The following is a 56,133-nucleotide window of genomic DNA, read 5'->3' as shown; positions in this document are numbered from 1 at the left end:
GGCAGCCCCGCCATGAAGAACATGATGCCCCAGGTGCCGGTCGTCAGCATGGTCTGGCCGAGGTCCGGCTGCGCCACCAGCAGCGATACGACCAGCACCAGGAGCAGCATGGCGAACAGATTGCCGGAATGTCGGGCTGGCGCTTGTGCTCGGCGAACAGCCAGGCGCACATGATGACGAAAGCCGGCTTCAGGAATTCCGATGGCTGGATCGACAGGCCGGCGAGCGAGACCCAGCGCCGCGCGCCCTTCACCTCGACGCCGATGTAGAGCACCGCCACCATCAGCACCAGCATCAGGCACAGCATGATCAGCGACATGCGCCGGATCTGTCTGGAATCGAGGAAGGAGACGGCCAGCATCACGCCGAGCGCCGGCACGGTGAAGATGATCTGCCTGGTGGCGAAGTGGAAGCTGTCGAGGCCGATGCGCTCGGCCACCGCCGGGCTGGCGGCGAAGGACAAGACGATACCGAGCCCCATCAGCGACAGGAACGCCGCCAGGAACCAGCGATCGATCGTCCACCACCAGGTTGCGACAGGACTTTTGTCGAGACGGCTCTGCATTATCGTGCCCCTCCGATGGATTTGACGCCATCTATAGCGCTCGCAGCTTGCCTGAAGGCTTCGCCGCGAACTTCGAAATTCTTGAACTGGTCGAAACTGGCGCAGGCCGGCGACAACAGCACCACCACCTCGCCGCTGTCGTCCTTGGCCGCATCATGCGCGGCATGTTCCACCGCCGCGGCCAGCGTGCCCGATATCTCGTAAGGCACCGCCTCGCCCAGCGTCGCCGAAAAGGCGGGCGCCGCCTCGCCGATCAGATAGGCCTTGGCGATGCGTGGGAAGAAGCCGCGCAACGGCTCGATGCCGCCTTCCTTGGGCAGGCCGCCGGCGATCCAGTAGATGCGCGGAAAGCTCGACAAAGCGGGTGCCGCCGCATCGGCATTGGTCGCCTTGGAATCGTTGACGAACAGCACATGGTCCTTGCGGCCGACCTGCTCCATGCGGTGCGCGAGGCCCGGAAAACTTTCCAGTCCGGACTGGATTTCACCGAGATCGAGCCCGACTTTCAGGCAGGCGGCGACCGCGGCAAGCGCGTTCTGCGCATTATGCTGGCCGCGTAGCGAGCCGATGCCTTCGAGGAAGGCGACCTTGCTGTAGCGGCCGTGCACAGCCTCCATCAGATTGGTGCCGTCGGCGAAATAGCCGTCGGTCAGCGGCAGCCGCTTGGAAATGCGGATAACCTGTCGCCCCGCCCGCTCCAGCCGCTCGGCGATCTGCACGCACCAGGAATCGTCGATGCCGATGATCGCCGTCTCGCTGCCCGCCACCAGCCGCTCCTTGATCGAAGCGTAATGCTGCATGGTGCCGTGGCGGTCGAGATGGTCGGGCGTCAGATTGAGCAGGATGCCGGCCGTCGGATCGATCGAGGGCGCAAGGTCGATCTGGTAGGATGAGCATTCGACGACATAGTGGCGATCAGGCTTCGGCGGATCGAGCGTCATCACCGCGCGGCCGATATTGCCGCCCATCTGGGTGTCGCGGCCCGCCGCTTTGAGGATATGCGCCGTCAGCGCCGTCGTCGTCGACTTGCCGTTGGTGCCGGTGATCGCGATGAAAGGCGCCGTCGGTGCCTGCAAAATCCGCTCGCGGCAGAACAGTTCGATGTCGCCGATCACCTCGACACCGGCGCCCTTCGCCAGTTCCACAGTCCAGTGCGGCTTGGGATGCGTCAGCGGCACGCCGGGCGACAGCACGAAAGCCGAGAACTTCGCCCAGTCGGCGCCGCGCAGATCGGCGGTGGCGATGCCGGTGGCGGCCGCCTTGGCGACGCTGTCGGGATTGTCGTCCCAGGCCAGCACATCCGCCCCACCCTCGATCAATGCCCGCGCGGTCGCGATCCCCGAGCCACCGAGCCCGAAGAGCGAAACGTGCTTGCCTGCGAAGGATGCGGCGGGGATCAAGGAGGTTTCCTATCTGAGCTTCAGGGTGGAGAGGCCGACCAGCGCCAGGATGACGGCGATGATCCAGAAGCGGATCACCACCTGGCTTTCGGTCCAGCCGAGCTTTTCGAAATGATGGTGGATCGGCGCCATCAGGAACACGCGCTTGCCGGTCATCTTGAAGTAGCCGACCTGGATGATGACCGAGAGAATCTCGACCACGAACAGGCCGCCGACGATGACCAGCACGATCTCGTGCTTGGTGGCGACCGCCACCGTGCCGATCAGGCCGCCCATGGCCAGCGAACCGGTGTCGCCCATGAAGATCGCCGCTGGCGGCGCATTGAACCAGAGGAAGCCGAGGCCGGCGCCGATGACCGAGCCGAGCACGACAGCCAGTTCACCGGTGCCGGGCACGAAATGGATCTGCAGATATTCGGCGAACACCGCGTTGCCGGAGAGATAGGCGATGACGCCGAAAGACGCCGCCGCGATCATGATCGGCACGATCGCCAGACCGTCAAGGCCGTCGGTCAGGTTCACCGCATTGCCGGCGCCGACAATGACGAAACAGGAGAACGGAATGAAGAACCAGCCGAGATTGACGATGAATTCCTTGGCGAAGGGAAATGTCAGCGACGACGAGAACGGCGCCTGGCCGTTATGCATGATCACCCAGGCGGCGATGCCGGCGATGACGAATTCAAGCGCCAGCCGCGCCTTGCCGGAGAAGCCGAGATGCGACTGCTTGGTCACCTTCAGATAGTCGTCATAGAAGCCGATCGAGCCGAAGCCCAGCGTCACCAACAGCACCACCCAGACATAGATACTCGACAGGTTCGCCCATAGAAGCGACGAGCCGATGATGCCGGACAGGATCATCAACCCGCCCATGGTCGGCGTGCCGGCCTTCTTGAAATGCGTCTGCGGTCCGTCGGCGCGGATCGGCTGACCCTTGCCCTGGCGCAAACGCAGCGAATTGATGATGGTCGGCCCGAAGATGAAAACGATCAGCGCCGAGGTGATCAGCGCTCCGCCGGTGCGGAACGTGATGTAGCGGAAGACGTTGAAGACCGAGATCTTGTCCGCGAAATCGACCAGCAGTGTAAACATGCGTTTTCGTCCCCCCGACCCTACGACTGACTGTTGGCTGTTGATTGAGCCGGGAACTTGCCCAGCAGCGCATCGACCAGCTTTGCAAAACCGATGCCCTTCGACGATTTGATCATCACCACGTCGCCCGGCTTCAGCGCGGCAAGCAGCACCGGCTTCAGCTCCTCGACGCCGGCGCGGTATTCCGTCTTGACATCGCCCGGCAGCGCTTCCGCCAGCGCCCGCATTTCGGGACCGCCGAGAAAGACGGTCTGCGTGCCGGTGCCGACGATGAGATCGGCAAGGGCGGCATGCAGCTTGGCCGAGTGATCGCCGAGTTCCAGCATATCGCCGAGCACGGCGATACGGCGGCCCTCGCCCGTCACCGGCGTCGCGTTGAGCAGCGCCATGGCGGCCCCCATCGAGGCCGGGTTGGCGTTGTAGCTCTCGTCGATCAGCGTGATCGGACCGTTGGGGTGGCACGAAGTACCGGGGTGCCGCAGCACATGGCGTTTGCCCCGGCCGCGCTCGGCCGAGAGATCGGCCAGCGCGATTGCCACCTTGTCGAGATCGGCGCCGACCAGTTGCGCCGCGCCCAGCACGGCCAGCACGTTCTGCACCATGTGCCGGCCAGGCGCACCGATACGAGCGATCATATCATGGCCGCCGATCCTGGCGGCGATGTCGGAGTGGTCCGCGTGAAGCTCGCATTTGGTGAGCTTGAAGGTCGAGCGCGCATTCTCGCCAAAGCCGTAGACATGCTCGACGCCGGCGGCATGCGCCATCTTGTCGAGAAGCTTGAAACGCGCGTCGTCGCGGTTGAGGACGGCAGCGCCCTCGGGCTCCAGCCCTTCGAAAATCTCGGCCTTGGCCTTGGCGATCTCGTCCAGATTGCGGAAAAAGCCGAGATGCGCCGCCGCGATCATGGTGACGATGGCGACATGCGGCCGCACCATCTTCACCAGCGGCCGGATCTCGTCGGGATGGTTCATGCCGATCTCGAACACGGCGTAGTCGCAATCATCCGGCATGCGCGCCAGTGTCAGCGGCACGCCCCAGTGGTTGTTGAAGGACTGCGCCGAGGCATGCACCTTGCCGACGGCCGACAGCACATGGCGCAGCGCTTCCTTGGTGGTGGTCTTGCCGGCCGAACCGGTGACCGCGATGATCTTGGCCTGCGAACGGGCACGCGCGGCGACGCCGAGCTTTTCCAGCGCGGCCAGTACATCCTCGACGACGATGATCGGCGCCGTCAGCCGGCCAAGCGACGGCAGCTTGCCTTCCGCCACCACCAGCACGCCGGCGCCGGCCTTGATGGCCGCGGTAGCGAAGTCATGACCGTCCATCGCCTCGCCCTTGATGGCGAAGAAGGCGTCACCCGGCTGCAGGCTGCGGCTATCGATCGAAATGCCCGATATGCCGTCGGGCATGGGACCGAGCGGCCGCCCATCCATGGCGGCAACCAGCGCCTCGGAGGTCCACAGCAAACTCATGCTGCACGCTCCTGTAGCGCGGCGCGGACTTCCTCGTGGTCGGAAAAGTGCAGGGTCTCGGAGCCGATCGTCTGGCCTTCCTCGTGGCCCTTGCCGGCCACGATCAGCGTGTCGCCGGCATGAAGCATGGCGACAGCCTCATGGATCGCCTTGCGCCGGTCGCCGATCTCGATGGCGCCAGGGGCGGCGGCCATAATGGCGGCACGGATCGTCTCGGGCACTTCTGAACGCGGATTGTCATCGGTGACGATGACGACATCGGCAAGCCGGGTCGCGATCTCGCCCATGATCGGTCTTTTTCCCCGGTCGCGGTCGCCGCCGCAGCCGAACACGACCATGACGCGACCGGTGGTGAACGGGCGCACCGAAGCCAGCACGTTTTCCAGCGCATCGGGCTTGTGGGCGTAATCGACATAGACCGGCGCACCGCTGGCGGTGGTGCCGACTAGGTCGAGGCGGCCGGGCGCGCCCTTCAGTTTTTCCAATGCAGCCAAGGCCTTGGCGACGGGTGTTCCCGTGGAAATAGCAAGTCCCGCCGAGACCAGCGCGTTCGAAATCTGGAAATCGCCGGCCAGCGGAAGGTCAATTTCGTAAAGCACGCCGTCGGCCTCGACTTCGGCGCGCTGGCGATGGCGCTCGTGCTCGACCCGCTTCAGCGTGAGGAAATCGCCATGGCGGCCAACCGTCAGCACCTTGAGCCCGGCAGCCTGTGCCGCCTGGATGGTCGGCGCCGACCACGGATCGTCGGCGAAGATGATTGCCGGCGCGCCTTTCGGCAGCAGCGTGTCGAACAGGCGCAATTTGGCTCGGTGATAATCCTCGACCGTCGGATGGTAATCCATGTGGTCGCGGCCGAGATTGGTGAAGCCGCCGGCCGAGAGCTTCACGCCATCGAGGCGGCGTTGGTCGAGCCCGTGGCTGGAAGCCTCCATTGAGGCATGGGTGACGCCGGCATCGGCCAATTCCCGAAGCAATTGGTGCAAGGCGACCGGATCAGGTGTGGTCAGCGAGCCATACTCGTTGCGGCCAGGCGCCACCACGCCGGTGGTGCCGATCGAAGCCGCGGCATAGCCCGCCTGCTCCCAGATCTGCCTGGTGAAAGCGGCGACCGATGTCTTGCCGCTGGTGCCGGTGACCGCGACCATGGTCTGCGGTTGCTTGCCGAAATAGCAGGAAGCACTCAGCGCCAACGCCAGGCGCGGATCGTCGACCGCCAGCACCGGAACTGGCAGTCCGGCGACGGAACTGCCCTTGCTTGTCACGATCGCCAGCGCGCCACGCCTGGCCGCATCGGCAGCGTAGACCGCACCGTCCGCCTTGGTGCCGGCGAGCGCAAAAAAGACGACGCCCGGTTTTACCTGGCGGGAATCGGACGAAATCCCGGTAACCTCCAGATCGGCGGAAGCTGTTCCTTCGACTGGCAGGACACCGGTTAGATCTCTTAGCTTCATCGAGTTCCGTTCACCGCAATAAAATAGCGCGCAGTTGCCGGCGCGCCCCAGAATCACTGATAGGAAACCAGCGTTGCACCATTTTCATGGCTGAAATCTGGCTTCACGCCAAGCATGGCCGCGGAACGCCGGATGATATTGCCGGCCATGACCCCCGCATTGTTGGCGGCGACGTCGGTCATCCCCGGCTTTTCCGGGTGCGGAGCGTCGGCAATCGTAAACACCAGATATTGCGGATCGTCCATCGGGAAGGCGGCGACGAAGGTATTGAAATTCAACTCCTTCGAGTAGCGGCCATTGATGACCTTCTCAGCCGTTCCGGTCTTGCCGCCAACGCGGTAGCCGGGGACTCTGGCGTTCCTGGCCGAGCCCTTCTCGGCGTTGAGCGAATAGAGGTAGCGCATGCCTTCGACCGTCTTTTCGCTCACAACCTTCTTTGCGGTGGCCATCGCTTCCTCTTGCGTCCGCACCAGGAAGGTCGGGTTCATCAGGAAGCCGCCATTCATCAGCGCGGCGCAGCCGACAGCTGCCTGCAGCGGCGTCGTCGACACGCCGTGGCCGAAGGCGATGGTGAACGAATTGACCTGTTTCCAGACCTTCGGTTCGGTCGGGCGGGCGACCTCAGGCAATTCGGTCTGCATTCTTTCCAGAATGCCAAGGCGATGCAGGAATTCCCGGTGCCCCTCGATGCCGACCAGTTCGGCTTCCCTGGCCGACCCGATGTTGGACGAATAAAGGAACACTTCCGGCAGCGACAGCACACGGTTCTTGCCGTGGAAATCGTGAATGGCCTGATGGCCGACCCGGATTGGATGCGAAGCGTCGAAACGGCTATTCATCGTCGCTTTGCCGGAATCGAGCGCCATGGCCGAGGTGAAACTCTTGAAGGTCGAGCCCATCTCATAGAGGCCCGCCGACATCCGGTTCAGCCGGTCCTTTTCCTGTGCATTGTAAGGATTGTTCGGATCAAAATCCGGCACCGAGGCCATGGCCACGACTTCGCCGGTCTTGACGTTGAGCACGACGGCGCCGGCGCCGATGGCGCGATAACGCTCCAGGCCGGCGGCGATCTCGTCGCGCACCACATGCTGGATGCGCAGATCGATCGACAGCTTCACCGGCTTGAGATCCTTGGCCACCGCCAGGCCCGACGCCTGCAGGTCGCTCAGGCCCTGCTCATCGATATATTTCTCCATGCCGGAGATGCCCTGGTTGTCGACGTTGGTCAGGCCGACAATGTAGGACGAGGTTTCGCCGCTCGGATAGAAACGGCGCTTCTCCGTGCGGAAGCCGAAACCGGGAATGCCGAGCTGCATGATGTCGGCCTGCTGCTTGGGCGTCAGCTGCCGCTGCAGCCAGACGAAGCCGGCGCCGCTCTTGAGCTTGTGGTAGGTCTGCTCGTAATCGATCTCGGGCAGCACGGTCGACAGCTTCTCGATCGCCTCGTCGGCATCGACGATGCGGCGCGGCTCGGCGAACAGCGACGCTGTCTTGATGTCGGTCGCCAGCACTTCGCCATTACGGTCGACAATGTCGGGCCGCGAGGCGGTGATCCGGCTCTGCGGGCCGCCCGACAGGTCAGGCGTCTGGAAGCCGAGATAGACCAGCCGTCCTGAAATGATCGAGAAGATGCCGAAGAACACGGCCATCGTCATCACGATGCGCGCCTTGCCCTTGCCGCCGGTTGCCTTGCGGGCGCCTTCGACGACGATCGATCCGTCCTCACCCGTCCTGGCGCGACGCTTCAGCAGTTTGCCGATCATTGGGCGATGCCTCCGGTCACGACGGGATCCTTGTCGCCCGAGGGCGCCTTGTCGGAATTGTCGGCCATGCCGCCCTGGCGTCCGTTCAGGATGTCCTGGATGTCGAGGGCCTTGGCCGGCAGGTCGCTCAAGCCGACGATCTGGCGCGCACTGACCGGCTCGAGTGCAAGCTGCGACTTGTAGAGTTCGGCGAGCTTCTGCAGCCGCGACGGCTGGGTGAGCAGGCTCCAGTCGGCCTTGAGCAGGTCGATCGTCTCCTCCTCATAGCGTATCTGGGTATGGATCTTCTGCACCGCCGCCAGCTGATCCTCGGCCTCGCGCTTGGTCTTGTAGGTCAGGGCCGCCGCCGAAACCATGACGGCGATCAGGACAATGTCGCTGGTACGGAACACGTGCTTACCTCTCCCCCGGCAGGTTGATGCCGGGAAGCTTTGGAAGGCCGAAAATCGAAAAATCGCCGCCGCGCGCAGGCGCATCGGTGCGGATCGCCGCGCGCAGCCTGGCAGAGCGGGCACGCGGATTGGCCGCGACCTCGGCATCATCAGCCGTCACGCCGCCACCGGCCTTGCGGAAGGTCGCGGTACGCGCATGCGCCTCGGGCAGATGACGTGATCCCGTGGCGACGTCTGCCCGGTCGGCGATGAAGCGCTTGACGATGCGGTCTTCCAGCGAATGGAACGTCACCACGGCGAGCCGTCCGCCCGGCTTCAGCGCGCGTTCGGCCGCGAACAAGGCCTTGGCCAGTTCGCCAAGCTCGTCATTGACGAAGATGCGCAGCGCCTGGAAGACGCGGGTGGCCGGATGGATCTTGTCCTTCGGCGCGCGGCCGACATGCGTCTCGATGGCGTCGGCGAGCTCCAGCGTGCGCTCGAACGGCCGCTTTTCGCGGCGCGCCTCGATCATGCGGGCGATGCGCCCGGCGTGACGCTCTTCGCCGAGGAAGCCGAAGATACGGGCAAGGTCACCCGGCTTGAAGCTGTTGACGACATCGGCGGCACTCAGGCCCGCCTGCGCCATGCGCATGTCGAGCGGCCCGTCATTGCGAAACGAGAACCCGCGTTCGGCCTGGTCGAGTTGCATGGAGGAGACGCCGATGTCGAGCACGACGCCATCGGCGCTCTCGACATGCTCGTCCAGCGTCGAGAACGGCGCCTGCACCAGCCTCAGCCGGCCGCCCGATTGCGCCTCGAGATCGCGTCCAGCCGCGATGGCGTCGGGATCGCGGTCGATAGCCACAACGGAAGCCCCGGTCGCCAGAATGGCTTTTGTGTAGCCGCCGGCGCCGAACGTGCCGTCGATGATGATGTCGCCCTCCGTCGGCGCCAGTGCGTCAAGCACTTCGCCAAGGAGGACCGGAATGTGGCGGACCGATCCGCCAACGGCGTGCCCACCTACAGCGTGAGGAAGGTCATCGCCGTGGCCCACCATCATTCCGGTCGCTCCCCAGGCTTCGTCCCCTGCCGAAGCTGCAAAAGCCTGGCCCGCGCCTGTGCCCCATAGGCGGCAAGACGTCCCGGCTCCCAGATCTGAAAGAAATTGCCGCGCCCGACAAAGGCCACCTCCGCCGAAATGCCGGTATGCTCGCGAATGAAATCGCTCATCGTGATGCGGCCGTCCTGATCGAGTTTCAGGAACGTTCCATCGCCATGGCAGAAGAACGACATGTCGTCCGCCGTCTGCAGGAAAGGATCTTCCTGCGCGATGCGCTGCTCGTAGCGGTCGAGCAAATCGAGCCCGCCGACATCCATCGCCGGCAGGTCCAGGCAGCGCAGTGCGTAGAGTTCCGAATAGCCGCGCTTCTGCACGACGGCGCGGAAATGCGCCGGAACGGACACCCGCCCCTTCGCATCGATCCTGCTCACCGTGTTCGACAGAAACCGGTCCATTAAACGCTACAGCCGCTTGCGCCGCCGCACCCCTCGTCATCGTCTCGTACGCGCCGCCGCAGCGCGTTCCCTGCCCCACAGCCAGCTCGTCCACACGGGCAAAAAACGGCAAACGCGCAGCCGCCGCGGCTGCCCGATTGGCGTACGCTTTACCCTGACACGGAACGAAGGCTTTGATGTCGAAATGGGATATCATGGGGCACTATGGGCGTCAACGGGAATAGGCTTCACAAACACGCGCATCACGACCAATCCGAGCAGCCGTTACGGCACGTCTCGTCTTTATGGTCTATTAAGCCTAACGAAGCGTTTAGAGCCCTCTGGCCCAAAAGACTTGGGCTTGCCGCCGATCACCCGCGCGCATAGCGTCGAGGGACGTCTTCCGCCCAAAAAACAAGGATCGAGCTCATGTCCGAGACGGCAAAGTCACGCGCCGCCGAACTGTCCCATTTACGCAGCCGCGATTTCGCCACCGGCGACCCGATCCCCTTGCCGCTGACCATGGCTTCGATCTTTCACACGCCGGGCATCGAGACCGGCGTCGATCAATATGGCCGCTACGACAATCCAACCTGGCGCGCCGTGGAACATGTGCTCGGCCATCTGGAAGATGCGCAATGCGTGAGTTTTCCTTCCGGAATGGGCGCGATTTCGTCGGTGTTTTTCGCGCTTCTGAAATCGGGTGATCGCGTGCTTCTGCCCGCGGACGGCTATCACGCCACGCGCGCCATGGCCGAACGCTTCCTGAAGCCGCTCGGCATCACCTGCGACACCAGGCCGACGCCGACCTTCCTCGACGGCGGCTTCGAAGGCTATTCGCTGGTGTTCGTGGAAACCCCGTCCAATCCGCGGCTGGACATCTGCGATATCTCGGCCATCGCCAAGGCTGTCCACGAACAAAGCGGGATCCTTGTCGTCGACAACACGACGATGACGCCATTCGGTCAGCGCCCGCTCGACTTCGGCGCCGATATCGTCGTCTCCGCCGACACCAAGGCGGTCAACGGCCATTCGGACGTGCTGTTCGGCCATGTCGCCAGCCGCAACGCCGACATCATCACCAAGGTGACAGACTGGCGCGCAATGGCCGGCGGCATTCCTGGACCGTTCGAAGCCTGGCTGGTGCATCGCGGCCTCGAAACACTGGAGGTGCGCTTCGACCGCATGTGCTCATCGGCCGAAACGATCGCGCAACGGCTGAAGGAACATCGTGCTGTCCGTGGCCTGCGTTTTCCCGGCCTGAATGGCGATCCCTCGCACAACCTCGCCCGCGCCCAGATGGAACGCTTCGGCTTCCTCATCTCGTTCGAACTCGCCTCGGAGGACAAGGCCGAGGATTTCATCAACAATTGCCTACTGATCGAGGCCGCGACCTCCTTCGGCGGCGTCCACACTTCGGCCGAGCGGCGTTCGAAGCGAGGCGATGCGGTACCTCCAGGCTTTGTGCGACTCTCGATAGGCTGTGAACCGGTGGAAGAGCTCTGGAAGGCGATCGAGATTTCGCTGGACGGAATCAGCGGCTGACCGAACCGGTCACGAGCCGACATCCTCCGCGTCGATATTGCGATGACCGTGCAGCACGCGGACGATTTCGATCGCATCGCCAGCGACGCGATACAAGGTTAGGTATTCGCCAATGACCAGATGGCGAATGCCCGGCGCGATGTCCTCCCGTGGCGCGCCTGAGAAGGGATGGAGCGTGAGTAAGTTCCATCGTCGTTCCAAGGCGTCCACGAAACGGACCGCAGCATTGGGATTATGGCTGGCGATGTAGTCACCGATCCCCTCGAGATCGATCGCCGCTTGGGGAAGCAGCAGGTATTTCACTCCTTAAGGCCTTTTGCCTCAGCCATCTTGAGATATTTGGCGCGCGCTCGTTCGAGGATAGGCGGTCCTTCCAGCGCTGGCCCGCTATCGATGCCTTCCTGCACCAGCTTGCGCAGTTCCTCGATCGTATAACCAAACAGATCGCGACGGTCCTTCCATTGCCGTAGCGCCTCGCGGATGACCTCGCTGGCCGAGGCATATTCGCCGGCGGCAACGACATCGTCCACCGCTCGCGCCAGTTCCGGCGACAGCGTGATGCTGCGTTTGTCGACCTGTCCCATGATAGGCTCCCGATGCCATTCGCAGAGCAATGGTACGATTTAATCGCACCGGATTCAAGCGTTGGCCAGTTACCGGCTTGCTTGGCGAATGGCCGGAGAAGCTTGAATCGACAGGCGCGCCCGAGGGCGCAACCTGCTGATCTCAAAAGATTTCTCTTCAGGGAAGAAACTGCCAGCTGGCCTGTAAGCCGGGTTCTGTATGGCCCTCGCCCCTTGCAGGACGAGAACGTGGCGGCCATTCATCTTGGGCGCATGTTGCCATGCGCCTCACGCAACCTACCCGGACGGTGAGCCGGAAACAGCCCTCGAGGGTTTCCCCTCGCACCGCCCCTATTCGGTTTTGCTCCCGGTGGGGTTTACCGTGCCGCTCCTGTTGCCAGTCGCGCGGTGGGCTCTTACCCCACCCTTTCACCCTTACCCCGACAAAGTCGTGGCGGTTTGCTTTCTGTGGCACTTTCCCTGGGGTCGCCCCCGCCGGCCATTAACCGGCACCGTGTCTCCATGGAGCCCGGACTTTCCTCACTCTCGCGGCCTTTCGGCGTTTGCGAGTGCGGCCGCCCAGCCAGCTGGCAAGGCGTATAAAGGGGTTCAGCCGGGAAAACGCAAATGAAAAAGCCGGCTTGTCCGCCGGCTCTCGCAACTTGCAATCAAAGCGCCGCCATCTGCACCTTGACCTTGCTGCAATAGGCAGCCGAGATCGGGTTCATCCGCGTCGCGGCATGGCCGGCATTGTATTTCAGGATCGTGCCGCAGGTGGTGCCACCGCCAAGGTTTTGCGCCAAAGCGAGATACTTCATGCCGTATTTGATGTTGGTGTCGGGGTCGAACAGACCCTTGGCCGAACCGTTGTAGCCCATCATCCGCGCCGTCGCCGGCTTGATCTGCATCAGCCCGATCTCGCCAGCGCTGCCGACCATGTTCGGCCGATAGTTGCTCTCGATCGTGATGACGGCATGGGCCAGCGAGACCGGAACGCCATAGCTCGCCGCATAGCGTGCGACGATCGCGGAATACTGGCCGCTGCTGGCCACCGCTGCCGTCGACGCGGCGACATTCCTGAGGCCGATCGATGCCGTTGTCGTCATGTCGATGGTTTTGCGGCCACGCTTGGCCTTGGCGGTGGATTTCTTCGCCTTGGCCCAACTGGCCTTTTCCACCTTCGCGGAAGCCTGCTTCGCCGTTGCCTTCACACTCCTGCTGCTCTTGGCCGAAATGGCCTTGCCCTTGGCGGTCACCGCGACGAGCCCCTGATCGGCCCGTGGGCTTGCCGGCGCGGCGTTGGCCGCGTTGAAGGCAAAAGTCATTACGCCGGCAGCAAGAGCTGCCGTTACAACGGTCAATTTCTGCATGTGATCCTGTTCTGTCTGGACCGCGCGAAGATTTTCGTGCGGCGCTGCTTGATTAATATCGGAACATCCGGGGGGCTAGACGTCCGACAAACTGTACGAATTGCCCTTTGAAGCCCGAATTGGCGCCAATGAAGGCGGGGCAAGTCACTTTGAGTGACAGTTTGTAACCTGACAGAGGAAAAAAGATTACTTGGGCAGCGCCTTGCCCCTGGGTCAGCGGCCCGTGGAAGCAAGCAGTTTTTGCAGCGTGCGCATCGTCGAGCCGTCGGCCAGCCCGTCGACCAGCCTGGGCCGGAAATGGCGTTGGAAGGCCTCGACGACGATCCGTGTCTGATGGTCGAAAATGCCCGATATCTCGACACCATAGCCATAGAGCGCCAGCATCGACTGCAACGCCTCGACATCGGCACCGTTGTCACCGGGCGTCAGCGCGGCTCCGCGCCTGATGGGGGCGGCCGGCACGAGATGGCCGACGCCCGCCTCGAACAGCGATGCCCACGGGAACTTCTCGCCCGGATCGATCTTGCGTCCCGGTGCCACGTCGGAATGTGCCAGCACCCGCCTGGCAGGGATCGCATGCCGCGCGGTAATCCCCTTGCACAGGCAGATCACCGCAGCGATCTGGCGCCGGGGGAAGCCGGGATAGCCCAGCGAATGACCTGGATTGACGATCTCGATGCCGATCGAGCAGGAATTGATGTCGGTGCGCCCGAACCAGGAACTCTTGCCGGCGTGCCAGGCGCGGTCGCTTTCCCGGACCATCTGCACGATGTGGCCATTCTCGTGGACGAGATAGTGCGACGAGACTTCGCTCGCCGGGTCGCACAGCCAGGCCTCCGCCCCGGCGCCTGTGGCCATGCCGGTGTAGTGCAGCACGATCATGTCAGGCTTCAGCGTGTCACGCCTTGGTCCGAAATTCGGCGATACCCTGACCTCGGCGCTCGGCTCGTCGGGCAGGAAGCCGCTCATACGTGCCGCAGGCCCCGCTCGATCATCTCATAGGCGGCGTTGATCGCCGCGACCCTGGTCGTCGCGATCTTGATGAATTCCTGCGGCAGGCCGCGCGCGATCAGCCGGTCGGGGTGATTGTCCGACACCAGCTTGCGATACCGCTTCTTGACCTCGTCGAACGGCTTGCCACGCTCGATGCCGAGCACGACATAGGGGTCGCCGGCGCCAAGGTTGACGTGCCGCGCCATGATGGCTTCGTAATGCGCCTCGTCGATGCGGAAAATCTCGGCGATACGGTGCAGGAAGATGCCTTCGCCCTCATGCACCACCCCGTCGGCCTTGGCGATGTGGAACAGGCCGTCCAGTATGTCTTCCAGCATCACGCAGTTCGAATGGCCGGAGCCGCACATCTGCGCCATACGCTCGGCATAGGTCTCGAACCCGGCCACGTCGCGCTGGGCGAGATCGAACAGACGCGCCACGTTGCGCGTCTCCTTCGGCGGCACTTCGAATATTTCCTGGAAAGCACGCACCTCGTCCTGGGTGACGATGCCGTCGGCCTTGGCCATCTTGGCGGAAAGCGCGATCATCGCCACCGAGAAGGCGACGCGGCGGCGCAGGTCGGCATCGCCGGAGAAAACCGTGCGCACAGCCTCGACGACGTCGGCAACGCCAGACGTCGCTGAAGATGATACCCGAGTGATAAACTCGCCGAGGCGGTCCCAAATCGACATGGCCCGCTTCATAGAGCCAACCGGTCCCCGCTATCAAGCCAATAACGGCCCGTGTTTGGGATGTGGCGACAAGCCGCCTTGTCAGGCCTGCTGTCGCTGATATGCGGAAAGGCCGGCTTCACGCTGGCCTTTCCAAACAAGACACGCTTACTGCTTACAGACTACTGCGCGGGCGCAGGAGCGGGCGTTGCCGGAGCCGGCTCGGCAGGCTTGGTCGATTTATCCGCCGGGGCCGCAGGCTTCATCGGCTGTTCGGCGGCTGGCGGATTGGTACTCTCGGTGGTGGTTTTGTCCGTGCCGCTGTTGCTGCAGGCGGCCACGCCAAGCAAGGCCAGGGCGGAAACGGAAGCAAGAATGAGCTTCTTCATAGCATCTCTCCTTCAACACACGCTCACGTTGACGTGAGCGGTTGAAGAGAAAATGCATTGGATGGCTATCGGTTTCGTAACGTTGCGTATCCGCATGTAACATCATGCGCATGGTCGTTGCAGGCCAAGCCATTGCGAACTAACAGATTGCATCGATAAGAATGCCGGAGCATGCCGTATGACCGCGAAGTGGGATTTCTGGATCGATCGCGGCGGCACCTTCACGGACGTCATCGGCCGTGATCCGCAAGGCGGTTTGCATCCACGCAAGCTGCTTTCGGAGAATCCCGAAGCCTATGCCGATGCCGCCATTCAGGGCATCCGCGACCTGCTCGGCCTCGAATCGGGCACCGCGGTTCCGTCCGGCCTGATCGGCGACATCAAGATGGGCACCACGGTCGCCACCAATGCGCTGCTGGAACGCAAGGGCGACCGCGTGCTCCTGCTCATCACCAAGGGCTTTCGCGATGCGCTCAGGATCGCCTACCAGGCGCGGCCCGACATTTTCGCCAAGGAGATCATCCTTCCCGAACAGCTCTATGAGCGCGTCATCGAAATCAACGAGCGCGTGCTCGCGGATGGCTGCGTCGAACGGCTGCTCGACATCGCCGCTTGCCGGCCGGCGATCGAGCAGGCCAAGGCCGATGGCATCGATGCCGTGGCCATCGTCTTCATGCATGCCTGGAAATACCCCGATCACGAGAAGGCGGTGGCAAAAGTCTGCCGCAAGATCGGTTTCGCCCAGGTTTCGGTCAGCCACGAGGTCTCGCCGCTGATCAAGCTGGTCGGCCGCGGCGATACCACCGTGGTCGACGCCTATCTGTCGCCCATCCTGTCGAGGTATGTGCAAAGGGTTGGCCAAGAGCTCGGCGTCCTCTCCCCCTTGAGGGGGAGATGGCCGCAAAGCGGCCAGAGGGGGTCCTCTCAGAAGGCACCGCCAAAGCGTCGAGCCCGGTCGTTCCGACCCCACCCGGCGGCTTTGCCGCCACCCTCCCCTCGAGGGGGAGGGAAAGCCCTCGTCTCATGTTCATGATGTCCTCCGGCGGCCTCACCGCCGCCGACATGTTCCAGGGCAAGGACGCGCTGCTGTCGGGACCGGCCGGTGGTGTCGTCGGCATGGTCGAGACGGCGAAGCTTGCCGGCTTCGAAAAAGTCATCGGCTTCGACATGGGTGGCACCTCCACCGATGTCGCCCATTATGATGGCGCGTATGAGCGCGCCTTCGACACCGAAGTCGCCGGCGTGCGCGTGCGCGCGCCGATGATGCGCATCCACACTGTCGCCGCCGGCGGCGGTTCGGTCCTGCATTACGAGGCAGGTCGTTTTCGCGCCGGACCGGACTCCGCCGGCGCCAATCCCGGTCCCGCCGCCTACCGGCGCGGCGGCCCGCTCGCCGTCACCGACGCCAACGTCATGCTCGGCAAGCTGCAGCCGGATTTCTTCCCGGCGATTTTTGGCCCCGGCCAGAACGAACCGCTCGATGTCGGCACCGTGCGCAAGAAATTCAGCGCGCTGGCCGCCGAAATCGGCGATGGCCGAACGCCGGAGGCCGTCGCCGAGGGCTTTGTCACCATCGCCGTCGAGAACATGGCCAACGCCATCAAGAAGATTTCCGTGCAGCGCGGCTATGACGTCACCGAATATCTGCTCAACTGCTTCGGCGGCGCCGGTGGCCAGCACGCCTGCCTGGTCGCGGATGCGCTCGGCATGGAGGCGGTGTTGATCCACCCCTTCTCCGGCCTGCTTTCGGCCTATGGCATCGGCCTGGCCTCGGTCTTTGCCTCACGCCAACAGGCGCTGCTCAAGCCGCTTGCGGAAGAGTCCAGAACCGAGATCGACGCCCTCATTGCCGTCTTGAGAAAGGCCGTCATTGCCGAACTCGCGGCGCAAGGCATTGCCGAGGACGCGGTTGCCACCAAGCCGGTGCTGCACATCCGCTATGACGGCACCGACACGACGCTGCCGGTGAATTTCGAGAGTGACTCGATTTTCCAGGCGAAGCGCGATTTCGAAATCGCCCACAAGGCGCAATTCGGCTTCGTCTATGACGACAAGCCGATGATCGCCGAGACGGTCGGCGTCGAGGGCAGCGAAATCGGCGAAAGCAGCGCCGAAGCCTATGCGCCCGCCGGCCCTGCGAGGGTTGAAGCTGGCGCTTCCGGAACGCGGCGCATCTACACCGAAGGCCGGTGGCATGAAGCCGGCATCCATCGTCGCGAAAACCTGCGCCCATCCAACCTGGTCGCCGGCCCTGCCCTGATCATCGAGCCCAACCAGACCATCGTCGTCGAACCGGGCTGGCAAGCCGAAATCACCAACCTCAACCACGTCGTGATCCGCCGCACGGCAAGGAAGGCGCGTGCTGCTGCCCTCGGCACATCAGCCGATCCGGTCATGCTCGAGGTCTTCAACAATCTGTTCATGTCGATCGCCGAACAGATGGGCGTGACGCTGCAGAACACCGCCTACTCCGTCAACATCAAGGAAAGGCTGGATTTTTCCTGCGCCGTCTTCGACCACACAGGCGCCCTGGTCGCCAACGCGCCGCACATGCCGGTGCATCTGGGCTCCATGGACCGCTCAGTCGAAACCATCATCCGGCTGAACTCCGGCGACATCCATCCCGGCGACGTCTTTGCCTTGAACGCCCCCTATAATGGCGGCACGCATCTGCCTGATATCACCGTGGTGACGCCGGTGTTTTCCCTCCCCCTCGAGGGGAGGGTGGCCGCGCAGCGGCCGGGTGGGGTCCTCTCGAGAAGGCACCGCAAGAGCGCCGAGCCCGGTCGATCCGACCCCCTCCGGCGGCTTCGCCACCACCTCCCCCTCAAGGGGGGAGGAAATTCTGTTCTACGTTGCCTCGCGCGGCCATCACGCCGATATCGGCGGCACTGCCCCCGGCTCGATGACGCCGCTCGCCACCACGGTCGACGAGGAAGGCGTGCTGTTCGACAATTTCCGCATCGTCGACCGCGGAAAATTCCGCGAAAAAGAGCTGCATACGCTGCTCACCGATCACCGTTATCCGGCACGAAACCCGCACCAGAACATCGCAGACCTCAAGGCGCAGATCGCCGCCAACGAGAAAGGCGTCGCCGAGCTGCGCAAGATGGTCGCGCATTTCGGCCTCGATGTGGTCGAGGCCTATATGGGCCATGTCCAGGACAACGCCGCCGAGAGCGTGCGCCGCGTTCTGGAACGGCTGCCGGATAGCTCGCATTACGAATACCCGACCGATACCGGCCAGGTCATCAAGGTCAAGATCACAGTCGACCGGCAAAATCGCGAGGCAACGGTCGACTTCACCGGCACGTCACCAGTGATGAAGAACAATTTCAATGCGCCGGAGCCCGTTGCCCGTGCCGCTGTGCTCTATGCCTTCCGCGTCATGGTCGAGGACATGATCCCGATGAATGCCGGATGCCTCAGGCCCATCAACATTATCATTCCCGACGGCTGCATGCTGAAGCCCGCCTATCCCGCCGCCGTCGTCGCCGGCAATGTCGAGACCTCGCAGCATGTCACCAACGCGCTGTTCGGCGCCATGGGCGCCATGGCCAATGCGCAGGGCACGATGAACAACCTCACCTTCGGCAATAAGCAGTACCAGTACTACGAAACCATCTGCTCCGGCTCGCCGGCCGGCCGGATGAATTCCGGCCGCGGCTTTGCCGGCACTTCGGGGGTGCACACCCACATGACCAATTCGCGCCTCACGGATCCGGAAGTGCTGGAACTGCGCTTTCCCGTGGTGCTCGAGGATTTCCATATCCGCGAGGGATCCGGCGGCAAGGGCAAATGGAGCGCCGGCGACGGCACCAAACGCACCATCCGCTTCCTCGAAAAGATGGAATGCGCGATCCTGTCCTCGCACCGCAACCGCCCACCGCAGGGTCTGGACGGAGGTGGCGACGGCGAGGTCGGCTCGACCAAAGTTCGTCGCAAGGATGGCTCGATCGACATGCTGAAGGCCTGCGACCAGACTGTGCTCGATGCCGGCGAGGCCGTCATTCTGACGACGCCGACGCCGGGCGGGTTTGGCAAAGTGTGACGGGCAAGATAAAATAATATTGGCCGCTTAGGCAGGGCAGGTTGGAAACGGCGCGCGGACTGATGAGGAGTTAGCACCCATATGGACGAGTATGCGCGCCTTCCGAACTATGATCCCGATTTCTGTCGAAGGGTCGCCAAGTGGGGAGCTATAGTCTGTTTTTTGGGAGTTGTTGTAGAGGCGTTCATATTTTCGCTGGTCGACCCAGCGCGGAGCAGTTGCCCTGGGTGGATCATTCACTACGTCGGCGGGCAACCCATACCGCTAAAGGTGATATTCGCACTGACACTGTTTCCTGTATTTTGGGCTTGCTTCGTTTTTCTACGTTGGAGACATTTTTCTAAGACACTGCATGCTACCGCTACAGGCACATATGTGCCGCCCTTCTCAAATCTCTTAGGTCACCCCAAGATCGATCCCTTCACATTCCCTCATGATCAAGTGTTTCGAACGGTGATCGTGTTGTGGTGCATATTCTGCACAAGCCCTCTTTGGTTGATGCTCACTCTCTGTACAAATACATTTAGCTATCTGGGTTTCAGCCGCTGACAAAATCATGAAAGCCGCGACACCTGCACCGACATTGGGGAAGCTCGTCTGAGCCTACGGGTTGATCTTGGCTTCATAAAACACGGATCAACTCGCCCTCGATTTTCCAGCCAAGTCCGCTGTCAAATGAAGTTGCGCGGCGGTGCCACCTAATTTTGCGCGCTACAGCAAAGGCTTGAGCCGGCGTCAACAGGCTGTCACCGGCCTGTCATGACCCTGCGCTACCCGCTTGCGACAAAGCAAATGGGGAATCACTTTGTCATGACGGACGTTTCCGCAGATCTGGTTTTTCGCCGCGGCAAGGAAGTTGGAAAAGCCGTCTACCAGAACCGCGCGCTTTCGAAAGCCGGCATCTCGGAGCGGCTGTTCGCCTTTCTGTTTTCCGGCCTCGTCTATCCGCAAATCTGGGAGGACCCCGATGTCGACATGGAGGCGATGCAGCTCGGCCAAGGCCACCGCGTCGTCACCATCGCCTCGGGCGGCTGCAACATCCTGGCTTACCTCACCCGCTCGCCGGCACGGGTCGACGCCGTCGACCTCAACGCCGCCCACATCGCGCTGAACCGCATGAAGCTGGAGGCGGTGCGCCGCCTGCCCTCGCAGGGCGACCTGTTCCGCTTCTTCGGCGCCGCCGACACCAGCCACAATTCGGAAGCCTACGACCGTTTCATCGCGCCGCATCTCGATCCGGTCAGCCGCCATTACTGGGAGCACCGCAACTGGCGCGGCCGCCGGCGCATCGGTGTCTTCGACCGCAATTTCTACCAGACCGGCCTGCTCGGCCTGTTCATCGCCATGGGTCACCGCACGGCGAAGTTCTTCGGCGTCAACCCGGCGCGCATGATGGAAGCCAGGAACATCGGCGAACAGCGCCGCTTCTTCAACGAGGAACTGGCGCCGGTCTTCGACAAACCGCTGCTGAAATGGGCGACGTCGCGCAAGGCTTCGCTCTTCGGCCTCGGCATTCCGCCGGCGCAGTATGATTCGCTGATCACCTCCGGCGACGGCACCATGGCCAGCGTGCTGAAGGCCCGACTGGAAAAGCTCGCCTGCGATTTTCCCTTGCAGAATAACTACTTCGCCTGGCAGGCGTTCGCCCGCCGCTATCCAAATCCCGGCGAAGCCGCCCTGCCCGCCTATCTGGAAAAGCAGAACTACGACACCATCCGTGGCAATATAGACCGCGTCGCCATCCACCATGCCAATCTGATCGAGTTCCTGGCCGGCAAGGATGCGGGCACCGTCGACCGCTTCATCCTGCTCGATGCCCAGGATTGGATGACTGATGAGCAGCTCAATGCGCTGTGGTCGGAAATCAGCCGCACCGCCTCGGCCGGCGCCCGCGTCATCTTCCGCACCGCCGCCGAGCCGAGCCTGCTGCCGGGCCGTGTCTCGACCTCGCTGCTCGACCAGTGGGACTACCAGGACGAGGCGTCGCGCGAATTCTCGGCCCGCGACCGCTCGGCCATCTATGGCGGCTTCCACCTCTATGTGAAGCGCGCGGCATGAGCACGACGGAGCTGCCGGCCAGCCATGCCGAACTGATGGACGGCGTCTACCGCTGGCAGCGCCACATCTACGACCTGACCCGCAAATACTATCTGCTCGGCCGCGACCGGCTGATCGCGGGGCTGGAGGTGCCGGCCGGCGGCACCGTGCTGGAACTCGGCTGCGGCACCGGCCGCAACATCATCCTCGCCGCCCGCCGCTATCCCGATGCCCGCTTCTTCGGCCTCGATATTTCGGCCGAAATGCTGGAGACGGCCGGCAAGGCGATCGACCGCGAAGGCCTGTCCAGCCGCGTCACGCTGGCAAGGGGCGACGCCACCGATTTCGATGGGGGCTCGCTTTACGGCGTCGAGCGCTTCGACCGCGTCTTCGTCTCCTATTCGCTGTCGATGATCCCCGGTTGGGAAAAGACGGTGTCGGCAGCACTGGCGGCACTTTCCCCCAGCGGCTCGCTGCATGTCGTCGATTTCGGCCAGCAGGAAGGCCTGCCCGGCTGGTTCCGCGCTCTGCTGCGCGGTTGGCTCAGAAAATTCCATGTCACGCCGCGTGAATCCCTGCGCGAAGTTCTGGAATCGGAATCTCGGCGAACCGGCGCAACCTTCCGTTTCCGCACGCTTTATCGCGGCTATGCCTGGCTGGCGGTGATCAAGATCTGAGTTTGCAATCTGCAGAGCTGCTACTCCCAACCTCTATAAGGCGGCTGCAACTGCTTGCACATTGCTATATGCCCCACAGAGTGGTACATTAGCTCCACGCTGGATATATGTGATGATCGTCGGCTTTAGAGACGGATGGCTGCGGGCCTTCTTTGTAGACGATACCCGCTCCCGCAACATTCCGTCCGATCTCGAAAGCCGCTTGTTCCGCAAGCTCCAGATGATTGACGACGCGGCGATTGACCACGATCTGCGCGCGCCTCCCAGCAATCATTTCGAGAAGTTGCGCGGCAATCTCGAAGGCTTCCATTCGATCCGCGTCAACAAGCAGTGGCGGCTAGTCTTCCGGTGGGACGGCGGTCGCGGTGAAGCGTCGGACATCTATCTCGACGACCACAGTTATAAGTGAGGTGAGACATGTTGATGACCGCGCGCAAGCCAGCAACGGTTGGCGAGATTCTCTCGGAAGAATTCATGCAGCCGCTCGGCTTGACGCAAGCGGCTTTGGCCGAGGCGATGGGCGTTCAGCGCAAGCATGTGAACGAGTTGTGCAACGACCGCCGCAACGTGACGGCGGCAACCGCGCTCATTCTGGCCCGGGTGTTCGGCAACAGCCCGGACTTCTGGCTGAACGTCCAGCGCCGCAACGATCTTTGGGCGGTTATGAATTCGCCCGACGAGCGGGCGCGTGTTGATCGTGCCAAGCCCTTGCCGACAGCCGCATAGACAAGTTTTGCAGGGCTAATGCAGCGCCTTCACCAGCGCGCCCACCATCGACTGCGGCCGGTAGCCGAGCTTGGCCGGGGTCAGCCCGAGCCGCACAATCACCAGTTGCTCCGACGGAATGATGGTGACCGTCTGCCCGTCATGCCCTTCCATCCAATAGGTGTCCTTGGGCAAGCCGGCGGCGACGCCGGCGCCCGGCTTTTCCTCATCGCCCGGCGCTTCGATCCACAGCTGGCCCTTGCCGTAGACTTTCGACGCAGGCGCCGGCTCGCGCATCCAGTCGACGAAACCGGCCGGCAGCACCTGGTTGCCGTTCCAGACCCCGCCTTGCAGCAGGAACTGGCCGAAGCGGGCCCAGTCATGCGAGGTGGCATAGAGATAGGACGAGCCGACGAACGTACCCTGTTCGTCGGTTTCGAGCACCGCGCTGTGCATGCCGAGCGGCTCGAACAGCGCGCTGCGTGGCCATGTCAGCGCCTTGGCCTTGTCGCCGATCGCATCCTGCCAGAGGCGCGACAGCATCACTGCCGTGCCGCTCGAATAGGAAAACACCTTGCCGACTTCGCCGATCAGCGGTTTGGATTCGGCAAAACCCGCCATGTCTGGCTCGAGATAGAGCATGCGCGTGACATCGGCGACGTCGCCATAATCCTCGTTGAACTCCAGCCCGCTCGACATCGCCATCATGTCGGCAAGGCTGATCGCGGCACGGCCGTCAGCCTTCCACGGCGCGAACAGGCCCTTGTTGTCGACGGCCATCTTGCCGTCCTTGACCAGCGTGCCGATGATGGCGGCGTTCACCGTCTTGGTCATCGACCAGCCGAGCAGCGGCGTCTTGGCCGAAAAGCCGTCGCCATAGCGTTCGGCGACGACGCGGCCGTTCTTGACCACGACGACCGCGCGCATGCCGGCGCCGGTCAGCGCCGCATCGTCCAGCAACTTGCCAATCACCGGATCCTGCGACGCCTCGACCCGCTCGCCTTCCGGCCACAGCGTGTCCTGGCTGGTTGCGGCGGGTTCGGCATGGACTACCGTGCGCCGCGCCTTGCCGACATCGCCGTCGGGAACCGAAGCGCAGCCGAGCCCGTCACGGGAAACCGCCTCGCTCTTGCCGAGGAAGCCAAGCAGGCCCGCCGAAACCGTGCCCCTGTTCTTGTCGACCGAGACCCGCATCAGCCGCAGCAGCGGGTGGCCGGGCGCCTGCACGTCGACGGCAAGCACCTCATTGGGGTCGCGCCCGGCGATGAAGACGTTGGAGCAGACGATCTTGGCCGAATAGCCGGAACCGACGCGGATCAGTTCCGGCGGCGCGATGTAGAGCCAGGCAAACAGCGCGGCGACCGCCAGCACGATCAGGCCAAGCAGCCATTTGACGATCTTGACGACGATCCGCATCTGCTTTCTCTCAAGCTCTCGCCCGACCCTTATGTCATCGATTTGCCGCCATTGCTTCCGCAAATCGGGGCTCCTGTCGAGCGCCATCAACGGATTATCAACCATGATCGGCCATCACAGGATATGCTGAGCGATGCGTGGGGCGATCGTTCGGAGAGGCCAGACCGGCCATCAGTTCACAGACCCATCAGCGACCGGCTGATTCCGGCTTGGAAGTTGTGATGCGCCGTCTTGCGGCTCTTTTCATGCTGACGCTGCTTGGCGCCTGCTCGACCGTGGACGATCTGTCGCCGCTGTCGCCATCCGCCTCCAGCAGCCCGACGGTGGCCGTGCGCGCGCCGCGTTTCGCCGATTCCAAGCCGCATGAATGGGACAGCGGCGCGCCGTGGAACTATGCCGTTCACGGCACCGACGTCTCCAAATACCAGACCTCGGTCGACTGGCCGACGGCCAAGGCGAGCGGCATTTCCTTCGCCTTCATCAAGGCCACCGAAGGCGGCGACCGCTTCGACGAGTATTTTAGCGAGCACTGGGCGCGCACGAAAGCCGCCGGCGTTCCGCGCGCGGCCTATCATTTCTTCTATTTCTGCACTCCGGCCGCCCAGCAGGCGCGCTGGTTCATCCAGAATGTTCCCGTCGACCGCTCCGCCATGCCGCCGGTCCTCGACATGGAATGGAACCCGAAATCGCCGACCTGCAGGCTGCGTCCCGACGCCGCCACGGTGCGCGCGGAGATGACCACCTTCCTCGAGATCGTCGAGCGGCATTACGGCAAGAAGCCGATCATCTACACCTCGGTCGATTTCTTCGACGACAATGAGCTTTCGACCTTCCGCGGCTATCCTTACTGGCTGCGCTCCGTCGCCGGCCATCCGCGCGAGAAGTATGGCAGCCACCCCTTCACCTTCTGGCAGTACACCGGAACCGGCATCGTTCCCGGCATGACCGGCAAATCCGACATCAACGTCTTCAACGGCTCGGAAGCCGCATGGAATAAGTGGCTGCGGCAGAACACCCGTTGAACCGGGTTCAACGGCAGCACCGCCTCGACCAAATCACTCCAGCAGAGCTCCCGTTGAACCGGGTTCAACGGCAGCACCGCCTCGACCAAATCACTCCAGCAGAGCTCCCGTTGAACGGGGGGCAACGGCAGCGAACCGCATTCAACAAGGGGCTGCGGCAGAAGAACCGTTGACACCGGGCCTGCCGCCTGCTTTTCGACACAGCCAGCGGTAAAAAGTGCAACCGCCGGTAATTCAGGGCGTTGGGTTTCCAGCCAAGCACGACAATGCCCTCTTCGTTTCGAAAGGAAGCTGATGCGACTGCGTTCCCAAGCCCTCGCGGCGCTATTCCTGTGCGCCACGGCCTTGCCGGCGATGGCGCAGCAATGCGGCGGCGACTTCGAAACCTGGAAACAGGGTGTGGCGGCGGAAGCCAAGGCGGCCGGCGTCGGCGCCGTCGGTCTCGACGCGCTGGAAGATGCCAATTTTGACGAGAGGGCGCTGGCGCGCGACCGCGCCCAGGGCGTCTTCACCCAGACCTTTGTCGAATTTTCCAACCGCATGATCTCGGCCTACCGGCTGAAGCAAGGTGCGGCGAACATGAAGAAATACGCCGATATTTTCGCCCGTGCCGACCAGCAGTTCGGCGTCCAGGCGCCGGTGATCACCGCTTTCTGGGCGCTGGAGACCGATTTCGGCGCCGTGCAGGGCGATTTCCACACGCTGAGCGCGCTGGTGACGCTTTCGCATGACTGCCGGCGTCCGCAGCTGTTCCGCCAGCAGCTGGTGCCGCTTCTGGAGCTGATCGATCGCGGCGTGCTGCCGGCCGATGTCACTGGCGCCTGGGCCGGCGAGATCGGCCAGACGCAGATCCTGCCTTCCGATTATCTGACGCACGGCGTCGACGGTGACGGCGATGGCAAGATCGACCTGCGCAAAAGCGTGCCGGACGTGATCATGACCACGGCCAACAAGGTGCTGTCGCGCGGCTGGAAGCGCGACGAGCCCTGGATCCAGGAAGTGCGTGTGCCCGACGAGATGCCCTGGGACCAGACCGGCCGCACCAACAAATTGCCGCTGACTCAGTGGGCGCAGTGGGGCGTCACCAATCCCGACGGCTCCCCCCTGATCGACAAGGGTCTCAAGGCAGGCCTGGCCTTGCCCATGGGCCGCAAGGGACCGGCCTTCCTCACCTACGACAATTTCGACGTCTATCTCGAATGGAACCAGTCCTTCACCTACGCGCTGACCGCGGCCAACCTCGCCGCACGGCTCGCCGGCGCGCCGCCGCTTGATCCGCGCAACCCGGAACAAGGTCTCAACAACGAGCAGATGAAATCGCTGCAGACCAAGCTCGAAGCCAGGGGCTACGACGTCGGCACGGTCGACGGCATTCTGGGCACCAACACCCGCGAAGCGATCCGCAAGGAACAGATGCGACTGGGCCTGCCAGTGGATGGCTGGCCGACGCCGGAGTTGTTGGGGAAATTGTAGGGCAGTAGGGCAGTAGGAAAAACCCGCCCGAAAGCAGTGACTGCCGCCACCCCTATTCCCTTACTGCCTTACTGCCTTACTGCCTTACTGCCTTACTGCCTTACTGCCTTATTTCCCTAATCCGCCATCGTCTCCAAACTGGCAAATCCCTGCGGTGCATCGCCTTCGTCGAACGGCGTCGTCACTTCGACGAACGTGTCTGGATAGAACCCGTTGAAGCGGGTCCTGAGCGACAGCGAATAGGCGCCGATATGGCCGATCTCGATCCAGTCGCCGGTGTCGACGGTTTCCGGCAGCCAGAATGGCCTGGACAGGATGTCGACGGAATCGCAGGTCGCGCCGCAGACCTTGAACGGCACGATTTTGCTCTCATCGCCATTGCGGGTCCGGATCGCCGGGTCGGGAATGAAGCGGGCCGGCAGCGTGATCTTGCCGGTCCATGAATCCGACAGCGACGCCCAGATGCCGTCATTGATGTAGAGCCGCTTGCCCTTGCGCAGCAGCACGCGCACGATCAGCGACAGGCAGCGTGCAACGATCACCCTGCCCGGCTCGGCCACCAAGGGTACCTGGTCGAACTGGTATTCCTTCAGGTCGCCGGACAGCCGCGACATGATCTGGCCAAGCGACGGCATCTCGATCTGCTTGCGGTTGGGATCGTGGCCGTATTCGGCCGGAAAACCGCCGCCGACATCGAGCCCGGCAATATCGAAGGTCAACCGGTTGCGCACCCAGTCGGCCGAGGCCAGCGCCCGCTCATACGTGTCGGGATCCTCGATCTGGCTGCCGACATGGAAGCAAAGCCCGACCTTGTAGCCGGTGCGGTTCAGCCGCTCGGCGAGTTCGACCGCATAGGCCGGCCCGGCGCCGAACTTCTTCGACAGCTCGTAGGCGGCGTGGCCCTTGGTCTGCACCCGCACGAACACGCTGATCGTGCCCGGGTCGATGTCGAGCGCCCGCACCACCCGGGTCACCTTGGTGATCTCGTCCTCATGATCGAGCGAAATGACGCGGATGCCGTATTTCTCCAGCGCCAGCTTGATATCAGACTGCGCCTTGACCGGGTGCATGTAGAGCATCTCGGCATCGGGCGAGACCGCGCGCACGGCGGCGAACTCACCAGGCGAAGCAACGTCGAAGGCGGTGACGCCGGCCTCGACAAGGGCCTTCAGCACGATCGGCTCGCCATTTGTCTTGACCGCATAGGCGGTCTTGCCGGGGAACATGCCCATGAACTGCCTGGCATCCGCCATCAGCACCTGCGGGCGAAAGCAATAGACCGGATCGTCCGGGCGAAGCGCCAGTGCCGCCTCGCGGGCATTTTCGAATCGCTGCATGGACGGATCCTCGATCTCGGCTGCGCACAATTAATCCAAGCTAGCGGCTAATGAAAACAATTCTGTGTCTCGCGGCACTGACGCAACGGCGCTAGCTCTTTGGCAGCAGTGTTTGCCAGCGATCAGGTTTCGGGTGGCCCTTGCTGGCAAACCCGATATGCCTTTCACCTGACTGGCTGGCATTCAGGCCGTCTGGGAGGGCGATCAACATGGCAATAGCCGAGACATCCGCACCGCGCGGGCCGATGGTGCTCAAGGACTGGGGGCAGCTCCTGCTGCTCGGCGCGATCTGGGGCGGTTCGTTCTTCTTCGCCCGCATTGCGGTGGCAGAGCTTCACCCGCTGGTTCTGGTGCTGTTTCGCGTCGCCATCGCGGCAATCGCGCTGCAGATCTATCTGGCCATTCGCGGTCCATCCTTCCGCCTTGCCCTTCCCCATGCCGGCCTGTTCTTCCTGCTGGCCTTCACCAACAATGTCGTGCCCTTCTCGCTGATCTTTGCCGGCCAGACTGAGCTTGGCGCCGGTGTCGCCTCGGTGCTCAACGCGACGACACCGTTCTGGACGCTGATCCTCGCCAACGCGCTGACATCGGATGAAAAGCTATCCTGGAACAAGCTCGCCGGCATTGGGCTCGGCGTCGCCGGCACGGCTGTCATGATCGGTCCCGGCCTGCTCGCCGGACTCGGCGGCCCGGTCTGGGCGAAATTCGCGCTGATCGGCGCGTCCTTGTCCTATGGCATCGCGCTGATGGTCGCCCGCCGCTTCAAGGGCGTGCCCTCGCCGGTCATCGCTACCGGACAGCTGACCGCTTCGACCATCATCATGATTCCGGTCGTGCTGCTGGCGCACGGCCCCGCCGGCCTGTTCTCGGCCTCGCCGCCGGTCTGGGCCGCGGTGCTGGCACTGGCGCTGCTGTCCACCGCCTTTGCCTATATCCTCTATTTCAACCTCGTCGCCTCGGCCGGCGCCACCAACGCCTCGCTGGTGACGCTGATCGTGCCGGCCAGCGCCATGCTGCTCGGTTTCCTGTTCCTCGGCGAGCGGCTGGAACTGTTCGAGATCGGCGGCGTGGTGCTGATCGGACTCGGTCTTCTCACAATCGACGGACGTGTCCTTGGAAGACGGTAGCGCGCCGCGCATCCAATTGGACGCGCTCCAACCGCTTTGATTGGATCCTCCGATTGGAGCGAAAGTCGAAGTCGACTTTCGCGGTGGTAGCGCTGCCATGACACAGGATCGACACGCGGTCGCCACAATTTATTCACAGGTCTGAAGCGGGTTTTTGCCGAAGAGTTTCAACGGCTAACGGCAAAAGCGAGGTCGCAAATCTAGCATTTACGTCGCAATGCAGCACATTTTCCGCTTGCCTGTGGCACAAATGAACCTAGACTCCTAGGCATAGCTCTTTAAGAGGAGGCTATGTCATGGGACTTACGAGGCCGATCAACGCATTGATGATTTGTGCTGCGTTTGCTTTCATCGGCGCCCTCATTATGGGCGTCCTTCCCTGAACCCGCCAAGACGGGGAAGACCAGCACCAAATAGTCTAACCAATTCGAAAGGCCGGGTTTTTACCCGGCCTTTTGCTATTCAGTCCGCCCTATGCCGCGGCCGATCCGGCCACCTCCGCCTCGTGCGAGCGGATGCCGATCATGTGGCAGATGGCGAAGACGAGGTCGGCACGGTTCATCGTGTAGAAGTGGAAATCGCCCACCCCGCGCTCGACCAGGTCGAGCACCTGTTCGGCGGCCACGGCCGATGCCACCAGCGCATGCGTCTGCGGGTCGTTCTGCAGGCCGTCGAAGCGCTCGGCCAGCCACGCCGGCACCAGCGCACCGCAGCGCGCCGAGAAATTGGCGACCTGGGTGAAATTGTGCACCGGCAGGATGCCAGGCACGATCGGGATGTAGATGCCGGCGCGGCGCGCGCGCTCGACATAACGCTCGTAGAGATCATTGTCGAAGAAGAACTGGGTGATCGCCCGCGTCGCGCCATTGTCGACCTTGCGCTTCAGCATGTCGATGTCGGTGGCGAAGTCAGGACTTTCGGGATGCTTTTCCGGATAGGCCGAAACCGAGATGTCGAAATCGCCGGCGTCCTTCAGCGCGCCAACCAGCTCGGCGCCGTTAGCATAGCCGTCCGCATGCGGCCGGTAGGCGGTGCCGACGCCCGCTGCCGGATCGCCCCGCAAGGCAACGAAGCGCTTCACGCCCATGTCGGCGAATTCCTGGATCACCGCGTCGACCTGATGGCGGGCGGCATCGACGCAAGTCATGTGCGCGGCCGGCGTCAGGCTGGTCTCCTTCAGGATGCGGCTGATGGTGCGCGCCGTGCGCTCACGCGTCGAACCGCCGGCGCCATAGGTCACCGAGACGAATTTCGGCTTCAGCGGCTCCAGCCGGGTGACCGTATCCCACAGCCGCGCCTCCATCTCGTCGTTCTTGGGCGGGAAGAATTCGAAGGAAACCTTGACCTTGTCGCCAATGTCGGGGCGGCGGGAAAAGCGGAACTGGTTCATCAGGCGATTTCCCCTATCGAGTTCACTTTGGTCTGCTCATTGGCGGGATCGGCGATCAGCAGGCGCCGATCGCGGCCAAGCCAGAGTTTTACCGTGAGCCTGGCCTCGTTGCCACCGCGCGGCTCGAATTCCTGAGCATCCTCGAGATCGAGGCCGGTCTCGGCAAACCATTCGCCGATCTGCCGGTCGGAAAAGCCGAGGCGCATATGTGCATGCTCATCGCGCAGGAATTCCAGCGCGTGCGGCGCGAAATCGACGATGACCAGCCGGCCCGACGGGCGCAAAAGCCGCGCCGCCTCGTGGATGGCGCGGGCCGGATCATCGAGATAGTGCAGCACCTGATGGATGGTAACGAGATCGAAGGCATCGCGCTCGACCGGCGGCGCGAAGATATCGCCCTGCCGCACCTGCGCGTTCGAAACGCCGGCCTTGTCGAGATTGGCGCGCGCCACGGTCAGCATTTCGCGCGACATGTCGATGCCGACACCGCGCCGGTAAAGCGGCGAGAAGATTTCGAGCAGCCGCCCGGTGCCGGTGCCGAGATCGAGCATCGACTGGAACGGGCGCTTGCCGACCAGCTTCAACATCGCGGCCTCGACGGCGCGATCCGGCACGTGCAGCGAGCGGATATGGTCCCAACTCGCGGCATTCACGGAAAAGTACTCCGTCGCCCGGTCCTGCCGCTTGCGCTTGACCGAGGCGAGCCGCTCGAGATCGCGCTCGACTTGCGGATCGGCGCCGCGAATGCTGGAAACCAGCCCCATGACGAAGTCCCGCGCGGAATCGGTATCCGACAGGCGGAAGAAGGCCCATGACCCTTCCTGGTAACGGCCGATCAGCCCGGCCTCGAGCAGCAGCTTCAGGTGGCGCGAGACGCGCGGCTGCGACTGGCCGAGAATTTCGGTAAGATCGGAAACGGTGAGGTCACCGCGCGACAACAGTGCCAATATGCGCAAGCGGCTGGATTCGGCCGCCGCCTTCAGCGTATCCACCATGGTGTCGAGAGAGACATGCATCAGCGTATTCTCGTTTCAGCGCAATTCACTTTGAAAAAGATATAAACATATGTTTATGTCGATTTTCAAAACCTTGCAAGCGCTATGTCGCTCCCGGACAAGAAAATGCCGCATGCGTGATTTCCCGGTGCATCCGCCCAAAAAAATGTGGGGCGGTCTTGGGACAATGACAGGCACCAACACAGAGATGAGCAAATGACCGGGCCACGCGAAATGTTCGAGGCACGCGAAGGCGAGCAGAGGCTGGACCAGGATCCGGCAACGATGCCGGCGGATGCCGGCGTCGTCTTCATCGGCCGCATCGCCTCGCCTTGGACGACGCGGGAGAGCTGCCCGAAGAATATGCGGACGGCCCGCGAGACCGGGCAGCCGGCGGTGCTGACCATCGACGCGCCCTACCGGGATGGCTTGCGCGGACTGGAGCGCGCCAGCCACGTCGTCATCCTGTCCTGGCTGCATCATGCGCCGCGGAATCTGATTGTGCAGAAACCCCGCCATGCGACTAATGCGAAAGGCGTATTCGGCCTGCGCTCCCCTGCTCGGCCGAATCCGGTCGGCTTGCATGTGGCAAGGCTCGTCGGGTTGGACATCGCCACCGGGCGCATCCATCTTGACGCCATCGACGTGCTCGACGGCACGCCGGTCATCGACATCAAGCCTTACTTCGCCTCGACCGATGCCATTGCCGAGGCGACCGTTGAAGGACGTGATGAGCGATGACAGCGCCGACCGGCCGCCGCCGCGCCATCGCCAAGGCGCTGACAGCCCTTCTGCCGCTGGCGCCTTACGCCGACATGGAAAAAATCCGCACCGACGCCGGCTCGGTGCATATGAAGACCTTGCCGCCGACGATCGCCGTGTGGCTGGCGACGATCGCCCATATCCGTCACATGCACACTGACTACGAAAAGCTGCTGGCCGAGGGCTATGACCGCGACTCCGCCCGCTTCTTCGTCATCGAGCAGACCAACATCGTGCTCACCCGCTGGCGCGCGACACGCCTGCTCGACGCCGACGAGGAAGAGGAATGAGACGCTACTGCCGCGTCAGCACGGCGATCGCATCATAAGGCTGGCCGTCGGCCTGGCCGACCCAGGTCCAGGACAGGTTCCCCTTGAAAAACCGGACGGTGATGTCGCCGCCATCGATGCATTTGTCCTGGCCGTAGGTGATGCTCTCATGGAATTCCGCCGACGTCTCGTCCCTCGACGTCTGCGACAGCGACCCACCGCAGCCGAGGGACGGATAATCGATCGACGCGCCGTCATCCCTGATCGTCATGGCGATCGCCCAGTCGGCGCCGGCATCACCCGCCGGGCTCTGGTGGCCGCTGCCGACCCAGGTGCCGGTAAATCTCTGCGCCGGCACGTTCACCGCACAAGGCAGGTTCTGGAAGATCGGCGTCAATTCGCTGCCGGTCTTCTCGCAGCGATAGGTCTGGCCACCGTGGCAGAGTTCGTCGCCTTCTTTCGTGCATTGCGCGCTGGCTTCGCCCGCGGCGGCGAAAATCATCATGGCCGCCATGACGGCCCAAAACCTGCCCATATCCCCCTCCCATTCTGCCCCATCGGATTATAAGGCAACTCCAATCCAATGTATCGGCTAGACCGTCATGGAGGACGAACATCGCCGGATGGCTGGCTCTATGCCTTCTGTCCGGCGCTGATAGGCTGATGACCCTGCGCGCGAGGAGGCCCCGATGGACCAGACGACGGCAACACAGGCCTCAAAGCCACTGCCTGTGGTCAGCGACCGCCATATCGACCCGCATGCCTATCCCGACGGCATCGCCTTCCTCGACGGCCAGTATCTGCCGATGTCGCAAGCCAAGGTATCCGTGCTCGATTGGGGTTTTCTGCATTCCGACGCCACTTACGACACGGTGCATGTCTGGAACAGCCGCTTCTTCCGCCTCGATCTGCATCTCGACCGCTTCTTCGGCGGGTTGGAAAAGCTGCGCATGACCATCCCTTTCGGCCGCGACGGCGTGACCGAAATCCTGCACAATTGCGTAGCACTTTCGGGCCATCGCGCCGCCTATGTCGAGATGCTGTGCACGCGCGGCGCCTCGCCGACCTTCAGCCGCGATCCGCGCCAGGCGATCAACCGCTTCATGGCCTTCGCCGTGCCGTTCGGCTCGGTTGCCAACGCCGAGCAGCTGCAGCGTGGCCTGCGCGTCGCCATCAGCGACAGGGTGCGCATCCCGCCAGCCGCGATTGATCCGGCGATCAAGAACTACCACTGGCTCGATTTGGTGCGCGGCCTCTACGATGCCTATGACCGCGGCGCCGAGACCGCGCTCATTCTCGACTTCAACGGCAATGTCGCCGAGGGTCCGGGCTTCAACGTCTTCTGCGTCAAGGACGGCAAACTGTCGACCCCGGCCATCGGCGTGCTGCCCGGCATCACAAGGCGCACCGTCTTCGATCTCTGTGGCGAGGAAGGTCTTGTCGCCAACGCGGACGATGTCAGCGTCGCCGCGCTCAAGGCGGCCGACGAGGTCTTCATCACCTCGACCGCCGGCGGCATCATGCCGGTGACTGAGATCGATGGCGTGGCGATCGCCAACGGCAAGGTCGGGCCGGTCACCAGCCGGCTGATGGCTCTCTACTGGCAAAAGCACGACGACCCGGCGTGGTCGTCTCAGGTGAACTATCCCTGATCAAAGGGCCTCTCGTTCAAAAAGATTTCCCCTCGCCTCTGGAAAATCAGGGGATAGACCGTATATGCCCGAAAGCGGAGAAGCCTCCGCTTTCATCCAAAATCACGCCCGCAGGGGCAAGGACTCCACATCATGACAAACAAGGTTTGGTTCATCACCGGATCGTCGAAGGGTTTTGGCCGCGTCTGGGCCGAGGCCGCGTTGGCGCGTGGCGACCGCGTTGCCGCGACCGCCCGTGACGCCGGCACGCTCGCCGATCTGGTCGAGAAATATGGCGACAACATCGCCGCGATAAAGCTCGACGTCACCGACAAGAAAGCCGTCGATGCCGCTATCGCCGAGGCGCACAAGCGCTTTGGCCGGCTCGACGTCGTCATCAACAATGCCGGCTACGGCCATTTCGGCGCCATTGAGGAGGTCAGCGAGCAGGAAGCCCGCGACCAGATCGAAACCAATGTGTTCGGCGCTCTATGGGTGACCCAGGCCGTGCTGCCGATCATGCGGGCGCAGCGGTCCGGCCACATCATCCAGATCTCGTCGATCGGCGGCGTCAACGCCTTTGCCTCGCTCGGCCTCTACCATGCCTCGAAATGGGCGCTGGAAGCCTTCAGCCAGTCGCTCAACATCGAGGTCGCGGAATTCGGCATCCATGTCACGCTGGTCGAGCCGGGCGGCTTCTCCACCGACTGGTCCGGCGCCTCAGCCAAGGTCTCCAAGCCGATCGAGGCCTATGCGCCTGCTCGCGCCAAGATGGCCGAGCGCCGCGCCAACTCGGTCGCCGGCGATCCCGACGCAACCGGCCCGGCAATGCTGGCCATCGTCGACGCCGCCGAGCCGCCGCTGCGCGTGTTCTTCGGCGATGGCGGCCTGCCGATGATCCGCCAGGAATACGCCAACCGCCTCGCCACCTGGGACAGGTGGGACCACGTGTCGGTCATGGCGCAAGGCGCGAAGAAGAACCGCAAGGACTGACGATTTGCGGTGTCCGCTACGCCGCTCAATGGGCGGCGTAGCCCCTGCCCTCAGGCGCGCAGTTACGCCTGATAGATCCACTGCTCCGGCACCCGCGCCGAAATCTCTTCGCCGACGCTGATCCTTCCGGGTTTCTCGACCCAGGCGACGAGACCACGCAGCCGTTTGGCCACTTTGGGAAAGAGCAGTGCGCCGGCTTCAATGTCGGCCATTCCCGCGTTTTCAGCGATCGATCGGCCGGCGAGACGGCATGGTCCGTTCTGTGCGTCGACCTTGAGGGTCACGCCATCCTTGAAGAACAGCAGCGTGCCGGCCGGCAGCATGGAGAGGTTCGGCACGCCTTCGATCACCAGATTGGCGCCGATCCATTCCGGCTTGATCTCGGCCAAACCCATCCGCTCGGCGACGATGGCCAGTTCGTCCGCAGCGACGATCGACAGCTGCCGCTCATTGCGCATTTCGGTGCCGCGGGGATACCAGGGTTCGCGCCCGCCCGAGCGTCGCGTCGGTCCGGCATGGAAATCGCCCGATATGCCGTCGAAGCCGAGCCGCAATTCCTCCACCGGACGCGTCTGGAAATGATCCGCCGGCGCGACATAGAGTGCCGCCGCGCGGGCGGAAAGCTTCTTGGCCGGGATAATGTCGACCGGCTTCTCGGCCTCGGGGAAGAGATCCAGCATGGCGTTCTGTCCTTGAATCATGCTTCCCGTTTTTGCCCTTCGGCCGGCAAGACCGCAAGAGCGGTTTGGGCCAAAAGGCGCAACTCTTCGACCGATGCGCCGTCCCGCGCCTGGATCGACATGCCGTTCATAACGCCGGCCAGGTATTTGGCGAAGCCTTCGACGGAGAGGCCTTCCGGCAGGTCGCCCGCCGCCCTCCCCTTGGCCAGGCGCTCGGCAATCGCTGCTTCGCTCGCCTTGCGATAGGCCTTGAGTTCATCGGCAATGGCTTGCGCCTGCGGCGAGGCTGCCAGCGCACCGCTGACGAACAGGCATCCACCCGGCTTCCCGGGCCTGGAATAGGCCTCCGCGGCGCCTATCAGCAACCGCCGGATCGCCTCCCGCGTCGGCACCGGCGCGCTCAGCGCGTCCAGCGCAAAACCGATCTCCGTCTCGTGGTAGCGTGTCAGCGCCTTGCGAAACAAAGTCTCCTTGTCGGTGAAAGCGTTGTAGATCTGCGGTGGCGTCAGCCCCATCGCCTCACGCAGCATGGCCAGCGACGTCGCCTCATAGCCATGCTCCCAGAACAGATGCATCGCTGCGTCCAGTGCCCGGTCGGGATCGAAGGCTCGCGGCCGGCCGCCGCGCGGCTTTTCCAAATTATCCATAGTGATCGCTACGAAACCTGTTGACTCGCTCGTTTCACATAACGTAACAATTGATACGAAACATGGCAAGCCGGAGGCGCCCGGCAAAACCATGCAACCCGAGGAGAGCCCAAATGCCAATCACCGTGACCGCGCCGGAAGGCGTACTGACAGAGGTCGGAGAGCGCGAGATCCTGCCGCGCCTCAGTGCCGCCCTCATCGAAGCCTCCGGCGCCACCGGCAATTCTTTTTTCACCGCGATTGTCGGCGGCACAGTCCACGTCCTGCCGGCGCGCCACATCTATGCCGGCGGCGGCAATCGGCCCGTGGTCATGGTCGAGTTGAAATTGCCCAATATCGGCCTTGCCTCGGTCGAGGCCCGAAAGGCCTTCATCAACGCCGCTTCCGCGATTGTCGCCGAGCTCTGCGTGCCCGAGCACAGGCCTGAAAACACCTGGATCAACATCGTCAACGCGCCTGACGGCGGCTGGGGCATCGGTGACAGGCAGATACCGGCGACGCGCTCGTCGCAGCCGCCACTGCCGCCGCGCACTGATTTGATAGGGAAGACAGGATGCGCCTCTCCCCTTCGCTGTTCTTCACCACCAATTGCGAGCCCGCACTGGCCTTTTACGAACAATGCGGCCTTGGCCTGGCAACGATCCTGCTGCGCTGGGGCGACAACGACATGCCGGTGAGAACCGAAGCCATGCGCGGAAAGATCCTGCATGCGCGCTTCGAAGGTCCAGGCGTTCTGTTCCATGCCTCCGACAATGACGATGCGGAGCCGATGAAAGGCTCCGCCATGATGCTGGAGTTCGACGACCTTGCCGCCATGCGCGAGCTTTTCTCCCGCATGGCGACCGGCGGCCGCATCCCCGTGCCCCTGGCAAGGCAATATTGGGGAACCAGCTTCGGCATGCTGGTCGACGCCTATGGCGTGCAATGGATGTTCAGCTGCTCAAGTGATTGAGCAGGGATCACGATCTTCTTACCGGAACAGCGGCCGGTTCGGGATACCGCCGCATTGCCGCCTTGCTGCACCCGCTTCATGGTGGTCCAGACAGTCGGCGGAGGTTCTCATGCGGCCGGTGACGGCAATCACGTTGCTTTGGTTGATCTGGGCGGTGAGCTGGGCCGCCGCCGCTTTGTGGGCCGACCCTGCCCAGAAGCGCGTCGGATTCAAAGCAGAGGCCCGCTATCGAATTCTGTGGCTGGCCGGTGCGGTGCTGCTGTTCATTCCCGCGCACGGCTATGAGGGCCGGCTCAGGCTGTGGATGCCTGATCTTGCCGAAGCCTGGATCTGCGTTGCCCTGATTGCCATCGGCATCGCCTTCGCGTGGTGGGCGCGCCTGCATCTCGGCAGGCTCTGGTCGGGCACGGTCACCGCCAAGGCCGACCACCATGTCGTCGATACCGGCCCTTACGGACTCGTCCGCCACCCGATCTACACCGGACTGCTGCTCGCCATCCTCGCCACCATGGCGGCCAAGGGCACGGTCTGGGGCATTGCGGGCACCGTCCTGCTCATCATCGGCATCGTCGTCAAGGCAAGGCTCGAGGAAAGCTTCCTGCGTGGCGAACTCGGCGCTGCCTATGACGATTACGCCCGACGGGTGCCGATGCTGGTCCCCTTCACACCAGCCTGACCGGCAAGATGCGGCGAACGCCAGCTCAGCTCGATTTCCCCGTTGCGCTGCTTTGCCGAAAATGGTCGACAGCACCGTCGATCTGAACCCAATCATGTTTCGACTGCTCGAAAATCGACCTGACGGGAGGCGGGTATGTCGGGTCGGCCAGCGCACCGACGGCAACGCCGATCATCGACGGCAGCCTGTCGGCTCTCCAATAGACCGTCGAGCCACAGTCTGGACAAAAGTAGTTGTGCACCGTCTCGCCGCTGGCCGCGTCGCGGGTGAACTCTTTCGAGGTTCCGGAGATGGCCACCGCCTCGCGCGGATAAAAGGCGCCGACGCCGAAGGGTGCGCCGGTTCTGCTGGCAGTCGAGACAATGGCAGGCGACAACCAGTCTTGATGGTCCTGGAAGCGTCACCGTGAGAGCACCGCAACTGCACCTGGCATCAACCATTGGAAACTCTCCTTTCTGAAACGAGATCGCGTTGATTCAAGTTGTCCCCAGCACAGGCTGTGCGAGGGTCAGGTCAGGCTGAACGGGAGTGGAAGACGGGCGCGAAGCGGCCGGGCTAAGCGGATTTTAAAAGCCCGAATGGCCCTTTCAGGCCAGCGTCATCTCGATATCGAAATGCCTAAAGCATTCGGATAAGCGCGCCGCCTATCGAATACCCCGCGCCGAAGGCGCAGATCAAGCCGAAATCGCCGGGCTTCATGTCGGCATGGTTCTCTGACAGCGCAACGATGGCGCCGGCGCCCGCCGTGTTGCCCAGCCGTTCCAGCACCATCGGCGCCCGATCGTGATCGACATCGTGGCCGAAGGACAGTTTCAGGATCATCGCATTCATGCGCGCATTGGCCTGATGCAGCCAGAAGCGCCGGACGGCCTGCGGGGTCAGCCCGTGCTCTGCCAGGAACTCGACGATGAATTTTTGGCCGGCGACGGTGACTTCCTTGAACACCTTGTTGCCGACCTGTTGATCAGATTGCCTTCCAGGTTGATCATGTAGGGATCATCCTGGGCGGTGCGGGTGTGGTAGCCGAGATTGGTGCGGATGTTGTTCGACATCTGCGTCCACAGGCGCGTGTCCAGCACCTCGAAACGGCCCGGCCGTTTGTCGCCCTGGGCAAGTCCCTCCACGACCATCGACACCGAGGCGTCGCCGAAGATGAAATGCGTCTGCCGGTCGCGGAAATTGAGGTGGCCGGTGATGATCTCCGGCGTCGTCACCAGAATGCGCTTGTGCGCGCCCGAGCGCACCAGATTGACCGCCAGATGCAGCGCCGCCGCCGCCGAAGAACAGCCAAGCCCCATGTCGAAGCCGGCTCCGGTGGTGCCTAACGCCTCCTGCATTTCGATGGCGATCGCCGGATACGGACGCTGGTGGTGCGAGGCCGAGCAGATGACCAGGTCGATGTCGGATGGTTTCAGCCCGGCATGGTCGAGCGCCTTCCTGGCCGAAGCGATGCCGAACTCCGCTTCCAGCGACAGCGCATCATCCGGCCGCGCCGGAATGCGCGGCGTCATGCGGGTCGGATCGAGAATGCCTTCGCGCTCGATGACGTGACGGGATTTCACACCCGAAGCATGGACGATGAAGTCGCTGTCGGACTTCTGCAGCAGCGCCTCGCCGGTGCCTTGGCGCCGCGCGTTCTCCGTGTCGACCCAGCTGTTGAAGCTCTCGACCAGCTCTTCGTTCGTGATGACAGCTTCAGGAATTTCAGCGCCGATGCCGCTGATGATGACGCGATGCATGTTTCAGTCTGTCCCATCCGCGGGCGTTGCGGCTTCATGTGGGCGCCGAAACGCTTCGGCGCAACACTTTTCTCATCGGGCCGGTTTACACCGGCTTAAACCAAAGATTCAGGCCGGCGTGTATCCGATCCTACCAGGCGCACAGTTTGGTGTTGGTCTGCGGGTTGTTCCAGCAGGCGCCGTCGTCGCGGCTGCGCACAAACTGTCCCGGCAACGGCACATTGCGGCGGCCGAGATTGACATAGCCATAGGCAAAACCCGGCCCGTCGATCTCCAGCACATAGGTCGGATAGCCCGGCGCCGAGATGCGGAAGCTGCCCGCATCGTCGATCGCGCGGTAGCTGCATGCGAAATACCCGTCATCCGTGGTGAAGCAGCGCGCCCGCTTGGCCTCGGCCGAAACCGAGAATGCCAGAAGGGCTGCCGCACACACGCCCCCACCATAAAGCAATCGTTTCAAAGTCATCATCCACCCCTGCCCTTCGGCCATCATGGCCCCACGCGATGAGTTGGGCATGGCGGCGAAACCGGGTCAAGCGGCTGCAAAGGGCAGCGTGCGAAGTGGGTAATCCTTTCCTAGCCGGCCCGCCCTAGCCAGCCCGCTTGGCGACAATGAAGATCCGCGGGAAACGCAGCAGCACCTTGCCGTTGGCGGTCTTCGGATAGGCCTGTTTGACCTTGGCGGTGTAGCTGTCGAGGAACAGCTTGCGCTCGTCGGCGTCCAGTGGATCGAGGAACGGCTTCAGCCCGGTCGACTTCACCCATTCGACGATCGCCTCGGCATCGGCCAAGGGATGATTGTAGGCCGTGTGCCAGATATCCAGCCGGTCGGAGAGCGGTGACAGCAGGTCATAATAGAACGACACTGGCGGCAACGGCCCACGCGCCGCGCCTGCCATCTTTGCGGCAAACGGCATTTCGGCGGCGGTCTCGCGCATCACCTGGTGCGAAGGCTCAAGCAGATTGTCGGGCATCTGGACGGCCAGCGCGCCACCAGGCGCCAGAAAGCCCATTAGCCGCTGGAACACTGCCGGATGTTCCGGCAGCCACTGGAACACCGCATTGGCGAAGATCACATTGACCGGCTCGGCCGGCTGCCATTTTGAGGCATCGGCGAGATCGAAGGTCACATTGGGCAGGCGCGCCCTCGCCTTTTCGATCATGTCGGGAGAGGTGTCGAAGCCGCTCACCGCGGCATCCGGCCAGCGTTCGACCAGAAGTTCGGTCGAATTGCCAGGCCCGCAGCCGATGTCGACGACCCGGCGCGGGAAGTCGACCGGCACCTGTGCCACCAGGTCCCGCGCGGGCCGCGTGCGCTCGTCCTCGAATTTCAGATATTGGGCGGCGGACCAATCAGCCATTTGAGCTCCTCATATCGTCTTGAGAATTCGCCGCCCCGGTTTGTCCCTTACCGCGTCAGCCTCTTGTAGGTCATGCGGTGCGGGTTGACGGCTTCGGGCCCGAGCCGGCGGATCTTGTCCTGCTCGTAGTCCTCGAAGTTGCCCTCGAACCATTCGACATGGCTGTCACCCTCGAAGGCAAGGATGTGCGTCGCCAGACGATCGAGGAACATACGATCGTGCGAGATGATCACGGCGCAGCCGCCGAAGTTTTCCAGCGCGTCTTCAAGTGCGGCCAGCGTTTCCGTGTCGAGATCGTTGGTCGGTTCGTCGAGCAGCAGCACATTGCCGCCGGTCTTCAGCATCTTGGCCAGGTGCACGCGGTTGCGCTGACCGCCGGAGAGATTGCCGACCTTCTGCTGCTGGTCGCCGCCACGGAAGTTGAACGACGCGCAATAGGCGCGCGTGTTGGCCTCGAACTTGCCGAGCTTGACCACTTCGGCGCCGCCCGAAATTTCTTCCCACACGGTCTTTGACGGATCGAGCGCATCGCGGCTCTGGTCGACATAGCCGAGCTTGACGGTTTCGCCCACGCGGACGGTGCCGGCATCGGGCTTTTCCTGGCCGGTGATCATGCGAAACAGCGTCGTCTTGCCGGCGCCGTTCGGGCCGATGACGCCGACAATGCCGCCCGGCGGCAGCTTGAATACCAGGCCGTCGATCAGCAGCGTGTCGCCGAAGCCCTTGGACAGGCCGTCGACCTCGATCACCACATTGCCGAGCCGCTCACCGTGCGGAATGACGATCTGCGTGTCGCTCGGGCGCCGCTTGTCGGCGGCGTCGAGCAGATCCTGGAACGCCTGGATACGCGCCTTGGACTTGGTCTGGCGGGCCTTCGGGCTCGACTGGATCCACTCGCGCTCGCGGCCGATGGCACGCTGGCGGGCGTCGTCCTCGCGGCCTTCCTGCTTGAGGCGCTTGGCCTTGGCCTCGAGATATTTGGTGTAGTTGCCCTCATAGGGAATGCCGCGGCCGCGATCGAGTTCGAGGATCCAGCCGGTGACATTGTCGAGGAAGTAGCGATCGTGGGTGATGATCATCACGGCGCCCGGATAGGCGCGCAGATGCTTTTCCAGCCACGCCGTGGTTTCGGCGTCGAGATGGTTGGTCGGTTCGTCGAGCAGCAGGAGGTCGGGCTGGCGCAGCAGAAGCTGGCAGAGCGCGACACGGCGGCGCTCACCGCCCGAAAGCTTGGTGACTTCCGAATCCTTGGGCGGGCAGCCCAAGGCTTCCATCGCCATCTCGACCTGCTGTTCGAGATCCCACAGGTTCAGCCGGTCCATCTCGTCCTGGAGCTTGGCCGACTCGTCGGCCGTCTCGTCGGAATAGTTCATCATCAATTCGTTGTAGCGTTCGATGATGGCGGTCTTGGCGGCGACGCCTTCCATGATGTTCTCGAACACCGTCTTGCTCGCGTCGAGCGCCGGCTCCTGCGCCAGATAGCCGACGGTAGCGCCTTCGGCGAGCCACGCCTCGCCGCTCCACTCCTTGTCGAGGCCGGCCATGATCTTGAGAATCGTCGACTTGCCCGAGCCGTTGGGGCCGAGAATGCCGATCTTGGCATCGGGATAGAAGGACAGATGAACGTTCTCGAGCACCTTCTTGGTGCCATAGGCCTTGTTGAGGCCGGCCATGTGATAGATGAACTGGCGTGCCACGCGCGCTTTTCCCTGAAAAATGACTGGATTTGTCGGATTGAATGGAGGTTGGCCGCTATGTAGGCGATGCTGGGCCGAACGGCAATCGCTTTTGCCGCCTCAGTTCGGGCACACGGGGAAGTGTTCGCCGAACGGCGACGTTTTTCCACCGGTCAAGGGGCCGCTGAAATCTCCGGTTAACCCTTCCGCGTCAAAACAGGATCAGGGTGGAATCGCTGGATTATCGCGATTTCGAGCGAGAGATCGGATCGACGGCAGTGCTGAACAGTTTCCTGCTCCTTGCCGAAGCGGTCGTCTACTTCAGTGTCATGGTGACGCTTTTCCGCTCCAGGAGGCGCATTGGCCTCGGCGTCTTCGTCTGCGCGCTCGGCGTCATGCATTTCCTGGAAACCTATCTCGCCAGCGTCTTTTACGTCGCGCTGCCGTTCGGCTTGGTCTCGCCGGGCTCGGCTGTGCTGTTTTCGGGCAAGCTGGTGATGTTGCTCCTGCTCTACATCAAGGAGGACGCCGCCACCGTGCGCCAGCCGATCTATGGTTTGCTGCTCGGCAATGCGCTGATGATCGGCCTGGTGCTGCTCTTGCGCCTGCACGTCATCGCACCGCTGCCCGACGGCAAGCTTCCCGACATCGGCTTCATCGACGAGATGGGCTGGCTGATGGTGTGGGGCACGACGCTGCTGTTCATCGACGCCATACTGATCATCCTGCTCTATGAAAGGCTTGGGCGGTATCTGCGCCAGGCGCAGTTCGCGCGCATCCTGATTTGCGTCGCCTGCGTGCTCACCTTCGACCAGGCGGGCTTCTTCACCGCGCTGCATTTCGTCGCCGGCGCGCCGATCGCCGTCTTCTTCGGCGGCTGGTTCGCCAAGATGGCGGCGGCGCTGATCTTCAGCGCCATGCTTGTCGCCTACCTCAGATGGTTCGAAGCCCGCGACATTCCGCTGCCGCGTGGGCTGACCGACATCTTCGAAACTCTGACCTATCGCGAGCGCTATGAAGCGCTGGTCGAACATGTCGGCCGCGACGGCCTGACCGGCCTGCTGCATCGCGGCCGCTTCGACGCCGACGGTGAGGCAGCCGTAGAGGTCAGCCTGCGAACGGCGAGGCCCCTCAGCCTGCTGATCATCGATGTCGACCATTTCAAGTCGATCAACGACCGCTTCGGCCATGCCGAGGGCGACAAGGTGCTGAAGGCGGTCGCAAGCCTGCTTCGCGAAGTGGCGAGCGCCGAGGACCAGGTGTTCCGGATCGGCGGCGAGGAATTCGCCATCTTGAGTTCGCGTCCGCATCCGGTAGCCAGGCTGTTTGGCGAAAGCATCCGCTACGCGGTCAAGGCATCGACCGTCACCAGCCGCTTCGAGCTGACCGTCAGCGCCGGTGTTTCAACCGTCGGCGAAACGACGCGCTGCCTTGCCGACCTGTTCGCGCTTGCCGACCAGCGCCTCTACAAGGCGAAGTCGACCGGACGCGACCGCGTTGTCGGCGAGCCGGGCGGCCACGAGCCCGACACCGCCATTGCCTGGACCAAGTCGGCGCAGATCTAGTTCTGTCGACTACGACTTTCTCTGCCGCGCGATGCCTGTAAACGTTGACACCGCCATCAGCACGATCGCCAGCCATTTCAAAGCGGTGATGATCGGCCCGGCCTGGATGTCATAGGCAATGAACAAAAGAATGCCCGGCACCAGCAGGCCGCACATGATCAGCATGATGCGGTTGATCTGCCAGGACACTTTTGACGCCAGCGCCTCATCGCCGGCAGCGGGCACCAGCGCCGCGCGCAAAGTCTTGCCGCCCACCAGCATGGCCGAGAGGCGCATCGAGATCGGCAGGCCGAGCCCGATGATGAGGAAGGCGCAGGCGGCGAGCAGCATCGAAAACTTCAGCGCGCTGGTTTCTGCCGGTATCGGAAACAGCAGCGTCGCCAGCGGCAGGAAGACGCCGAACATGCCGAGCGCGGCGATGGCTATGAAGATGGCCGCGTTGACGATCGTGAACAGCTGATAAGTGCCGGCGCCGATCGGCTCGGACAGCGTGCGCATACGCGCCCACTCGGCATCGCTATAGGAAAAGCCCGGCCATTCCATCCGGGCATTGTTGATCGAAACCATGCCCTTGGCCCAGAAAGCCAGCCGCGCCAGCGCACTGCCTGTCACATCCCCCATCGCCATCCCCCGTTGAATGATGTCGCCCCACCATAACACCGCACCGTGGCGCAACGACTGCCCGTTAACGGACCACTACACTTACTGGAACCCGATCGCGTCAACGGTGCCTGTCGGGCAGCCGGCCTTGTTGGTCGGCACCGAGGCCAGCAGCAGGTCCTTGAGCGAGCTGTTCGGGCCGATCGGGCCGGCAAGGCCGAGCGTCAGTTCGCCGATCAGCCGCCGGCCGCTCGAAGGATCGATGACGCAGGAGACGCGCACGCGGTCCCCTGCCCCAGCGCCGAAAGCCTGGTCGAAGGCGCCACGAATCTGGTCCGCCGTCAGCTTGCCGCCAATGCTCTTGGCGAAGAGATCGCGCACCGGCGAGGCGTTGACCTGTCGCATCAGGCCGAGCGCGTCGGAAAAATACTCCTGCTGGTTCTTGCCGTAGCAAGTCCCGTGCTTGATCCATTCATGCCGTTCCAGCTGGGAGGCCGTGCCTGGCATCACCTGGTCGAGCTCCTTACGGGTGCCGGCATCCAGATTGACGGACGGAAGATCCTTCCAGTGGGCCGGATTGTCGTTGGCCTTGTCGTTTGCCGCCACCTGGCAATAGAAATTGCCGTTCGGCTGCGGCCACAGCCCGTGCAGGGTGAAGTTGGTGGCGTCGAACTCGCTCGGGCTCTGCGCCCTGCATTCGGCCTTGCTCGACTTGGTCTCGCAAAAAGCCGGCTGCCAGCTTAGCGCGAAGACATATTCGGGTTTTCCCGATGGGGCGGGCTTGCCTTGTCCGCCAGGTGCCGCCGGCACCGTCGCGGCACTGCTGCCCGACAGATGGCCGCAAGTGACCTTCACCCAGCGCCGCTCCGGATCGGCGCCCGGCACCAGGATCAGATAATGCGTCGGCGCGTCCTTGTTGCCGGCAAGCAGCTGGTAGCTCTGTCCGGCATCGGTCGAGACATTGCCGGGGTTCTTGCCATTCTTGATAGCCTGCGTTGCCGGACAGGCCGCATCGGCAACGAAGGTGCCGCTCATCTTGACTTCGGCATGCGCAGCATTGGCCAGCGACATCGCCAGCATGGCCAATCCGAAAACGACACCAATGCGCATGAGAAATCCCCGGCTGAACAAAGTGGGCGACAGACTGTCTCTGTCTCCATGTCAGAATTGCGATATTTTGCTGGTCAAACGCAAGAAACATCGTCGAGCAAAAGCAGTTGCTGTGGATTGACGCCAAACCGGGGCGGGCGCAAACAAAGCCAACAACGATAAAATGAGGGAGAGACCAGGCGGCCATGCCTTTTAATCAACAACGCATGGTCCGCTCACCGACCGGCGCCGACCTCAACCTTTTCGTCAGACAGGCTGACGGCAAGCCACGCGCCGTCGTCCAGATCAACCACGGCCTGGCCGAGCACGCCGCGCGCTATGCCCGCTTTGCCGATTTTCTCTCCGCGCGCGGCTTCCAAGTCTATGTCCACGACCATCGCGGTCACGGCGCGACCAAGGCATCAGATGCACCGCTCGGCAGATTCGCCGACAGGGATGGTCCGGCCAAGGTGATCGCCGATGTCGACGCCATCCATGATCTCATCGCCAGCGAATGCCCTGATCTGCCGGTCATCCTTTTCGGCCATTCGATGGGCGCGTCGGTGGCGCTAAACTATCTTCTGGACCATTCGCCACGCGTCCATGCCGCAGCGATCTGGAACGGCAATTTTTCGCAAGGCCTGCTTGGGCAGGTGGCGCTTGGCGTCCTCGCCTGGGAACGCATGCGGCTGGGCTCCGACGTTCCGTCGCGCCTGCTGCCGAAACTCACCTTCCAGGCATGGGGCAAGGCGGTGCCCAACCACCGCACGCTGTTCGACTGGCTGTCGCGCGACGAGGCCGAGGTGGCAAAATACATCGCCGACCCGCTGTGCGGCTGGGATGCTTCTATCTCGATGTGGCGCGACGTGGTCTCGATGGCGCTGAACGGCGGCAAGGATGCCGGCTTTGCCGGCGTCCGGCGTGACGTTCCCGTCGCCATCGTCGGCGGTGAAAAGGACCCTGCCTCGGACTGTGGCAAGGGCATCACCCACCTCGCCGACCGCATGCGCAAGATGGGCTTTTCGAATCTGGTTTCAAAGGTTTACGCCGATACCCGCCACGAAAGCCTGAACGAGGTGAACCGCGACATCATCATGGACGATTTCGCCGCCTGGGCCGACGGTGTGCTGAAATAACGACGCCTATCCATCGCAAACCGGCCCTTTGGCCCATCGCAAGGGCCGTGACAGCGGCACAAGGTGTTGATAGAGGCTGCGGTTCCGACCAATTCTGGTGATTTATGGCCGAACCTCCCCTGAAAGGCGTCCGCGTCGTCGAACTCGCCCGCATCCTGGCCGGGCCCTGGGCCGGGCAATTGCTTGCCGATCTCGGCGCCGATGTCATCAAGGTCGAAAGCCCAGATGGCGGCGACGACACCCGCAAATGGGGCCCCCCCTTCGTCATGAGCCATGACGGCGAGAACCTGTCGGCCGCCTACTACCATTCCTGCAACCGCGGCAAACGCTCCATCGCCATCGACTTCTCGACGCCCGAGGGCGCCGAGACCATCCGCCGGCTGGTCGCGACGTCGGACGTGCTGATCGAGAATTTCAAGCTCGGCGGTTTGAAAAAATACGGGCTCGACTATGACAGCCTGCGCAAGATCAACCCGCGTCTTGTCTACTGCTCGATCACCGGTTTCGGCCAGGACGGACCTTACGCGCCACGCGCCGGCTACGACTTCATCATCCAGGCCATGGCCGGCATGATGTCGATCACCGGCGAAGTCGGCCGTGAACCGCAAAAGGCCGGCGTCGCCATCTCGGACATCTTCACCGGGCTCTATTCCGTCATCGCCATCCAGGCCGCGTTGCGCCATGCCGACCAGACCGGCGAAGGCCAGCATATCGACATGGCGCTGTTCGACACCCAGATCTCGGCGCTCGGCAACCAGAACCTCAACTATCTCGTCTCCGGCAAGTCGCCGGTGCAGATGGGCAATGCGCATATGAACATCGCCCCTTACGAGGTGGTGCCGGTCCGCGACGGCCACATCATCCTGGCGGTCGGCAATGACGGCCAGTTCGCCAAATTCTGCGCTGCCGTCGGGCTGGATGAGCTGTCGACCAATCCCGACTTTGCCACCAATCCGGCCCGGGTCGCCAACCGGGTCAAGCTGCGCGAGCATATGATCGGGGCGCTGAAGACCTTTGATCGTGATCCGCTGCTGGCAAAGCTGGAAGCGGCAAGCGTGCCGGCGAGCCCGATCAACACGATCGGCCAGATGTTCGCCGACCCGCAGACGATCGCGCGCGGCATGCGGCTCGACCTCGACGATGGTCACGGCAATCTTTTGCCCTCGGTGCGCGCGCCGATGGTGATGTCTGAAACACCGCTCGTCTATGAGCGCCCCTCGCCGCGCCTGGGCGAGCACACTGACGAAATCCTTGCCGAACTGGAGAGATCAGCGAAATGAAGACCGGTGGACAACTGATCGTCGACGCGCTCGAAGCCAACGGCACCGACCGCATCTTTTGCGTGCCCGGCGAATCCTACCTCGCGGTGCTCGATGCGCTGCACGATTCCAAAATCCGCACCATCGTCTGCCGCCAGGAAGGCGGTGCGGCGATGATGGCGGACTGCCAGGGTCGGCTGACCGGCAAGCCCGGCATCTGCTTCGTCACCCGCGGCCCCGGCGCCACCAACGCGTCGGCGGGCATCCACATCGCCATGCAGGACTCGATACCCGTCATCCTGTTCATCGGCCAGGTCGCCAGCCACGCCAAGGAGCGCGAGGCCTTCCAGGAAGTGGACTACAAGAGATTCTTTGGCGACATCGCCAAATGGGTGGTCGAGATCGACGACGCCGCGCGCATCCCGGAATTCGTCACCCGCGCCTTCGCGGTGGCGACATCGGGCCGTCCCGGCCCGGTCGTCATCTCGCTGCCGGAAGACATGCTGACCAGCGTGGTCGAGGCACCCGCCGCCTTGCCGCACACATCAGTCGAAACCCGGCCGGGCGAAGCCGAACTCGATGCGCTGGAAACGTTGCTGGCCAAGTCCGTCAGGCCCTTCGTCATTCTCGGCGGCACGCGCTGGGATGCCGCGGCGGTTGCACGGATGCGCGCGATCGCCGAGGCGTGGTCGCTGCCGGTTGGCTGTTCCTTCCGCCGCCAGATGCTGTTCGACCATCTTCATGCGAACTACGCCGGCGATGTCGGCATCGGCATCAATCCGAAACTGGCCACCGCCATCAAGCAGGCCGACCTCGTTCTGCTCATAGGCGGCCGCATGGGCGAGATGCCTTCCTCGGACTACACGCTGCTGAAAAGCCCCTATCCCGACCAGACGCTGGTCCATGTCCATGCCGACGCCGGCGAGCTCGGCCGCGTCTACCGGCCGGCGTTGGCGATCAACGCCTCGCCTTCCGCCTTTGTCGAAGCCTTTGCCAAGCGCAAGCCTGGCTCCGCGCCGGGTTGGGCGGACGAAACGGCCAAACTGCACGCCGCCTATCTCGACTGGTCGACACCGCCGGAGACTGGTCCCGGCCCGGTCCATATGGGGCCGATCATGAACTATCTGGAAAAGGTGCTGCCCGACGACGCCATCCTCACCAACGGCGCCGGCAACTACGCCACCTGGGTGCATCGCTTCCACCGCTCCCGCCGCTTTGCCACGCAGGCAGCGCCGACCTCCGGCTCGATGGGCTACGGCACGCCGGCGGCGGTCGCCGCCAAGGCGCTTTATCCGGATCGCACCGTGATTGCCTTTGCCGGCGACGGCTGCTTCCTGATGAACGGTCAGGAGTTCGCCACCGCAGTACAGTATGACCTGCCGATCATCGTCATCGTCGTCAACAACGGCATCTACGGCACAATCCGCATGCACCAGGAACGCGAATATCCCGGTCGTGTCGTCGCCACCGATCTCAGGAATCCCGACTTCGCGTCGCTGGCCCGCGCCTATGGCGGCCATGGCGAAACGGTCGAAAAAACAGCCGACTTCGCGCCGGCCTTCGAGCGTGCCCGCGCCAGCGGCAAGCCGGCCATCGTCGAAATCAGGCTCGATCCCGAAGCGATCACGCCAACCCGCACGATGACACAGATCCGAGACAAGGCGTGATCCAACCAAAAGGGGCGGTCGCCCGCCCCTTTTGTCGCAGCGCTTTACGCTACTTCGCCGCTTCGATCTGGCCGCGGATCTCGCCGTCCTTGTTGGCGGCGGTGTGGACGTTGACGTAGTAGTTGCCGGCCGCCAGGTCGGCGGCTTGCGCGTCCGTCAGCGTCGCCGACCCCTTGATCGGGCTCTTGAGCTTACCTTTGAACGGGATGACGGGGCCGGCGTTCGCCCCCATCGCCGCCGGGCCGTGAATGTGCGCCGCCGTTGCCGGTCCGCTGAGGCCGGAATATTTGACGTCCCAGCTGAGCTTCTTCTTGGTTGTGTCGAAGGTGAATGTGGCGGTGCCTTTGCCCTTGGTTGTGACGGGCGGGCTCTGCTGGCTGCCATCGAGCGTCGCCTTGTATTTCACTACCTCGGCCATGGCCGGGGATGCGAGCAGGAAAGCGGTCGAAATGGCCAGTGCCGAAAGCACCGGTAGAAAGGATTGTGTGCGCATGAAGAACCTCCAGTGGCTGTCGCATGGGTCGCGGCCCCCAACGCGCGCATGCTTCAACGCAATGGCTGGACAGCGCAATGTATCCCCGCACACGTTTTTGTGACTGGAAGCATCAAAAAAGGGCGATCGCCCGCCCCTTCCAGCTTCCAGAAGGAGCCGTCAGACCGCCGCCAGCGCCTGCGTCAGGTCGGCGATCAGGTCGTCCGGATGCTCGACACCGATCGATAGCCTGACCGTCGTCTCCAGCACGCCGATGCGCTGGCGCACGTCGAAGGGAATGCCCGAGTGGGTCATCGCCGCCGGGTGGCTGGCAAGCGATTCCGTGCCGCCGAGGCTTACCGCTAGCTTGAATATCTGCAGGGCGTTGAGAAAGGCGAAAGCCGCCTTCTCTCCGCCCCTGATGTCGAAGGAGAAGGTCGAGCCGGCACCGCTGCATTGCCTGATGTAAGCGCGCCCCGCCGGCGTCTCCTCGCCCAGGAACGGCAGATAATTCACCTTCTCGACCTTGGCGTGGTCGCGCAGGAATTCGGCGACGAGGCGCGCATTGTCGTTGGCCCGCTCCATGCGGATCGACAGCGTCTCCAGCGAGCGGCCGAGCATCCAGCAGGAATGCGGGTCGAGCTGCGTGCCGATCGCGCCACGCAGCGCCTTGATCGGCTTGGTAACCGCCTTGCTGCCCATGGCGGCGCCCGCGATCAGGTCGGAATGGCCGCCGACATATTTGGTCAACGAATAGACGGAGACATCGGCGCCATGCTCGATCGGCCGCTGGAACACCGGGCCGAGCAGCGTGTTGTCGCAGACGATGATCGGCGTCGAACCTTGGCTGGCGCCGATCTCGTCGGCGATCGTCCGCATCAGCGCGATGTCGACCAGGCTGTTGGTCGGGTTGGATGGCGTCTCGATCAGGATGACCGAAACACGCCCCTTCGCAACCGCCGCATCGGCGGCCGCCCGCACCGCCTTTTCGTCGACGCCATCGGCGAAGCCGACAGCGCCGATGCCGAAGCCGGACAGCGTGCGCGTCAGCAGCGTCTCGGTGCCGCCATAGAGCGGCTGCGAGTGCAGGATGACGTCCCCCGGGCGGGCATAGGCAAGCAGTGTCGTGGCGATCGCCGACATACCCGATGAAAACAGGATGCAGGCATCCGTCCCCTCATAGATAGCCAGCCGATCCTCGACGATCTCGCTGTTGGGATGGTTGAAGCGCGAATAGACCAGGCCGGACGCCGTGCCGCTCGGCGGCTCCTTGCGGCCCGACGTGTAGTCGAAGAAGTCGCGTCCCTCTTCCGCCGATTTGAACACGAAGGTCGAGGTCAGGAACACCGGCGGCTTGACCGCGCCTTCCGAAAGCTGCGGATCGAAGCCATAGCTCAGCATCAGCGTCTCTGGATGGAGCTTGTGGTTGCCGATATGGGTTTTCGACGGGCGTGGCGCGGTCATGGCTTTTCCTGCGTTCGAGGGATATCGCGCCGCAATTTATGCGATCTCCACCCCACAGTCCTTGCTATTTTCGGGCTCGCATGGCTGCATCCTGGCAATGAATTGCCTGGAGAGGACAAAAGTGCAGCAGAAGATAGCCGACGATTTTGACCTCAAGATATTGCGCGAACTGCGGGCGGACGCCCGCATCACCAACAACGAACTCGCCGAGCGCATCGGCCTGTCGCCGTCGCCGTGCCTCAGGCGGGTGCGGCGGCTGGAGGAGACCGGCGTCATCAGAGGCTACACCACGCTGGTCGATCCCGCCGCCTTCGGCTGGAGCATGGTCGCCATCGCCACCATCCGCCTCAGCCGGCAGAACGAGGACGAGATCGTCATGTTCGAGGACGCGATCCGCGGCTGGGAAGAGGTGCTGGAGTGCCACCTGGTCACCGGTTCGCGCGACTATGTGCTGAAGGTGGTGACGGGCAGCCTGGAACAATACGAGCGCTTCATCAAGGAGAAGATCGCACGGCTGAAATGCGTCGCCTCGATTGAGACCAGCTTCGTCATGAACACCATAAAGGAACGGCGCCTCTGACACCAATGCATGTCGCCCAAAAGTGTACAGCGGTTTTGGGATAACGACACGCATCAAACAAAAGATAGAGCGGTTCTACCGAACCGCTCTATCCAAAGGCGCCGCCTTCGAGACGATAATTGCGGACTGAGCTTACTTGACCGCCTTGTCGGTGATGGCGGTGGTGTAGGCGCCGGTCGGCTCCTTGGTGATGATCTTCTGGTCGAGCAGCGCCTTGGCGGTGCGCTCGTAGGTCGCCGGGTCGAGCTTGCCGTCGGCATTGTCGATCAGCTTGGCGACTTCGCTCATCATCCGCTTCTGGTGATTCTCGTCCTGGCCGCCGCCATCCATGACGATGCCCGCGGCTTCGTCATTGTTGTCGATGGCGTATTTCCAGCCCTTCATCGAAGCGCGCACGAAACGCACCATCTTGTCCTCGAAGGCCGGATCCTTGAGCTTGTCTTCCGAGGCATAGAGGCCGTCCTCGAGCAGGTCGTTGCCCATCGCCGAGTAGTTGAACACGGTGAGCTGTTCCGGCTTGTAACCGGCGTCGATCAGTTGCCAGTACTCGTTGTAGGTCATGACCGAGATGCAATCCGCCTGCTTCTGGATCAGCGGCTGCACGTCGAAGCTCTGCTTCAAGACGGTTACGCCGTCCGCGCCGCCATCGGTCTTCAGGCCAAGCTTGTTCATCCAGGCGTAGAACGGATATTCGTTGCCGAAGAACCAGACGCCGAGCGTATGGCCCTTGAAGTCGGCTTCGGTCTTGATCGGGCCGTCCTTCGGGCAGACCAGTTCCATGCCGGCCTTCTTGAACGGCTGGGCGATGTTGACCAGCGGCACGCCCTTTTCGCGCGCGGCCAGCGCACCGCCCATCCAGTCGACGATGACGTCGGCGCCGCCACCGGCGATCACCTGCTCCGGCGCGATATCGGGGCCGCCCGGCTTGATGTCGACGTCGAGGCCTTCGGCCTCATAGAAACCCTTGGCCTTGGCGACATAGTAGCCGGCAAACTGGGCCTGCGTGACCCATTTCAGCTGCAACGTCACCTTGTCGGCGGCCATGGCCTGGAAGGCGGCCAGCGACATCGCGCCGGCCAGAACGGGAATAATCAGTCTTTTCATTTTTCTACCCTCTGAAGTTAGTGCCCTTAACCCACCGCCCCTATCCACCACGGACAGAGGGATGCCAAAACGTGACGGCCCTTTCGACAAGAGCGACCACGCCATAAAAGACCGAACCCGCAAGTGCTGCAACTGCGATTTCGGCCCAGACCATGTCGATGTTCATCCGCCCGACCTCGGTCGAGATGCGGAAGCCCATGCCGACGACGGGCGTGCCGAAGAACTCGGCGACGATGGCGCCGATCAGCGCCAGCGTCGAGTTGATCTTCAGCGCGTTGAAGATAAAGGGCGCCGCCGCCGGCAGCCTGAGCTTCAGCAGCGTCTGCCAATAGCCCGACGCATAGGTGCGCATCAGGTCGCGCTCCATATGGCCTGACGCGGACAGCCCAGCGACCGTGTTCACCAGCATCGGAAAGAAGGTCATGATGATGACGACAGCCGCCTTGGACTGCCAGTCGAAGCCGAACCACATCACCATGATCGGCGCCACGCCGATGATCGGCAGTGCCGAGACCATGTTGCCGATCGGCAAAAGCCCGCGCCGCAGGAACGGCACGCGATCGGCCAGGATCGCGGTGATGAAGCCGGCGCCGCTGCCGACGACATAGCCGAAGATCACCGCCTTGAAGATGGTCTGCCGCACATCGGCGCCGAGCACCGGCAGCGAACCGGCGATGCGCGCACCGATGGCGCTCGGCGGCGGCAGCAGGATGAAGGGGATGCCGGCGCCGCGCGTCACCGCTTCCCAGATGATCAGGATCCAGGCGCCGAAGATGGCGGGGATGATGAGCCGAAGGGCGGTCCGTTCCCAGTTCGCCATCGGGCGAAGTCCCGACAGCACCGCAACGCAACGCCAGCCAAGCAGCCAGGCAGCCGTGAGCAGCAGGAAATACGGTGCCCGTGCCTGACCTTCGAAGCCAGCGATGCCACCGATCAACAGCCAGGCGACGAGATGAGCGCCGATGAAAAGCACGACTGCTTCGACGATGGACGGTATTCTGGCCATGGAGATCAAAGCAGCGAGAAGCAGCGCGCCGAAGATCAGCCAGCTTGTCGCCGCATAGGGATAGATCAACGTCCCTGCTGGCTGGGCCAGCGGATCCACTTTTGGCGCGGCGATCGCGCCGAGCGCGACCGCGATCAGGCACAGCACGATAGCCAGCACCGCTTGCCAGGAAGGTTTCAGCCAGTTCATGCCGGCCTCCCGCCCATGGCGCGGTCGACGATGCGCCCGGCACTGCCGACCACCATGACCAGAAGTGCCGCCACGATCGAGCCGGCGACGAGCGCCGACCAGATGTCGATGGACTGGCTGTAATAGGCGCCGGCGAGCAGCTTGGCGCCGATGCCGGCGACGGCACCGGTCGGCAGTTCGCCAACGATGGCGCCGACCAGGCTTGCCGCCACCGCCACCTTCATCGAGGTGAACAGGAACGGCACCGAGGCCGGCACGCGCAGCTTCCAGAAGGTCTGCGAGGGGCTGGCATTGTAGGTGTGCATCAGGTCGAGATGCATGATTTCGGGCGAGCGCAGCCCCTTCACCATGCCGACCGTCACCGGGAAGAACGACAGATAGGTCGAGATCATCGCCTTGGGGATCAGGCCGGTAATGCCGACCGCTGCCAAAACCACAATGATCATCGGCGCCACCGCCAGGATCGGAATGGTCTGCGAGGCGATGATCCACGGCATCAGGCTGCGGTCGAGCGTCGCCACATGCACGATCCCCACCGCAATGATGATGCCGAGCGCGGTGCCGAAGGCAAAGCCGAGCAGTGTCGACGACAGCGTCACCCAGGCATTGTAGACGAGGCTGCGGTTCGAGGTGATAGGCCGCAGGAACGTGTTCTCGAAGAAGTTCACCGCCACCTGATGCGGCGCCGGCAGCGTCGGCTTCGGCTGCGACAGCGTCTTGCCGATGAGCTCGCTGAACGTGGAGGTCTCATTGGCACGGCGGTCGAGGTCGCGCTGGAACGGCGCGTTGAGGATGACGGCGAAGACGTACCAGAGGATGACGACGCCAGCGAGGATGGAGGTTACGGGGACGAGCTTGTCGCGGAAGGAGTCCATCTAGCGGGCCCTTCCCAACCGCAACTGCAGAAAGCGGCGCTGCCGGTCTTTCGTCATCCTAGGGCGGAGCGACGCGAAGCGTCGCGCAGACCCTAGGATCCATTCCGTGACGTTGGCCAAGGGGTATGAGCGGTCGAGAATGTTCGCCTTCCAACGCACTGCGTAGGGAGTACCGTTTTGCACCGCTGCGGAGCGTCGAAGTAACGGCATGGATCCTAGGGTCTGCGCCGCGTCGCTTCGCTCCTTGCTCCGCCCTAGGATGACGAAGTTAGGGTGGGATGCTCCCTCGACGCAGGCCGCTTCGCACCTGCTCCGCCCTAGGATGACGAAGGCGCGGGTGGCCGCCCCCTCACCCGACCTCCGCTTCGCTCC

General features: G+C 63.2%; 51 protein-coding genes, 1 other RNA gene and 4 pseudogenes (1 of these 56 cut by a window edge). 21 read left to right on the top strand and 35 right to left on the bottom strand.

Going from position 1 to position 56,133, the window contains the following annotated elements; genetic code table 11:
• From ftsW to mraZ, 9 genes and pseudogenes are all read right to left on the bottom strand, one after another.
• Positions 1-481 (bottom strand): annotated as a pseudogene (gene ftsW / locus AC0V7N_RS19580) (putative lipid II flippase FtsW); it reaches 586 nt to the left of the window's first position.
• Positions 482-564: 83 nt separating this feature from the next.
• On the bottom strand, positions 565-1,965 hold the full coding sequence (gene murD, locus AC0V7N_RS19575; RefSeq protein WP_475450100.1) for a UDP-N-acetylmuramoyl-L-alanine--D-glutamate ligase: 1,401 nt from the start codon (positions 1,963-1,965) through the stop codon (positions 565-567).
• 9 nt (positions 1,966-1,974) lie between these two features.
• Positions 1,975-3,057: a phospho-N-acetylmuramoyl-pentapeptide-transferase gene (mraY, locus tag AC0V7N_RS19570; RefSeq protein ID WP_027044757.1), complete on the bottom strand. Its 1,083-nt coding sequence runs from the start codon at positions 3,055-3,057 to the stop codon at positions 1,975-1,977.
• A gap of 20 nt (positions 3,058-3,077) precedes the next feature.
• Entirely contained in the window at positions 3,078-4,529 is a 1,452-nt protein-coding gene (locus AC0V7N_RS19565; protein ID WP_496627198.1) for a UDP-N-acetylmuramoylalanyl-D-glutamyl-2,6-diaminopimelate--D-alanyl-D-alanine ligase, read from the bottom strand.
• Complete coding sequence (locus tag AC0V7N_RS19560; protein WP_475450099.1) at positions 4,526-5,980, bottom strand: UDP-N-acetylmuramoyl-L-alanyl-D-glutamate--2,6-diaminopimelate ligase; 1,455 nt, start codon at positions 5,978-5,980, stop codon at positions 4,526-4,528. The genes AC0V7N_RS19565 and AC0V7N_RS19560 overlap by 4 nt, the downstream gene beginning before the upstream one ends.
• 53 nt (positions 5,981-6,033) lie before the next feature.
• On the bottom strand, positions 6,034-7,743 hold the full coding sequence (locus AC0V7N_RS19555) for a peptidoglycan D,D-transpeptidase FtsI family protein (RefSeq protein ID WP_475450098.1): 1,710 nt from the start codon (positions 7,741-7,743) through the stop codon (positions 6,034-6,036).
• On the bottom strand, positions 7,740-8,135 hold the full coding sequence (gene ftsL, locus AC0V7N_RS19550) for a cell division protein FtsL (protein WP_475450097.1): 396 nt from the start codon (positions 8,133-8,135) through the stop codon (positions 7,740-7,742). Before ftsL ends, AC0V7N_RS19555 begins: the two co-directional genes overlap by 4 nt.
• A gap of 4 nt (positions 8,136-8,139) precedes the next feature.
• On the bottom strand, positions 8,140-9,174 hold the full coding sequence (gene rsmH / locus AC0V7N_RS19545; protein WP_475450096.1) for a 16S rRNA (cytosine(1402)-N(4))-methyltransferase RsmH: 1,035 nt from the start codon (positions 9,172-9,174) through the stop codon (positions 8,140-8,142).
• The gene (gene mraZ / locus AC0V7N_RS19540; protein ID WP_027044751.1) at positions 9,171-9,629 is read right to left on the bottom strand and encodes a division/cell wall cluster transcriptional repressor MraZ; all 459 of its coding nucleotides are present in this window, start codon (positions 9,627-9,629) and stop codon (positions 9,171-9,173) included. The genes rsmH and mraZ overlap by 4 nt, the downstream gene beginning before the upstream one ends.
• A 408-nt stretch (positions 9,630-10,037) precedes the next feature.
• Between mraZ and AC0V7N_RS19535 the strand changes: the two genes are divergently transcribed.
• Positions 10,038-11,153: a cystathionine gamma-lyase gene (locus tag AC0V7N_RS19535; protein ID WP_475450095.1), complete on the top strand. Its 1,116-nt coding sequence runs from the start codon at positions 10,038-10,040 to the stop codon at positions 11,151-11,153.
• Between the two features lie 9 nt (positions 11,154-11,162).
• Here AC0V7N_RS19535 and AC0V7N_RS19530 read toward each other — a convergent pair whose 3' ends face one another.
• From AC0V7N_RS19530 to AC0V7N_RS19500, 7 genes are all read right to left on the bottom strand, one after another.
• Entirely contained in the window at positions 11,163-11,456 is a 294-nt protein-coding gene (locus AC0V7N_RS19530) for a type II toxin-antitoxin system RelE/ParE family toxin (protein WP_475450094.1), read from the bottom strand.
• Complete coding sequence (locus AC0V7N_RS19525; protein WP_475450093.1) at positions 11,453-11,737, bottom strand: type II toxin-antitoxin system ParD family antitoxin; 285 nt, start codon at positions 11,735-11,737, stop codon at positions 11,453-11,455. Before AC0V7N_RS19525 ends, AC0V7N_RS19530 begins: the two co-directional genes overlap by 4 nt.
• A 168-nt stretch (positions 11,738-11,905) precedes the next feature.
• Positions 11,906-12,307, bottom strand: an RNA gene (rnpB, locus tag AC0V7N_RS19520) — RNase P RNA component class A.
• Between the two features lie 77 nt (positions 12,308-12,384).
• On the bottom strand, positions 12,385-13,086 hold the full coding sequence (locus AC0V7N_RS19515; protein WP_475450092.1) for a lytic transglycosylase domain-containing protein: 702 nt from the start codon (positions 13,084-13,086) through the stop codon (positions 12,385-12,387).
• 213 nt (positions 13,087-13,299) lie between these two features.
• A complete protein-coding gene (locus tag AC0V7N_RS19510; RefSeq protein WP_475450091.1) occupies positions 13,300-14,055 on the bottom strand; it encodes an N-acetylmuramoyl-L-alanine amidase in 756 nt (251 codons plus the stop codon).
• Complete coding sequence (locus tag AC0V7N_RS19505) at positions 14,052-14,771, bottom strand: TerB family tellurite resistance protein (RefSeq protein ID WP_475450090.1); 720 nt, start codon at positions 14,769-14,771, stop codon at positions 14,052-14,054. Before AC0V7N_RS19505 ends, AC0V7N_RS19510 begins: the two co-directional genes overlap by 4 nt.
• Positions 14,772-14,932: 161 nt before the next feature.
• Positions 14,933-15,139, bottom strand: coding sequence for a hypothetical protein (locus AC0V7N_RS19500; protein WP_258582904.1), 207 nt, complete (start codon positions 15,137-15,139; stop codon positions 14,933-14,935).
• Between the two features lie 178 nt (positions 15,140-15,317).
• Here AC0V7N_RS19500 and AC0V7N_RS19495 point away from each other — a divergent pair.
• From AC0V7N_RS19495 to AC0V7N_RS19475, 5 genes and pseudogenes are all read left to right on the top strand, one after another.
• Positions 15,318-19,187, top strand: a pseudogene (locus AC0V7N_RS19495) (hydantoinase/oxoprolinase family protein); the annotation flags it as partial.
• A 762-nt stretch (positions 19,188-19,949) separates the two neighbouring features.
• Positions 19,950-21,248 carry a BtaA family protein gene (locus AC0V7N_RS19490; protein WP_475450089.1) on the top strand — a complete coding sequence of 433 codons (1,299 nt, stop codon included), beginning with the start codon at positions 19,950-19,952 and terminating at the stop codon, positions 21,246-21,248.
• Entirely contained in the window at positions 21,245-21,904 is a 660-nt protein-coding gene (locus tag AC0V7N_RS19485; protein WP_475450088.1) for a class I SAM-dependent methyltransferase, read from the top strand. Before AC0V7N_RS19490 ends, AC0V7N_RS19485 begins: the two co-directional genes overlap by 4 nt.
• Before the next feature lie 112 nt (positions 21,905-22,016).
• On the top strand, positions 22,017-22,313 hold the full coding sequence (locus AC0V7N_RS19480; protein WP_475450087.1) for a type II toxin-antitoxin system RelE/ParE family toxin: 297 nt from the start codon (positions 22,017-22,019) through the stop codon (positions 22,311-22,313).
• 8 nt (positions 22,314-22,321) lie between these two features.
• Positions 22,322-22,630 carry a HigA family addiction module antitoxin gene (locus AC0V7N_RS19475; protein WP_475450086.1) on the top strand — a complete coding sequence of 103 codons (309 nt, stop codon included), beginning with the start codon at positions 22,322-22,324 and terminating at the stop codon, positions 22,628-22,630.
• 15 nt (positions 22,631-22,645) lie between these two features.
• On the opposite strand, the gene AC0V7N_RS19470 is transcribed toward AC0V7N_RS19475, so the two are convergent.
• Positions 22,646-24,025 carry a serine hydrolase gene (locus tag AC0V7N_RS19470; RefSeq protein WP_496627197.1) on the bottom strand — a complete coding sequence of 460 codons (1,380 nt, stop codon included), beginning with the start codon at positions 24,023-24,025 and terminating at the stop codon, positions 22,646-22,648.
• A 221-nt stretch (positions 24,026-24,246) separates the two neighbouring features.
• On the opposite strand from AC0V7N_RS19470, the gene AC0V7N_RS19465 reads away from it, so the two are divergent.
• Positions 24,247-25,047 (top strand): glycoside hydrolase family 25 protein, encoded by an 801-nt coding sequence (locus AC0V7N_RS19465; protein ID WP_475450085.1) that lies wholly within the window; start codon positions 24,247-24,249, stop codon positions 25,045-25,047.
• A gap of 294 nt (positions 25,048-25,341) precedes the next feature.
• Entirely contained in the window at positions 25,342-26,520 is a 1,179-nt protein-coding gene (locus AC0V7N_RS19460; RefSeq protein ID WP_475450084.1) for a lytic murein transglycosylase, read from the top strand.
• Between the two features lie 116 nt (positions 26,521-26,636).
• Here the strand turns inward: AC0V7N_RS19460 and AC0V7N_RS19455 are convergent, their stop codons facing one another.
• A complete protein-coding gene (locus AC0V7N_RS19455) occupies positions 26,637-27,857 on the bottom strand; it encodes an alanine racemase (RefSeq protein ID WP_496627196.1) in 1,221 nt (406 codons plus the stop codon).
• 209 nt (positions 27,858-28,066) lie between these two features.
• Between AC0V7N_RS19455 and AC0V7N_RS19450 the strand changes: the two genes are divergently transcribed.
• Entirely contained in the window at positions 28,067-28,984 is a 918-nt protein-coding gene (locus AC0V7N_RS19450; RefSeq protein ID WP_475450083.1) for a DMT family transporter, read from the top strand.
• Between the two features lie 472 nt (positions 28,985-29,456).
• Here the strand turns inward: AC0V7N_RS19450 and metF are convergent, their stop codons facing one another.
• Complete coding sequence (gene metF, locus AC0V7N_RS19445; protein WP_172227321.1) at positions 29,457-30,374, bottom strand: methylenetetrahydrofolate reductase [NAD(P)H]; 918 nt, start codon at positions 30,372-30,374, stop codon at positions 29,457-29,459.
• A complete protein-coding gene (locus AC0V7N_RS19440) occupies positions 30,374-31,390 on the bottom strand; it encodes an ArsR/SmtB family transcription factor (protein WP_475450082.1) in 1,017 nt (338 codons plus the stop codon). The genes metF and AC0V7N_RS19440 overlap by 1 nt, the downstream gene beginning before the upstream one ends.
• Positions 31,391-31,585: 195 nt before the next feature.
• Between AC0V7N_RS19440 and tsaA the strand changes: the two genes are divergently transcribed.
• Entirely contained in the window at positions 31,586-32,110 is a 525-nt protein-coding gene (gene tsaA / locus AC0V7N_RS19435) for a tRNA (N6-threonylcarbamoyladenosine(37)-N6)-methyltransferase TrmO (RefSeq protein WP_475450081.1), read from the top strand.
• Complete coding sequence (locus AC0V7N_RS19430) at positions 32,107-32,421, top strand: DUF2293 domain-containing protein (protein ID WP_475450080.1); 315 nt, start codon at positions 32,107-32,109, stop codon at positions 32,419-32,421. The genes tsaA and AC0V7N_RS19430 overlap by 4 nt, the downstream gene beginning before the upstream one ends.
• Before the next feature lie 4 nt (positions 32,422-32,425).
• Here AC0V7N_RS19430 and AC0V7N_RS19425 read toward each other — a convergent pair whose 3' ends face one another.
• Complete coding sequence (locus tag AC0V7N_RS19425) at positions 32,426-32,935, bottom strand: hypothetical protein (protein WP_475450078.1); 510 nt, start codon at positions 32,933-32,935, stop codon at positions 32,426-32,428.
• Positions 32,936-33,089: 154 nt separating this feature from the next.
• Between AC0V7N_RS19425 and AC0V7N_RS19420 the strand changes: the two genes are divergently transcribed.
• Both AC0V7N_RS19420 and AC0V7N_RS19415 read left to right on the top strand, forming a co-directional pair.
• On the top strand, positions 33,090-34,052 hold the full coding sequence (locus tag AC0V7N_RS19420; RefSeq protein ID WP_475450077.1) for a D-amino acid aminotransferase: 963 nt from the start codon (positions 33,090-33,092) through the stop codon (positions 34,050-34,052).
• A gap of 132 nt (positions 34,053-34,184) precedes the next feature.
• Entirely contained in the window at positions 34,185-35,024 is an 840-nt protein-coding gene (locus AC0V7N_RS19415) for an SDR family oxidoreductase (RefSeq protein ID WP_475450076.1), read from the top strand.
• Between the two features lie 62 nt (positions 35,025-35,086).
• Here the strand turns inward: AC0V7N_RS19415 and AC0V7N_RS19410 are convergent, their stop codons facing one another.
• A complete protein-coding gene (locus AC0V7N_RS19410) occupies positions 35,087-35,704 on the bottom strand; it encodes an MOSC domain-containing protein (RefSeq protein WP_475450075.1) in 618 nt (205 codons plus the stop codon).
• A gap of 17 nt (positions 35,705-35,721) precedes the next feature.
• Positions 35,722-36,351 (bottom strand): TetR/AcrR family transcriptional regulator, encoded by a 630-nt coding sequence (locus AC0V7N_RS19405; RefSeq protein ID WP_475450074.1) that lies wholly within the window; start codon positions 36,349-36,351, stop codon positions 35,722-35,724.
• A 113-nt stretch (positions 36,352-36,464) separates the two neighbouring features.
• Between AC0V7N_RS19405 and AC0V7N_RS19400 the strand changes: the two genes are divergently transcribed.
• From AC0V7N_RS19400 to AC0V7N_RS19390, 3 genes are all read left to right on the top strand, one after another.
• Positions 36,465-37,028 (top strand): hypothetical protein, encoded by a 564-nt coding sequence (locus AC0V7N_RS19400; RefSeq protein WP_496628046.1) that lies wholly within the window; start codon positions 36,465-36,467, stop codon positions 37,026-37,028.
• Positions 36,923-37,303 carry a VOC family protein gene (locus tag AC0V7N_RS19395; protein WP_496628016.1) on the top strand — a complete coding sequence of 127 codons (381 nt, stop codon included), beginning with the start codon at positions 36,923-36,925 and terminating at the stop codon, positions 37,301-37,303. Before AC0V7N_RS19400 ends, AC0V7N_RS19395 begins: the two co-directional genes overlap by 106 nt.
• A 109-nt stretch (positions 37,304-37,412) precedes the next feature.
• The gene (locus AC0V7N_RS19390) at positions 37,413-37,979 is read left to right on the top strand and encodes a methyltransferase family protein (RefSeq protein WP_475450071.1); all 567 of its coding nucleotides are present in this window, start codon (positions 37,413-37,415) and stop codon (positions 37,977-37,979) included.
• A gap of 25 nt (positions 37,980-38,004) precedes the next feature.
• Here the strand turns inward: AC0V7N_RS19390 and AC0V7N_RS19385 are convergent.
• The 5 genes and pseudogenes from AC0V7N_RS19385 to ettA all read right to left on the bottom strand — a co-directional run bounded on the left by AC0V7N_RS19385 (position 38,005) and on the right by ettA (position 42,776).
• A pseudogene (locus AC0V7N_RS19385) lies at positions 38,005-38,419 on the bottom strand (GFA family protein).
• Between the two features lie 178 nt (positions 38,420-38,597).
• Positions 38,598-39,718, bottom strand: a pseudogene (locus tag AC0V7N_RS19380) (beta-ketoacyl-ACP synthase III).
• Between the two features lie 130 nt (positions 39,719-39,848).
• Positions 39,849-40,184, bottom strand: coding sequence for a hypothetical protein (locus AC0V7N_RS19375; protein ID WP_475450069.1), 336 nt, complete (start codon positions 40,182-40,184; stop codon positions 39,849-39,851).
• A gap of 124 nt (positions 40,185-40,308) precedes the next feature.
• Positions 40,309-41,079: a trans-aconitate 2-methyltransferase gene (tam, locus tag AC0V7N_RS19370; protein ID WP_475450068.1), complete on the bottom strand. Its 771-nt coding sequence runs from the start codon at positions 41,077-41,079 to the stop codon at positions 40,309-40,311.
• Between the two features lie 47 nt (positions 41,080-41,126).
• On the bottom strand, positions 41,127-42,776 hold the full coding sequence (gene ettA / locus AC0V7N_RS19365; RefSeq protein ID WP_475450067.1) for an energy-dependent translational throttle protein EttA: 1,650 nt from the start codon (positions 42,774-42,776) through the stop codon (positions 41,127-41,129).
• A 257-nt stretch (positions 42,777-43,033) separates the two neighbouring features.
• Between ettA and AC0V7N_RS19360 the strand changes: the two genes are divergently transcribed.
• The gene (locus AC0V7N_RS19360) at positions 43,034-44,320 is read left to right on the top strand and encodes a GGDEF domain-containing protein (protein ID WP_475460401.1); all 1,287 of its coding nucleotides are present in this window, start codon (positions 43,034-43,036) and stop codon (positions 44,318-44,320) included.
• Positions 44,321-44,329: 9 nt separating this feature from the next.
• On the opposite strand, the gene AC0V7N_RS19355 is transcribed toward AC0V7N_RS19360, so the two are convergent.
• The gene (locus tag AC0V7N_RS19355; protein ID WP_475450066.1) at positions 44,330-44,941 is read right to left on the bottom strand and encodes a hypothetical protein; all 612 of its coding nucleotides are present in this window, start codon (positions 44,939-44,941) and stop codon (positions 44,330-44,332) included.
• 81 nt (positions 44,942-45,022) lie between these two features.
• Positions 45,023-46,030 (bottom strand): ribonuclease T2 family protein, encoded by a 1,008-nt coding sequence (locus AC0V7N_RS19350; RefSeq protein ID WP_475450065.1) that lies wholly within the window; start codon positions 46,028-46,030, stop codon positions 45,023-45,025.
• A 185-nt stretch (positions 46,031-46,215) separates the two neighbouring features.
• Here AC0V7N_RS19350 and AC0V7N_RS19345 point away from each other — a divergent pair, with 185 nt between their 5' ends.
• From AC0V7N_RS19345 to AC0V7N_RS19335, 3 genes are all read left to right on the top strand, one after another.
• Complete coding sequence (locus AC0V7N_RS19345; protein ID WP_475450064.1) at positions 46,216-47,145, top strand: alpha/beta fold hydrolase; 930 nt, start codon at positions 46,216-46,218, stop codon at positions 47,143-47,145.
• A gap of 104 nt (positions 47,146-47,249) precedes the next feature.
• Positions 47,250-48,425: a CaiB/BaiF CoA transferase family protein gene (locus tag AC0V7N_RS19340; RefSeq protein WP_475450063.1), complete on the top strand. Its 1,176-nt coding sequence runs from the start codon at positions 47,250-47,252 to the stop codon at positions 48,423-48,425.
• Positions 48,422-50,071 (top strand): thiamine pyrophosphate-binding protein, encoded by a 1,650-nt coding sequence (locus tag AC0V7N_RS19335; protein ID WP_475450062.1) that lies wholly within the window; start codon positions 48,422-48,424, stop codon positions 50,069-50,071. The genes AC0V7N_RS19340 and AC0V7N_RS19335 overlap by 4 nt, the downstream gene beginning before the upstream one ends.
• Positions 50,072-50,120: 49 nt before the next feature.
• Here the strand turns inward: AC0V7N_RS19335 and AC0V7N_RS19330 are convergent, their stop codons facing one another.
• Together AC0V7N_RS19330 and AC0V7N_RS19325 are read right to left on the bottom strand one after the other, a co-directional pair.
• Positions 50,121-50,564 carry a CHRD domain-containing protein gene (locus AC0V7N_RS19330; RefSeq protein ID WP_475450061.1) on the bottom strand — a complete coding sequence of 148 codons (444 nt, stop codon included), beginning with the start codon at positions 50,562-50,564 and terminating at the stop codon, positions 50,121-50,123.
• A gap of 159 nt (positions 50,565-50,723) precedes the next feature.
• Complete coding sequence (locus AC0V7N_RS19325) at positions 50,724-52,007, bottom strand: cystathionine gamma-synthase family protein (RefSeq protein WP_475450060.1); 1,284 nt, start codon at positions 52,005-52,007, stop codon at positions 50,724-50,726.
• 121 nt (positions 52,008-52,128) lie between these two features.
• Between AC0V7N_RS19325 and AC0V7N_RS19320 the strand changes: the two genes are divergently transcribed.
• Positions 52,129-52,587 carry an Lrp/AsnC family transcriptional regulator gene (locus AC0V7N_RS19320; RefSeq protein ID WP_027045952.1) on the top strand — a complete coding sequence of 153 codons (459 nt, stop codon included), beginning with the start codon at positions 52,129-52,131 and terminating at the stop codon, positions 52,585-52,587.
• Between the two features lie 132 nt (positions 52,588-52,719).
• Here the strand turns inward: AC0V7N_RS19320 and AC0V7N_RS19315 are convergent, their stop codons facing one another.
• Genes AC0V7N_RS19315 through AC0V7N_RS19305 form a run of 3 tightly spaced genes read right to left on the bottom strand, consistent with a single transcriptional unit; the run spans position 52,720 to position 55,761 of the window.
• Positions 52,720-53,691 (bottom strand): ABC transporter substrate-binding protein, encoded by a 972-nt coding sequence (locus tag AC0V7N_RS19315; RefSeq protein ID WP_475450059.1) that lies wholly within the window; start codon positions 53,689-53,691, stop codon positions 52,720-52,722.
• 40 nt (positions 53,692-53,731) lie between these two features.
• Positions 53,732-54,886 (bottom strand): ABC transporter permease, encoded by a 1,155-nt coding sequence (locus tag AC0V7N_RS19310; RefSeq protein WP_475450058.1) that lies wholly within the window; start codon positions 54,884-54,886, stop codon positions 53,732-53,734.
• The gene (locus AC0V7N_RS19305) at positions 54,883-55,761 is read right to left on the bottom strand and encodes an ABC transporter permease (RefSeq protein WP_475450057.1); all 879 of its coding nucleotides are present in this window, start codon (positions 55,759-55,761) and stop codon (positions 54,883-54,885) included. The genes AC0V7N_RS19310 and AC0V7N_RS19305 overlap by 4 nt, the downstream gene beginning before the upstream one ends.
• Between the last annotated feature and the right edge of the window lie 372 nt (positions 55,762-56,133).

The sequence above is a fragment of the Mesorhizobium kamtschaticum genome, assembly GCF_056174585.1.
This window is presented reverse-complemented; position numbering and strand designations above follow the sequence as displayed.

Bases quoted from the DNA above. Each gene is read 5' to 3' on its own strand.
- tam (WP_475450068.1), bottom strand. From the start codon at position 41,079: ATGGCTGATTGGTCCGCCGCCCAATATCTGAAATTCGAGGACGAGCGC.
- rsmH (WP_475450096.1), bottom strand. From the start codon at position 9,174: ATGATGGTGGGCCACGGCGATGACCTTCCTCACGCTGTAGGTGGGCAC.
- AC0V7N_RS19500 (WP_258582904.1), bottom strand. From the start codon at position 15,139: ATGAAGAAGCTCATTCTTGCTTCCGTTTCCGCCCTGGCCTTGCTTGGC.
- AC0V7N_RS19335 (WP_475450062.1), top strand. From the start codon at position 48,422: ATGAAGACCGGTGGACAACTGATCGTCGACGCGCTCGAAGCCAACGGC.
- tsaA (WP_475450081.1), top strand. From the start codon at position 31,586: ATGACCGGGCCACGCGAAATGTTCGAGGCACGCGAAGGCGAGCAGAGG.
- AC0V7N_RS19450 (WP_475450083.1), top strand. From the start codon at position 28,067: ATGGCAATAGCCGAGACATCCGCACCGCGCGGGCCGATGGTGCTCAAG.
- AC0V7N_RS19305 (WP_475450057.1), bottom strand. From the start codon at position 55,761: ATGGACTCCTTCCGCGACAAGCTCGTCCCCGTAACCTCCATCCTCGCT.
- mraZ (WP_027044751.1), bottom strand. From the start codon at position 9,629: ATGGACCGGTTTCTGTCGAACACGGTGAGCAGGATCGATGCGAAGGGG.
- AC0V7N_RS19535 (WP_475450095.1), top strand. From the start codon at position 10,038: ATGTCCGAGACGGCAAAGTCACGCGCCGCCGAACTGTCCCATTTACGC.
- AC0V7N_RS19455 (WP_496627196.1), bottom strand. From the start codon at position 27,857: ATGCAGCGATTCGAAAATGCCCGCGAGGCGGCACTGGCGCTTCGCCCG.
- AC0V7N_RS19525 (WP_475450093.1), bottom strand. From the start codon at position 11,737: ATGGGACAGGTCGACAAACGCAGCATCACGCTGTCGCCGGAACTGGCG.
- AC0V7N_RS19350 (WP_475450065.1), bottom strand. From the start codon at position 46,030: ATGCGCATTGGTGTCGTTTTCGGATTGGCCATGCTGGCGATGTCGCTG.
- AC0V7N_RS19505 (WP_475450090.1), bottom strand. From the start codon at position 14,771: ATGTCGATTTGGGACCGCCTCGGCGAGTTTATCACTCGGGTATCATCT.
- AC0V7N_RS19410 (WP_475450075.1), bottom strand. From the start codon at position 35,704: ATGCTGGATCTCTTCCCCGAGGCCGAGAAGCCGGTCGACATTATCCCG.
- AC0V7N_RS19400 (WP_496628046.1), top strand. From the start codon at position 36,465: ATGCCAATCACCGTGACCGCGCCGGAAGGCGTACTGACAGAGGTCGGA.
- AC0V7N_RS19340 (WP_475450063.1), top strand. From the start codon at position 47,250: ATGGCCGAACCTCCCCTGAAAGGCGTCCGCGTCGTCGAACTCGCCCGC.
- AC0V7N_RS19415 (WP_475450076.1), top strand. From the start codon at position 34,185: ATGACAAACAAGGTTTGGTTCATCACCGGATCGTCGAAGGGTTTTGGC.
- AC0V7N_RS19485 (WP_475450088.1), top strand. From the start codon at position 21,245: ATGAGCACGACGGAGCTGCCGGCCAGCCATGCCGAACTGATGGACGGC.
- AC0V7N_RS19310 (WP_475450058.1), bottom strand. From the start codon at position 54,886: ATGAACTGGCTGAAACCTTCCTGGCAAGCGGTGCTGGCTATCGTGCTG.
- AC0V7N_RS19390 (WP_475450071.1), top strand. From the start codon at position 37,413: ATGCGGCCGGTGACGGCAATCACGTTGCTTTGGTTGATCTGGGCGGTG.
- metF (WP_172227321.1), bottom strand. From the start codon at position 30,374: ATGAACCAGTTCCGCTTTTCCCGCCGCCCCGACATTGGCGACAAGGTC.
- AC0V7N_RS19475 (WP_475450086.1), top strand. From the start codon at position 22,322: ATGTTGATGACCGCGCGCAAGCCAGCAACGGTTGGCGAGATTCTCTCG.
- AC0V7N_RS19460 (WP_475450084.1), top strand. From the start codon at position 25,342: ATGCGACTGCGTTCCCAAGCCCTCGCGGCGCTATTCCTGTGCGCCACG.
- AC0V7N_RS19555 (WP_475450098.1), bottom strand. From the start codon at position 7,743: ATGATCGGCAAACTGCTGAAGCGTCGCGCCAGGACGGGTGAGGACGGA.
- AC0V7N_RS19420 (WP_475450077.1), top strand. From the start codon at position 33,090: ATGGACCAGACGACGGCAACACAGGCCTCAAAGCCACTGCCTGTGGTC.
- AC0V7N_RS19375 (WP_475450069.1), bottom strand. From the start codon at position 40,184: ATGACTTTGAAACGATTGCTTTATGGTGGGGGCGTGTGTGCGGCAGCC.
- AC0V7N_RS19345 (WP_475450064.1), top strand. From the start codon at position 46,216: ATGCCTTTTAATCAACAACGCATGGTCCGCTCACCGACCGGCGCCGAC.
- AC0V7N_RS19470 (WP_496627197.1), bottom strand. From the start codon at position 24,025: ATGCGGATCGTCGTCAAGATCGTCAAATGGCTGCTTGGCCTGATCGTG.
- AC0V7N_RS19510 (WP_475450091.1), bottom strand. From the start codon at position 14,055: ATGAGCGGCTTCCTGCCCGACGAGCCGAGCGCCGAGGTCAGGGTATCG.
- AC0V7N_RS19325 (WP_475450060.1), bottom strand. From the start codon at position 52,007: ATGACCGCGCCACGCCCGTCGAAAACCCATATCGGCAACCACAAGCTC.
- AC0V7N_RS19430 (WP_475450080.1), top strand. From the start codon at position 32,107: ATGACAGCGCCGACCGGCCGCCGCCGCGCCATCGCCAAGGCGCTGACA.
- AC0V7N_RS19490 (WP_475450089.1), top strand. From the start codon at position 19,950: ATGACCCTGCGCTACCCGCTTGCGACAAAGCAAATGGGGAATCACTTT.
- AC0V7N_RS19465 (WP_475450085.1), top strand. From the start codon at position 24,247: ATGCGCCGTCTTGCGGCTCTTTTCATGCTGACGCTGCTTGGCGCCTGC.
- AC0V7N_RS19560 (WP_475450099.1), bottom strand. From the start codon at position 5,980: ATGAAGCTAAGAGATCTAACCGGTGTCCTGCCAGTCGAAGGAACAGCT.
- AC0V7N_RS19515 (WP_475450092.1), bottom strand. From the start codon at position 13,086: ATGCAGAAATTGACCGTTGTAACGGCAGCTCTTGCTGCCGGCGTAATG.
- AC0V7N_RS19565 (WP_496627198.1), bottom strand. From the start codon at position 4,529: ATGAGTTTGCTGTGGACCTCCGAGGCGCTGGTTGCCGCCATGGATGGG.
- AC0V7N_RS19330 (WP_475450061.1), bottom strand. From the start codon at position 50,564: ATGCGCACACAATCCTTTCTACCGGTGCTTTCGGCACTGGCCATTTCG.
- AC0V7N_RS19405 (WP_475450074.1), bottom strand. From the start codon at position 36,351: ATGGATAATTTGGAAAAGCCGCGCGGCGGCCGGCCGCGAGCCTTCGAT.
- AC0V7N_RS19425 (WP_475450078.1), bottom strand. From the start codon at position 32,935: ATGGGCAGGTTTTGGGCCGTCATGGCGGCCATGATGATTTTCGCCGCC.
- AC0V7N_RS19355 (WP_475450066.1), bottom strand. From the start codon at position 44,941: ATGGGGGATGTGACAGGCAGTGCGCTGGCGCGGCTGGCTTTCTGGGCC.
- AC0V7N_RS19480 (WP_475450087.1), top strand. From the start codon at position 22,017: ATGATCGTCGGCTTTAGAGACGGATGGCTGCGGGCCTTCTTTGTAGAC.
- AC0V7N_RS19440 (WP_475450082.1), bottom strand. From the start codon at position 31,390: ATGCATGTCTCTCTCGACACCATGGTGGATACGCTGAAGGCGGCGGCC.
- AC0V7N_RS19315 (WP_475450059.1), bottom strand. From the start codon at position 53,691: ATGAAAAGACTGATTATTCCCGTTCTGGCCGGCGCGATGTCGCTGGCC.
- mraY (WP_027044757.1), bottom strand. From the start codon at position 3,057: ATGTTTACACTGCTGGTCGATTTCGCGGACAAGATCTCGGTCTTCAAC.